Annotated in this window: 56 protein-coding genes and 1 riboswitch (1 of these 57 running past the window's edge); of the genes, 44 read left to right on the top strand and 12 right to left on the bottom strand. The window is 38.2% G+C overall.

All coding sequences use genetic code 11. The features are described from left to right. The 3 genes from mug to FXW34_RS14985 all read left to right on the top strand — a co-directional run. A protein-coding gene (mug, locus tag FXW34_RS14995; RefSeq protein WP_147534818.1) for a G/U mismatch-specific DNA glycosylase crosses the window boundary here: on the top strand, nt 1–16 show its end. The gene continues 494 nt to the left of window position 1, outside the view; the window shows 16 of its 510 coding nt (coding positions 495–510); its start codon lies beyond the left edge, outside the window; the stop codon is at nt 14–16. A gap of 72 nt (nt 17–88) precedes the next feature. Beyond that, nucleotides 89–529 (top strand): peptidylprolyl isomerase, encoded by a 441-nt coding sequence (locus FXW34_RS14990; RefSeq protein WP_147534817.1) that lies wholly within the window; start codon nt 89–91, stop codon nt 527–529. Between the two features lie 403 nt (nt 530–932). Then, entirely contained in the window at nt 933–1,364 is a 432-nt protein-coding gene (locus tag FXW34_RS14985; protein ID WP_147534816.1) for a cell wall hydrolase, read from the top strand. A gap of 59 nt (nt 1,365–1,423) precedes the next feature. On the opposite strand, the gene FXW34_RS22990 is transcribed toward FXW34_RS14985, so the two are convergent. After that, complete coding sequence (locus tag FXW34_RS22990; RefSeq protein WP_187118974.1) at nt 1,424–2,560, bottom strand: hypothetical protein; 1,137 nt, start codon at nt 2,558–2,560, stop codon at nt 1,424–1,426. A gap of 510 nt (nt 2,561–3,070) precedes the next feature. Between FXW34_RS22990 and FXW34_RS14970 the strand changes: the two genes are divergently transcribed. The 3 genes from FXW34_RS14970 (at nt 3,071) to FXW34_RS14960 (ending at nt 6,162) form a co-directional block, all read left to right on the top strand. Further along, nucleotides 3,071–4,168 (top strand): CotH kinase family protein, encoded by a 1,098-nt coding sequence (locus FXW34_RS14970; protein ID WP_425457439.1) that lies wholly within the window; start codon nt 3,071–3,073, stop codon nt 4,166–4,168. A 124-nt stretch (nt 4,169–4,292) separates the two neighbouring features. Next, nucleotides 4,293–5,375 (top strand): spore coat protein, encoded by a 1,083-nt coding sequence (locus tag FXW34_RS14965; protein WP_246141081.1) that lies wholly within the window; start codon nt 4,293–4,295, stop codon nt 5,373–5,375. A gap of 112 nt (nt 5,376–5,487) precedes the next feature. Beyond that, nucleotides 5,488–6,162 carry a DUF2642 domain-containing protein gene (locus FXW34_RS14960; protein ID WP_147534813.1) on the top strand — a complete coding sequence of 225 codons (675 nt, stop codon included), beginning with the start codon at nt 5,488–5,490 and terminating at the stop codon, nt 6,160–6,162. Nucleotides 6,163–6,256: 94 nt separating this feature from the next. Here FXW34_RS14960 and FXW34_RS14955 read toward each other — a convergent pair whose 3' ends face one another. The 3 genes from FXW34_RS14955 to FXW34_RS14945 all read right to left on the bottom strand — a co-directional run bounded on the left by FXW34_RS14955 (nt 6,257) and on the right by FXW34_RS14945 (nt 9,546). Then, on the bottom strand, nt 6,257–7,798 hold the full coding sequence (locus tag FXW34_RS14955; RefSeq protein WP_147534812.1) for a solute symporter family protein: 1,542 nt from the start codon (nt 7,796–7,798) through the stop codon (nt 6,257–6,259). Between the two features lie 12 nt (nt 7,799–7,810). Beyond that, nucleotides 7,811–8,152, bottom strand: coding sequence for a DUF485 domain-containing protein (locus FXW34_RS14950; RefSeq protein WP_147534811.1), 342 nt, complete (start codon nt 8,150–8,152; stop codon nt 7,811–7,813). A gap of 251 nt (nt 8,153–8,403) precedes the next feature. Beyond that, entirely contained in the window at nt 8,404–9,546 is a 1,143-nt protein-coding gene (locus FXW34_RS14945; protein WP_147534810.1) for an IscS subfamily cysteine desulfurase, read from the bottom strand. A 108-nt stretch (nt 9,547–9,654) separates the two neighbouring features. On the opposite strand from FXW34_RS14945, the gene nadB reads away from it, so the two are divergent. Genes nadB through nadA form a run of 3 tightly spaced genes read left to right on the top strand, consistent with a single transcriptional unit; the run spans nt 9,655 to nt 13,177 of the window. Then, nucleotides 9,655–11,250 carry an L-aspartate oxidase gene (gene nadB / locus FXW34_RS14940; RefSeq protein ID WP_147534809.1) on the top strand — a complete coding sequence of 532 codons (1,596 nt, stop codon included), beginning with the start codon at nt 9,655–9,657 and terminating at the stop codon, nt 11,248–11,250. Next, entirely contained in the window at nt 11,204–12,046 is an 843-nt protein-coding gene (gene nadC, locus FXW34_RS14935; RefSeq protein ID WP_147534808.1) for a carboxylating nicotinate-nucleotide diphosphorylase, read from the top strand. Before nadB ends, nadC begins: the two co-directional genes overlap by 47 nt. A 24-nt stretch (nt 12,047–12,070) precedes the next feature. Continuing rightward, the gene (gene nadA, locus FXW34_RS14930; RefSeq protein ID WP_147534807.1) at nt 12,071–13,177 is read left to right on the top strand and encodes a quinolinate synthase NadA; all 1,107 of its coding nucleotides are present in this window, start codon (nt 12,071–12,073) and stop codon (nt 13,175–13,177) included. 57 nt (nt 13,178–13,234) lie between these two features. Here nadA and FXW34_RS14925 read toward each other — a convergent pair whose 3' ends face one another. Continuing rightward, nucleotides 13,235–14,563, bottom strand: coding sequence for an APC family permease (locus FXW34_RS14925; RefSeq protein WP_147534806.1), 1,329 nt, complete (start codon nt 14,561–14,563; stop codon nt 13,235–13,237). Nucleotides 14,564–14,838: 275 nt separating this feature from the next. Here FXW34_RS14925 and FXW34_RS14920 point away from each other — a divergent pair, with 275 nt between their 5' ends. The 5 genes from FXW34_RS14920 (at nt 14,839) to FXW34_RS14900 (ending at nt 23,051) form a co-directional block, all read left to right on the top strand. Then, nucleotides 14,839–17,406 carry a DEAD/DEAH box helicase gene (locus FXW34_RS14920; protein ID WP_147534805.1) on the top strand — a complete coding sequence of 856 codons (2,568 nt, stop codon included), beginning with the start codon at nt 14,839–14,841 and terminating at the stop codon, nt 17,404–17,406. A 320-nt stretch (nt 17,407–17,726) separates the two neighbouring features. Beyond that, nucleotides 17,727–19,913 (top strand): malate synthase G, encoded by a 2,187-nt coding sequence (locus FXW34_RS14915; RefSeq protein WP_147534804.1) that lies wholly within the window; start codon nt 17,727–17,729, stop codon nt 19,911–19,913. Nucleotides 19,914–20,021: 108 nt separating this feature from the next. Then, on the top strand, nt 20,022–20,816 hold the full coding sequence (locus tag FXW34_RS14910; protein WP_147534803.1) for a hydroxypyruvate isomerase family protein: 795 nt from the start codon (nt 20,022–20,024) through the stop codon (nt 20,814–20,816). Continuing rightward, nucleotides 20,813–21,709, top strand: a complete 897-nt coding sequence (locus tag FXW34_RS14905) for an NAD(P)-dependent oxidoreductase (protein ID WP_147534802.1) — start codon at nt 20,813–20,815, stop codon at nt 21,707–21,709. Before FXW34_RS14910 ends, FXW34_RS14905 begins: the two co-directional genes overlap by 4 nt. Nucleotides 21,710–22,229: 520 nt before the next feature. Then, nucleotides 22,230–23,051, top strand: a complete 822-nt coding sequence (locus FXW34_RS14900; RefSeq protein WP_147534801.1) for a uroporphyrinogen-III synthase — start codon at nt 22,230–22,232, stop codon at nt 23,049–23,051. A gap of 57 nt (nt 23,052–23,108) precedes the next feature. On the opposite strand, the gene FXW34_RS14895 is transcribed toward FXW34_RS14900, so the two are convergent. Next, nucleotides 23,109–23,723, bottom strand: coding sequence for a DUF3298 and DUF4163 domain-containing protein (locus tag FXW34_RS14895; protein WP_147534800.1), 615 nt, complete (start codon nt 23,721–23,723; stop codon nt 23,109–23,111). Nucleotides 23,724–23,856: 133 nt separating this feature from the next. Here FXW34_RS14895 and FXW34_RS14890 point away from each other — a divergent pair, with 133 nt between their 5' ends. The 3 genes from FXW34_RS14890 (at nt 23,857) to FXW34_RS14880 (ending at nt 26,136) form a co-directional block, all read left to right on the top strand. Then, complete coding sequence (locus tag FXW34_RS14890) at nt 23,857–24,513, top strand: YdeI/OmpD-associated family protein (protein ID WP_147534799.1); 657 nt, start codon at nt 23,857–23,859, stop codon at nt 24,511–24,513. A 196-nt stretch (nt 24,514–24,709) separates the two neighbouring features. Beyond that, nucleotides 24,710–25,192 carry a flavodoxin domain-containing protein gene (locus FXW34_RS14885; protein ID WP_147534798.1) on the top strand — a complete coding sequence of 161 codons (483 nt, stop codon included), beginning with the start codon at nt 24,710–24,712 and terminating at the stop codon, nt 25,190–25,192. A gap of 41 nt (nt 25,193–25,233) precedes the next feature. Beyond that, nucleotides 25,234–26,136 (top strand): hypothetical protein, encoded by a 903-nt coding sequence (locus FXW34_RS14880; protein WP_147534797.1) that lies wholly within the window; start codon nt 25,234–25,236, stop codon nt 26,134–26,136. A gap of 44 nt (nt 26,137–26,180) precedes the next feature. On the opposite strand, the gene shc is transcribed toward FXW34_RS14880, so the two are convergent. After that, complete coding sequence (gene shc / locus FXW34_RS14875; protein ID WP_147534796.1) at nt 26,181–28,055, bottom strand: squalene--hopene cyclase; 1,875 nt, start codon at nt 28,053–28,055, stop codon at nt 26,181–26,183. Between the two features lie 81 nt (nt 28,056–28,136). On the opposite strand from shc, the gene FXW34_RS14870 reads away from it, so the two are divergent. Continuing rightward, nucleotides 28,137–29,303 (top strand): DUF2515 domain-containing protein, encoded by a 1,167-nt coding sequence (locus FXW34_RS14870; RefSeq protein WP_425457440.1) that lies wholly within the window; start codon nt 28,137–28,139, stop codon nt 29,301–29,303. Then, nucleotides 29,230–29,685 carry a CBO0543 family protein gene (locus FXW34_RS14865; RefSeq protein WP_147534794.1) on the top strand — a complete coding sequence of 152 codons (456 nt, stop codon included), beginning with the start codon at nt 29,230–29,232 and terminating at the stop codon, nt 29,683–29,685. The genes FXW34_RS14870 and FXW34_RS14865 overlap by 74 nt, the downstream gene beginning before the upstream one ends. A gap of 66 nt (nt 29,686–29,751) precedes the next feature. On the opposite strand, the gene FXW34_RS14860 is transcribed toward FXW34_RS14865, so the two are convergent. Then, on the bottom strand, nt 29,752–30,006 hold the full coding sequence (locus tag FXW34_RS14860) for a DUF2533 family protein (RefSeq protein WP_147534793.1): 255 nt from the start codon (nt 30,004–30,006) through the stop codon (nt 29,752–29,754). 220 nt (nt 30,007–30,226) lie between these two features. Here FXW34_RS14860 and ccpN point away from each other — a divergent pair, with 220 nt between their 5' ends. The 7 genes from ccpN (at nt 30,227) to FXW34_RS14825 (ending at nt 39,916) form a co-directional block, all read left to right on the top strand. Then, the gene (gene ccpN / locus FXW34_RS14855) at nt 30,227–30,898 is read left to right on the top strand and encodes a transcriptional regulator CcpN (RefSeq protein ID WP_147534792.1); all 672 of its coding nucleotides are present in this window, start codon (nt 30,227–30,229) and stop codon (nt 30,896–30,898) included. 26 nt (nt 30,899–30,924) lie between these two features. After that, nucleotides 30,925–31,740 (top strand): pyruvate, water dikinase regulatory protein, encoded by an 816-nt coding sequence (locus FXW34_RS14850; protein ID WP_147534791.1) that lies wholly within the window; start codon nt 30,925–30,927, stop codon nt 31,738–31,740. Nucleotide 31,741: 1 nt separating this feature from the next. Continuing rightward, nucleotides 31,742–34,417: a pyruvate, phosphate dikinase gene (gene ppdK / locus FXW34_RS14845; RefSeq protein WP_147534790.1), complete on the top strand. Its 2,676-nt coding sequence runs from the start codon at nt 31,742–31,744 to the stop codon at nt 34,415–34,417. 122 nt (nt 34,418–34,539) lie between these two features. Continuing rightward, on the top strand, nt 34,540–35,301 hold the full coding sequence (locus FXW34_RS14840; RefSeq protein ID WP_147534789.1) for an exodeoxyribonuclease III: 762 nt from the start codon (nt 34,540–34,542) through the stop codon (nt 35,299–35,301). A 522-nt stretch (nt 35,302–35,823) separates the two neighbouring features. Then, the gene (dacB, locus tag FXW34_RS14835) at nt 35,824–37,299 is read left to right on the top strand and encodes a D-alanyl-D-alanine carboxypeptidase/D-alanyl-D-alanine endopeptidase (RefSeq protein WP_147534788.1); all 1,476 of its coding nucleotides are present in this window, start codon (nt 35,824–35,826) and stop codon (nt 37,297–37,299) included. Nucleotides 37,300–37,380: 81 nt separating this feature from the next. Then, nucleotides 37,381–38,760: a S8 family peptidase gene (locus tag FXW34_RS14830; RefSeq protein WP_147534787.1), complete on the top strand. Its 1,380-nt coding sequence runs from the start codon at nt 37,381–37,383 to the stop codon at nt 38,758–38,760. A gap of 109 nt (nt 38,761–38,869) precedes the next feature. Then, a complete protein-coding gene (locus FXW34_RS14825; protein WP_147534786.1) occupies nt 38,870–39,916 on the top strand; it encodes a hypothetical protein in 1,047 nt (348 codons plus the stop codon). Nucleotides 39,917–40,141: 225 nt separating this feature from the next. Here the strand turns inward: FXW34_RS14825 and FXW34_RS14820 are convergent, their stop codons facing one another. Then, entirely contained in the window at nt 40,142–40,360 is a 219-nt protein-coding gene (locus tag FXW34_RS14820; protein WP_147534785.1) for a hypothetical protein, read from the bottom strand. A gap of 101 nt (nt 40,361–40,461) precedes the next feature. Beyond that, complete coding sequence (locus tag FXW34_RS14815; RefSeq protein WP_147534784.1) at nt 40,462–41,088, bottom strand: ribonuclease H1 domain-containing protein; 627 nt, start codon at nt 41,086–41,088, stop codon at nt 40,462–40,464. Nucleotides 41,089–41,249: 161 nt separating this feature from the next. Here FXW34_RS14815 and FXW34_RS14810 point away from each other — a divergent pair, with 161 nt between their 5' ends. The 12 genes from FXW34_RS14810 to FXW34_RS14755 all read left to right on the top strand — a co-directional run bounded on the left by FXW34_RS14810 (nt 41,250) and on the right by FXW34_RS14755 (nt 52,361). Next, on the top strand, nt 41,250–41,654 hold the full coding sequence (locus tag FXW34_RS14810; RefSeq protein WP_147534783.1) for a hypothetical protein: 405 nt from the start codon (nt 41,250–41,252) through the stop codon (nt 41,652–41,654). A 102-nt stretch (nt 41,655–41,756) separates the two neighbouring features. After that, a complete protein-coding gene (locus FXW34_RS14805; protein ID WP_246141077.1) occupies nt 41,757–43,436 on the top strand; it encodes an ABC1 kinase family protein in 1,680 nt (559 codons plus the stop codon). A gap of 94 nt (nt 43,437–43,530) precedes the next feature. Beyond that, entirely contained in the window at nt 43,531–44,337 is an 807-nt protein-coding gene (gene speD, locus FXW34_RS14800; RefSeq protein WP_147534782.1) for an adenosylmethionine decarboxylase, read from the top strand. Nucleotides 44,338–44,459: 122 nt separating this feature from the next. After that, complete coding sequence (locus tag FXW34_RS14795) at nt 44,460–45,314, top strand: carbon-nitrogen hydrolase family protein (protein WP_147534781.1); 855 nt, start codon at nt 44,460–44,462, stop codon at nt 45,312–45,314. A gap of 31 nt (nt 45,315–45,345) precedes the next feature. After that, the gene (locus tag FXW34_RS14790) at nt 45,346–46,026 is read left to right on the top strand and encodes a GNAT family N-acetyltransferase (RefSeq protein WP_147534780.1); all 681 of its coding nucleotides are present in this window, start codon (nt 45,346–45,348) and stop codon (nt 46,024–46,026) included. Between the two features lie 152 nt (nt 46,027–46,178). Continuing rightward, nucleotides 46,179–46,379, top strand: coding sequence for a cold-shock protein (locus tag FXW34_RS14785; RefSeq protein ID WP_147534779.1), 201 nt, complete (start codon nt 46,179–46,181; stop codon nt 46,377–46,379). A gap of 154 nt (nt 46,380–46,533) precedes the next feature. After that, entirely contained in the window at nt 46,534–47,454 is a 921-nt protein-coding gene (locus FXW34_RS14780) for a DUF1002 domain-containing protein (RefSeq protein WP_147534778.1), read from the top strand. Nucleotides 47,455–47,604: 150 nt separating this feature from the next. Beyond that, complete coding sequence (locus tag FXW34_RS14775; protein WP_187118982.1) at nt 47,605–49,059, top strand: DEAD/DEAH box helicase; 1,455 nt, start codon at nt 47,605–47,607, stop codon at nt 49,057–49,059. Nucleotides 49,060–49,150: 91 nt separating this feature from the next. Next, a riboswitch (glycine riboswitch) is annotated at nt 49,151–49,229 on the top strand. A 94-nt stretch (nt 49,230–49,323) separates the two neighbouring features. Next, nucleotides 49,324–49,599, top strand: coding sequence for an ACT domain-containing protein (locus FXW34_RS14770; protein WP_147534776.1), 276 nt, complete (start codon nt 49,324–49,326; stop codon nt 49,597–49,599). Nucleotides 49,600–49,613: 14 nt separating this feature from the next. After that, nucleotides 49,614–50,975 (top strand): PFL family protein, encoded by a 1,362-nt coding sequence (locus tag FXW34_RS14765; protein ID WP_147534775.1) that lies wholly within the window; start codon nt 49,614–49,616, stop codon nt 50,973–50,975. A gap of 268 nt (nt 50,976–51,243) precedes the next feature. Continuing rightward, a complete protein-coding gene (locus tag FXW34_RS14760) occupies nt 51,244–51,633 on the top strand; it encodes a sporulation protein (protein ID WP_147534774.1) in 390 nt (129 codons plus the stop codon). A 113-nt stretch (nt 51,634–51,746) separates the two neighbouring features. Further along, nucleotides 51,747–52,361 carry a DedA family protein gene (locus FXW34_RS14755; protein ID WP_147534773.1) on the top strand — a complete coding sequence of 205 codons (615 nt, stop codon included), beginning with the start codon at nt 51,747–51,749 and terminating at the stop codon, nt 52,359–52,361. A gap of 45 nt (nt 52,362–52,406) precedes the next feature. Here the strand turns inward: FXW34_RS14755 and FXW34_RS14750 are convergent, their stop codons facing one another. Further along, nucleotides 52,407–52,892 carry a hypothetical protein gene (locus FXW34_RS14750; RefSeq protein WP_147534772.1) on the bottom strand — a complete coding sequence of 162 codons (486 nt, stop codon included), beginning with the start codon at nt 52,890–52,892 and terminating at the stop codon, nt 52,407–52,409. A gap of 229 nt (nt 52,893–53,121) precedes the next feature. Between FXW34_RS14750 and FXW34_RS14745 the strand changes: the two genes are divergently transcribed. The 3 genes from FXW34_RS14745 to FXW34_RS23180 all read left to right on the top strand — a co-directional run bounded on the left by FXW34_RS14745 (nt 53,122) and on the right by FXW34_RS23180 (nt 54,306). Further along, nucleotides 53,122–53,601, top strand: a complete 480-nt coding sequence (locus FXW34_RS14745; RefSeq protein ID WP_147534944.1) for a CarD family transcriptional regulator — start codon at nt 53,122–53,124, stop codon at nt 53,599–53,601. Nucleotides 53,602–53,775: 174 nt separating this feature from the next. Beyond that, nucleotides 53,776–54,132: a hypothetical protein gene (locus FXW34_RS14740; protein ID WP_147534771.1), complete on the top strand. Its 357-nt coding sequence runs from the start codon at nt 53,776–53,778 to the stop codon at nt 54,130–54,132. 42 nt (nt 54,133–54,174) lie between these two features. Further along, complete coding sequence (locus FXW34_RS23180) at nt 54,175–54,306, top strand: DUF6254 family protein (protein WP_222705332.1); 132 nt, start codon at nt 54,175–54,177, stop codon at nt 54,304–54,306. Between the two features lie 44 nt (nt 54,307–54,350). Here FXW34_RS23180 and FXW34_RS14735 read toward each other — a convergent pair whose 3' ends face one another. Further along, on the bottom strand, nt 54,351–54,626 hold the full coding sequence (locus tag FXW34_RS14735; RefSeq protein ID WP_147534770.1) for a DUF1292 domain-containing protein: 276 nt from the start codon (nt 54,624–54,626) through the stop codon (nt 54,351–54,353). A 237-nt stretch (nt 54,627–54,863) separates the two neighbouring features. Here FXW34_RS14735 and FXW34_RS14730 point away from each other — a divergent pair, with 237 nt between their 5' ends. From FXW34_RS14730 to FXW34_RS14720, 3 genes are all read left to right on the top strand, one after another. Continuing rightward, nucleotides 54,864–55,712 (top strand): aldo/keto reductase, encoded by an 849-nt coding sequence (locus FXW34_RS14730; RefSeq protein WP_147534769.1) that lies wholly within the window; start codon nt 54,864–54,866, stop codon nt 55,710–55,712. A gap of 237 nt (nt 55,713–55,949) precedes the next feature. Then, nucleotides 55,950–56,858, top strand: coding sequence for a M15 family metallopeptidase (locus FXW34_RS14725; protein ID WP_147534768.1), 909 nt, complete (start codon nt 55,950–55,952; stop codon nt 56,856–56,858). A gap of 305 nt (nt 56,859–57,163) precedes the next feature. Further along, on the top strand, nt 57,164–57,637 hold the full coding sequence (locus FXW34_RS14720; RefSeq protein ID WP_147534767.1) for an N-acetyltransferase: 474 nt from the start codon (nt 57,164–57,166) through the stop codon (nt 57,635–57,637). The last annotated feature ends 34 nt before the right edge of the window (nt 57,638–57,671 follow it).

Below are 57,671 nucleotides of genomic sequence, written 5' to 3'. Positions count from 1 at the left end.
ATTACTTCATCAATAAATGTACATATTTTGTCTTAGTGAGAAAATAATGGTATGATAAACGTGATTTTTACATAAGGAGATGTGACAAATGGCTAAACAAGGATACATAGTAATGGAAAATGGGGATAAAATTGAACTTGAATTCTACCCTAACGAAGCACCAAATACAGTTGCGAACTTTGAGAAATTAGCAAATGATGGTTTTTATGATGGAGTTGTCTTCCACCGTGTTATTCCAGGTTTCGTTTCACAAGGTGGCGACCCGACAGGAACTGGAATGGGTGGACCTGGCTATACAATCAACTGTGAAACAGAAGGAAATCCACATAAGCATGAAGTTGGCAGTCTTTCTATGGCTCATGCTGGTCGTAACACTGGCGGTAGCCAATTCTTTATCGTTCATGAACCACAACCACATTTAAATGGTGTCCACACTGTTTTCGGTAAAGTTACAAGTGGAATGGACACTGTTCTTAAAATGAGAAATGGTGACACAATGAAAGAAGTTCGCGTTTTTGATGCTGAATAAGATACTGTGAAAGAGAGTGCAGCGGTGCACTCTTTTTTTGTTACCAGGAAATTATAAATTGTAATGATGTGGATAAGCTTCACAACGTTATACACGTCCAGGGCAAGCGGCCTAGGGGCTCGGGGTCACAAGCTTGTCTAGTGAATGGGCTAGGAGCGATGGTCATAAGCCAAATCCCTCCAGAGATTATCATCTCTTGTGTGAATCGTCTTACGCCCGTAGCTCCTGAACGAGCCACTTTCACTTTTCCTACAATCCCTTCCGAAAATCAGGATTTCCTGCAGGGCGGACCTTTCCTGTCGCCCCTGATCAAGGCGCTTGCGCTTTTGTTCTTTACTAGATGTAATGAGCATCTTTCTGATTTTAGAATAGGATAATGGGGGAATACATTGGAGGTGCTCGAATGGCAGTAGTTAAACATACAAATGCAGATATTGAATTGCTTGCCCGATTACTGAGAGCGGAGGCAGAAGGGGAAGGAAATCAAGGAATGTTATTAGTTGGTAATGTTGGCATCAACCGAATCAGAGCGAATTGTTCTGATTTTAAGGGGCTTCGAACGATCCGAGAGATGATTTACCAGCCAAAGGCTTTTGAAGCAACAACGAAAGGCTATTTTTATCAGCGGGCAAGAGAAAATGAGAAAAATCTTGCAAGAAGAGCTATCAGAGGCGAGAGAAGTTGGCCTGCTAAATTCAGCTTATGGTACTTTAGACCAGGAGGAAATTGCCCACCTACCTGGTATAATCAGCCACTAGTAGGAAGATTTAAACTTCATTGCTTTTATCAGCCTACAGCGAAAGAGTGCGAAAATATATATAATACATTTGCATAACATAAAAAGCTTGTAGAGATTCTCTACAAGCTTTTTGTATTATTCTTCATTACTTAATCTTAACGCCCACATGTTTTGGTCTTTCCAGTAACGTTTATGGTATTTGTAGTATGTTTCCTTACTATCCTTTGAAGAGCACTTGGAACTACTGCAGGAGCTTTTTGATTTACTGCAAGAACGGCTTCGACTTGAGCAAGAAGAGCTGGAACGACGAGTGCTACGTCTAGAGCTTCTTCGAGTTGAGCAAGAAGAGCTGGAACGACGAGAACTGCGTCTAGAGCTTCTGCGCGAACTGCGGCGAGAGCTTCTTCGAGTTGAGCAAGAAGAGCTAGAACGACGAGTGCTACGACGGGAGCTTCTGCGTGAACTGCGACGAGAGCTTCTTCGAGTTGAGCAAGAAGAGCTAGAGCGACGAGTGCTGCGTCTAGAGCTTCTGCGTGAACTGCGACGAGAGCTTCTTCGGGTTGAGCAAGAAGAGCTAGAACGACGAGTACTACGTCTAGAGCTTCTGCGCGAACTGCGACGAGAGCTTCTTCGGGTTGAGCAAGAAGAGCTGGAACGACGAGTGCTGCGTCTAGAGCTTCTGCGTGAACTGCGACGAGAGCTTCTTCGGGTTGAGCAAGAAGAGCTAGAACGACGAGTGCTACGTCTAGAGCTTCTGCGCGAACTGCGACGAGAGCTTCTTCGGGTTGAGCGAGAAGAGCTAGAACGACGAGTGCTACGTCTAGAGCTTCTGCGCGAACTGCGACGAGAGCTTCTTCGGGTTGAGCAAGAAGAGCTAGAACGACGAGTGCTACGTCTAGAGCTTCTGCGCGAACTGCGACGAGAGCTTCTTCGGGTTGAGCGAGAAGAGCTGGAACGGCGAGTGCTGCGTCTAGAGCTTCTGCGCGAACTGCGACGAGAGCTTCTTCGGGTTGAGTGAGAAGAGCTGGAACGGCGAGTGCTGCGTCTAGAGCTTCTGCGCGAACTGCGACGAGAACTTCTTCGGGTTGAGCGAGAAGAGCTGGAACGGCGAGTGCTGCGTCTAGAGCTTCTGCGCGAACTGCGACGAGAACTTCTTCGGGTTGAGCGAGAAGAGCTGGAACGGCGAGTGCTGCGACGAGAACTCCTTCGGGTTGAGTGAGAAGAGCTGGAACGGCGGGTACTGCGTCTAGAGCTTCTGCGAGTACTTTGTTTGCTGCTCCGCCTTGAATCACTTGTGTTACGGCGGGTGCTCCGCTTGTTGCTACGGCGTGATTCCCGTGAGCTACCTCGAGTACTTTTCCGCGTACTTCTCTTTGAACTACGACGTGAACTGCTGCTTGAACGTTTGTTTTCTGTTGCCATTTTTTGAATTACTACCTCATCCTCGTGAGTCTCTATATCTACCGTTTCATGTTTTCTAGTCCGACCCTTGGCATTAGGGTCTTGGAACATAAAATCTCTTAATCCCCTTTTATTTGCTCCTTCAGCTGCTCTAAGAATTTCATCCCATGAGAAAAATCCCACTAAAGAAACCTCCTTATCTTAGTATCTATTGAAAAGGAACTAAATTATTAAATGACCATAGGGAAAATACCCATCTAGTTCTTTTCTTATATAGCCTACGCCAAGATAAACAAATTGCCTGAGTCATTCGTTTAGAAAATAAAAAAAATGATGAAATACAACAGTGTCATTTGCCTTTTGGATACATACGTATAGATAAAAAAGAAAGGATGATGAAATTGGAAAACAATTCACAAAACAACCTTCCAATTTATCAGGTCTATATTCATCCTTTAGATTTAATCGAACTTAAAAGAGATATTTGGTGTGATGATCCAGTTCCAGCAAAATTAACGATAGGGAGACGGAAGCTCAATATCGACATAGCTTATCGAGGTTCACATATCCGAAAATCAAAGAAAAAATCATATCACATTAGTTTTTTTAAACCAGCCCATTTTCGAAATGCGAAGGAGCTTCACCTGAATGCAGAATATACAGACCCTTCCTTAATTAGAAATAAATTATCTTTGGATTTTTTTTCTGATATAGGTGTTTTATCTCCACAATCCAGACACGTCTTTTTGAAAATTAACGGAAAAAATGAAGGGGTTTATCTTGAATTAGAATCAGTAGATGAGCACTTTTTAGCATCAAGGTATTTGCCAAAGGGAGCCATTTTTTATGCAGTGGATGGAGATGCAAATTTCTCATTAATGAGTGATTTAGATAAGGAAGTGAAGAAATCCTTAGTATTAGGTTATCAAAAAAAATTCGGTACTGATCAAGATGATTTTTTTTTGCAGGAGATGATTCTTAAAGTTAATACAATGCTTAGATCAGAATTTGAGGCAGAAATCGAAAGATACATCCATATCGATAAATACTTACGCTGGCTAGCAGGGGTTGTATTCACTCAGAATTATGATGGCTTTGTTCATAACTATGCCCTGTACAGAAATGGCGATACTGGGCAATTTGAAATCATTCCTTGGGATTATGATGCTACCTGGGGGAGGGATGTCAATGGGAAGTATATGAACGAGGATTATGTAAGGATTGAGGGATTTAATACTCTAACTGCAAGAATTCTAGATGTACCAATCTATCGGAAAAGGTACAAAATGTTGTTGCAGCAAATTATGAAGGAACAATTTACAACGGAATATATGAACCATAAAGTCGATCAGCTTGTTAGTGATGTAAGACCATACTTGTTGCAGGACCCGTATGAAAAAGAAAGAATAAGTAACTTTGATCAGGAGCCAGAGTTTATTTCACGATATATCCAAGCACGGACAAAGTATATAAAAAGTAAACTACCAACATTAGATTAGCATTATATGTGTGGAAGAATATTTTTTTTATAATTAGGCATGTTTACTAGGTCAATAGATGACATTGATACGTAATATATGCATTATAAATAACCATTATGGATATATGACAAGGAGGATAATTATGAACAATGACCTTGCTGAATCATATCACGCGTTTCTTGAGTCATTAAAAGGAAAAATCGTGACTATTTATCGAGGTGGACCAGAATCTAAAACTGGTATGTTATTGGATGTTAAAACTGATTATGTTACTTTATACGCGATGGATAACGATAACAATAATAACGATAATAATAACAATAATCAAAACAACAACAATCAAAACAATAATAATAACAACAATAACAACAATAACAGCGATGATAACAACAATACCGTCATTTATTATCAAGCTAAGCATGTAAAAAGTATTAGTGAGGATTCGAAAACCAATTCTACACAAACCACACAAGTAAGTGATGAGGACATTGAATTTTTTGAAGCAGATGACTTTATAGGGTTAATCAATAACTTTGTTAACCAAACAGTCCAGATTAATCAAGGTGGACCAGAATCAAAATATGGAACTTTGCTTGGAGTAGCTGATGATTTCATCGTCTTATATACTGAGGATGATGGAATTGTATATTTTAATGTGTATCATGTGAAAAGTGTAAGTAAATATGAAGATGATAATGACAACAATAATAACAATAACAATAATAATCAAAACAATAATCGCTATGTAACTCAAAATACTGTAACTTATCCAGAGGTTGTTGAAGCAACCGACTTCCATAATGTATTCCAGCATATGGCACATAAATGGGTATCGATTAACCGTGGTGGTCCAGAAGCTATGGAAGGTGTACTTGTTGAAAATGCAGGCGGCCACTATACGCTTGTTAGTAATCAAGAAGTATTGAGAATTCACCCTTATCATATCCGCAGCATTAGTTCAGGTCCAAAAGGCTCATTAAGCTCAAACAACAACTCAAATGATTCTAGTGATGATAGTCAAAACAACAACAACCAAAACCAAAATTCAAATGCACAAAACAGCTCTGACAGCAATGATAAGGATAACAACAAGAGCGAATCAAAATCATCATCATCAAAATCATCATCATCATCAAGATCATCTTCATCAAAAAAATCCAGCAGCTCTAGTAGTCGTGAAAAAGTCGTTAAAACAATTGACTATGTATGGAAGGGCAAACATTAATCCTGAAGCTGATGTTTAATTATTCCAATATTTGTAAAACCAAATGGTGCATTAGTACAATCTACTGATGCACCATTTTATCTAAATGCCCGTAAAGAAAGGAGGGGCAGAAATGACGGGTATAAAAGAATTATTAGGGAAAGAAGTAGAAATAGAAATATCAGGGAAAACCTTGTTTACAGGATTACTAATCGATGCAGGATTGGACATATTAGTCCTTTTTGATGGTGAGGAGTATTTATACATTCCTTTAATGCATCTTCACAACATTAGTGAGCGGACGATAAAATCAAATGAGGAGAGCATTGAGAAGCCTACGAGTAAAATGCCGTTTCAGAATGAACAGGAAACGATTTCGTATCGAAAAATATTAAATAACGCAAAGGGACAATTTTTGGAAATATTTGTTACTGGAAATCGTTCAATACACGGTTATATTACGAGCGTTCTAAATGACTACATTGTTTTTTATTCCCCTGTATATAAGACTATTTTTATTTCGATGCAGCATTTGAAATGGTTGATCCCATACTCTAGTGCTTTAACTCCATACAAGCTTAGCAACTCAGTATTACCAGTGGTTCCTTCAAATATCCCTTTATCTCGTTCATTTGAAGAGCAATTAAAAAAATATGAGGGCAGGCTCCTCGTATTTGATCTTGGTGATAACCCCAATAAAGTCGGGCTAGTCAACAGTGTAAAGAATAATATTGTAGACCTCACAACAGCAGGCGGACAGACAGTTTATTGGAAAGTGCTACATCTTAAAACAGTCCATATTCCTTAAATAAATGTACAAAAAATACCAATGAGACGAATCTCATTGGTATTTTCGGTAATCTTTGATCATACATTAATGATAAACCCTTAATGGAATAGGATTAGGAATTAATGTTTTGAATACCTGTGTTGGCTTTTACAACAATTTCGTCAAACTTCTTCGCATCTGATTTTTTAGATGATACTAAAGTACCGACGATAGCTGCAAGGAAGCCTACTGGAATAGAAATGATTCCAGGGTTCGTTAAGCTGATAAGTGGATTACCTACAAAGATGGCTTTACCAACCTCAGGTGACCAAACATTCGGGCTTACTGCTACAAGTGCAAGAGCAGTAAATAAACCAACTAACATTCCTGTAATAGCGCCTGTTGTATTAAAGCGTTTCCAGAAAATTGTTAACAAGATAATTGGTAGGTTTGCGCTTGCTGCAACTGCAAAGGCTAAAGCAACAAGGAAGGCTACGTTCATTTTTTGAGCAAATAGAGCAAGGATGATGGATAATACAGCAACCCCAACAGATGCCCAACGTGCTGCAATAATTTGTTCTTTTTCTGTTGCTTTACCACGACGTACAATATGGCTGTAGAAATCGTGTGCAAATGCTGATGCTGCCGTTAATACAAGACCAGCTACTACCGCTAAAATCGTTGCAAAGGCTACTGCGGATACGAAGGCAAATAAGAAATCTCCACCTAATGCTTTTGCAAGTAAAGGTGCTGCCATGTTACCACCAGCATCAGCTGCGATAATTGTATCAAAGCCAACAAATGCAGCAGCTCCAAAGCCAAGGAAGATTGTCATAACATAGAAGATACCGATAATCCAAGTTGCATATACTACGGATTTACGTGCAGTAACCGCATCCTTAACTGTAAAGAAACGAATTAAAATATGTGGTAATCCTGCTGTTCCTAACACAAGTGCTAAATTAAGTGATATCGTGTCAAGAGGGTTTTTGAACTTGTTGCCTGGATTTAAGAAAGATCCTTCTAAAGGTGTAGCCGCTTTCATTTCAGCAAACATTTTCATCACGCTGAAATCAAATTTAGAGAATACAATTAAGGAGATAATGAACGTACCAATCATCAATAATACAGCTTTTACAATTTGTACCCAGCTAGTAGCAGTCATACCACCGAATACAACATAGACAGTCATCAAAGTACCTACAATAAGGACAGAGTAGACATAGTCAATTCCAAGTAAAAGTTTAATTAATCCACCCGCACCAACTAACTGAGCGATCATGTAAAAAATTGAAATCGTCATTGTGTTTAATGCTGCCACACCACGAACCTTTTTGTCATCGAATCGTGCAGCAATCATATCAGCCAATGTATATTTTCCAAGATTTCGAAGTGGCTCAGCAACGATATACAATACTACTAGATAGGCTACTAGGAACCCTATACTATAGAAGAAACCGTCAAACCCATTAAGGGCAATCATCCCGGCAATTCCGAGGAACGAGGCAGCAGACATGTAGTCCCCGGCAATGGCCATCCCATTTTGCCAGCCTGTTAAACTACCATCAGCGGTATAAAAATCACTGGTAGTTTTAGTTTTCTTCGATGCGAAGTAAGTGATTACTAGTGTTAATCCGACGATGCCTAAAAATAGTATAAATGCGAGTGTGTTCAATATTTTTCCCCCTTAGTTCTTAGATTCTTCGATAATGTCTTCAACTGCTGCATCAAATTTTCTGGCTTTACTAGAGTATACGCTGCATAAAACCCAAGTCATGACGAACTGTGCAGATGCAAATACCCAAGCCCAGCTGATATCGCCGAATGCCATCTTATTTAATACGTCAGAATAAGCTGTCGTAAGTGGCAAGGCGAAATAAAACACCAAGAAGAACAACGATAGTGGTACGATGAAGCTTCGTTTTGCTGCTAGTAGTTTCTTGAATGCTGTTGTTTGTACGATTTTCGAGTAGTCCAATTCTGCCGGTTGTTCAAATTCCTTTTTGAAAGCCTTTTCATTAACTCCCATATAAATCCCCCTTATTGATTAATTTCGAGCGGCTAGCCCTCAATCACAAGTCTCATTATAAACTTTTTGAATTATTTTGTAAATTTAGAATATTAAAAATATTTTCACCAATTTTCAACAAATGCATTTGAATAAAATAGAAGATTATGGAATAAAACGCGGGTATTTGATGATAAAAAAGAAAACCAGACCGATTCTAACAGAGGATTAGAGACTGTTATCGGACTGGTTTAATAATTCATGTATTTGATTTAATATAGTGATTTATGCTGTTTGAAAATATTTATTATCAGTTGTGCTAAGGTTTGCATATCATCATGAGTGGTGTCCTTACCGAAGGAAATACGAAAATACTCCTTTGCCCTTTTACCGGTAATATTCAAGGCTATCATTGCTTGCGCTGGAGTTAGAAGTCCTGTGTGACAAGCACTTCCTGTAGAAATGGCAAAGCCATTTCGATTACATTCTAATAGGACCCATTGCCCCTCGATTCCATCCAGACTCATACCAATGATGTTTGGTAATTGATGATGAGGTGGCCCTCCAAAAATTGTAATATGATCTTTAATAGGTTGAAGCGATGTGATAAAGCTTGCCCTAAGAGCATCGCTTCTTTGTTGATTTTGGTCTAATGTATTGATTGCTTTTTTCGCTGCAACCGTCATCGCGGTGATGGCAGGTACATTTATAGTTCCTGGACGAAAGCCCTTTTCATGGGTTGTATTTTTGAAAAAAGGTATGATATTAAGTTGTGGTCGAATGTAAGCAACACCGATTCCTTTTGGCCCATAAAATTTGTGTCCTGATATCGAAAGACTGTCTAGATATGGCGTTATTTTACTTACATCAAGCTTTCCAAATGTCTGTACACAATCACAATGTAGTAAGATGTTTTTTGTTTTGCATATTCTTCCAATTTCTGCTATCGGTTGGATCGTACCGATTTCAGAGTTTCCATGCTGAAAGATGGCTAATACTGTATCTTCTTCAATGGATTGCTGAAACAAATTAATATCAATAATTCCTGATGAATTAAAGGGTAATTTAGTGACTCGATAACCTTGTTCGCACAAACGATCGAGGTGATTATGAACAGATGAGTGTTCAGCAAGAGATGTAATGATGTGGCATCCAGGTTTAATTTTTACAGTAAGCAGTGCTTCGATTGCTAAAAAATTACTTTCTGAGCCACCACTTGTAAAATATACCCCTTCTTTTTCTACGCTAAGCATTTGCGAGAATTCATTCCGACAATTCTCAAGTAAGGTACGCGCTTCTTCGCCAATATCATGTAGGCTATTAGAATTTCCATAGTATTGGGTGGCAATCTTAACAAAGATATTTGCTGCTTCTTCATCAAGGGGACCAGTAGCTGCATAATCAAGATATTTCATGTTTTTCCTCCAATGTACAGCAAAATTCGAAAAAAATACTTGTCATAATATTAATTCTGTGTAAAGATATGTGTCAAGACAGTTGAATCGTCCAGGAGGGAAATAGTCTTGAATAAAGCTGACGTTATTGTAATTGGGAGCGGGATTGCTGCTTTGCAATTAGCGCATCATATTAGCGCGGATAAGAATGTGAGGATACTCACAAAGTCGAGTGTGAAGGCTAGCAACTCTTCATTAGCTCAAGGCGGAATTGCCGCCTCCATTGGAGCGGACGATCATGTTACTCTTCATAGTAAAGATACAATGGAAGCAGGCCGTTTCCATAATAATGAGGAAGTCGTAATTAAAATTACAGAGGAAGCGCCTCTTTTGATTCAAGAATTACATGAAGCAGGCTGTCCATTCGATCAAGATTCCTCTGGAAAGTTAAAACTAGGAATGGAAGGCGCTCATAGTCACTACCGAATCGTCCATTCCGGTGGGGATGCTACAGGAAAAAATGTCATCGATTTTCTCGTTGATACTCTTCCTAAAAACACCTCAATAATTGAAAATATGTTTGCTTATGAATTATTAATAAATGATATGAATCAATGTATTGGTGTGAAAGTAAAGGATGAAGCTGGCAATATTCATTGTTATTATGCAGACCATACAGTAATCGCAACCGGAGGGTGTAGTTATGTATACAGCCTGTCTGCCGGTAGTCCGAACGTAACCGGTGACGGAATTGCAATGGCCTATTTAGCCGGTGCAGAAATTACTGATATGGAATTTATTCAATTTCATCCAACAATGCTCATAAAAAACGGAGAAGTTAAAGGACTGATTTCTGAAGCAGTCCGTGGTCAAGGCGCAAAGCTTGTGACTAACAGAGGTGAACTCATCATGGAAGGAGTTCATCCGTTAAAGGATTTAGCACCTCGCCATGTTGTTTCACAAACGATATATGATTATATTCATAACGGTGAGGAAATTTTTCTTGATATTTCATCGATAGACAACTTTGAGGCTAAATTTCCAACAATTACTGATATTTGTCTTACAAGTGGAATCAATCCAAAGGATGGTCTAATTCCAGTCGCACCAGGAAGTCACTTTTTAATGGGTGGTATTAAGGTCGATTTACATGGTCAAACCAATATCCATGGACTTTATGCAATTGGCGAAGCAGCTTGCACAGGTCTACACGGAGCCAACCGGCTCGCAAGTAATTCGCTTTTAGAAGGACTATCTTTTGGTAAGCGTTTGGCCGAATACATTAATGCTACTTTGCCTGTACCAAACAACGAAAAAACCGTTCTGGAAATAGGGGCAAAGAACTCAAGTCCAGTAGTTGTGCCGGATTTTAAACAATTAAGAGAGCGAATGATGGAGTATGTTGGTATCGTGCGTACAGAGCAAACCCTTGCGCAACAAAAGGCATGGCTTGAAGGTTATTTCCGACTTGACCAAGTATTTCCTTCGTTCGACAAATGCACAACTGCAGAGATTCAAAGCATTTTAGCGTCTGTTATTGCTTTGTTGATCACAGATGCAGCATTAAAAAGAACTGAAAGTCGAGGCGGACATTTCCGTGCAGACTATCCAATGGAAAACAAATACTGGCAAAATAATCATATAGTATATCAATATTCTAAAGGGAGATTGGAAGCAAATGAACAAAATCAAACTACGGACCATGTTAGAGCAGTTTTTTGTTGAGGATATCGGGGAACGAGATGTTTCAACTGAACTCATCTTTGGAAAGAAAGAAACTGGAGAAATTTCCTTCATTGCCAAAGAGGATGGAATATTCTGTGGTGAGGAAATTATTTCATTAGGCTTCGAAATCTTAAGCCCAGAAAATCGGGTTGAATTGTTTATTCGCGATGGAGCTAAATTCATTAAGGGTGATATTTTAGCAAAAGTAACAGGGAAAATAACAGATTTATTAACTGGTGAACGAGTTGTTTTAAATCTTGTTCAAAGAATGTGCGGCGTAGCTACCTTAACAAATAAGGCTGTGTCACAATTAAACAGCTCTCACACCAGAATTTGTGATACGCGTAAAACAACACCGGGCTTAAGAATGCTAGAAAAATACGCAGTACGAATCGGTGGAGGCTTTAACCATCGTATCGGCCTATACGACGGAGTGATGATTAAGGACAATCATATTTCCTTTGCAGGCTCTATCACAAAAGCTGTTGAAAAAGCTCGTGAGCAAATTGGTCATATGGTCAAAATTGAAGTTGAAACTGAAACACTTGATCAAGTGAAAGAAGCCATTAGTGCAGGGGCAGATGTGATTATGTTCGACAATCGTTCTCCAGAAGAAATTTCGGAATGGATTAAAATCGTGCCAGATTCGATTGTTACTGAAGCATCGGGTGGTATTAATATGGAAAACATTGCTTTTTACAGTGAAACAGGTGTAGATTACATTTCACTTGGATTCTTGACACACTCTGCAAAAGCTGTTGATATTAGTGTGAAAGTGTCAATCGCAGCTTGCTGATTCACGTTATGGGGGGATACTACGATGAACTTATTAGATAATCTTGTTAAAACAACTTCTATTCCCGAAATCTATCGCAATATGAAACAGGAAGAATTAGAAGAAAAAGTTAGAGAGATAAAAGCAAAACTAGGAAAAAAGCTTTTTATTCCAGGACATCATTACCAAAAGGATGAAGTAATTCAGTTTGCAGATGCGATTGGTGATTCACTAAAATTAGCTCAAGTTTCAGCAGAAAATAAAGATGCTGAAGCAATAGTTTTCTGTGGTGTTCATTTTATGGCAGAAACTGCAGATATTTTGACTTCGGAAGAACAAATCGTGTATTTACCAGATATGCGTGCAGGCTGCTCCATGGCCGATATGGCTGATATATTTCAAACAGAGCGAGCTTGGACTGAGTTGACTGCTCTTTTTGGCGATACAATGCTTCCACTCACATATGTAAATTCAACTGCAGCGATTAAGGCTTTTGTTGGTCGACATAATGGAGCAACAGTTACCTCTGGAAATGCAGAAAAAATGGTGAAATGGGCATTAGACCAAAAACAACGCTTGGTGTTCTTACCTGATCAGCACTTGGGACGGAATACAGCTTATAATCTAGGGATTAAGCTAGAAGAAATGGCTGTATGGGATCCTATTACGAATACACTTGAAGCACAGGTAGAAACGGATAAAATTAAAGTCATTCTATGGAAGGGGCATTGCTCCGTTCATGAGAATTTTACTGTAGAAAATATTAAACAGGTAAGAGCAGAAAATCCAGAAATGAACATCATCGTTCATCCCGAATGTCGACGCGAAGTAGTTGGATTATCAGATTATGCTGGTTCTACTAACTATATCATTGATGTGATTAAGAAATCTGAGCCAGGTTCTGCATGGGCGATTGGAACGGAAATGAATCTAGTCAAACGTATCATAAACGATTTTCCTGATCGTCATATTGTTTCATTAAATCCGCATATGTGCCCTTGTTTAACGATGAATCGGATTGATTTACCACACCTAGCTTGGAATTTAGATCAAATCGTTGCAGGAACTGCTAATCAAAATATCATCAAAGTTGATGCTGATATTGCCCGAGATGCAAAGCTAGCACTAGACAGGATGCTTAATTTAGCCTAACAAGGAAACCCCCACTACTCTTTTTGGATGAGCAGTGGGGGTTTTTTATGGATTGAATTAACTCGCTTTTGCGTATCGCTTTTCTTTATTCTTTTTATTAAGGAAATAATAAACGGGTAAACCAATAAGTGCTATTCCAATTGATAGCAATGCGTCCGTAGGTGCGTTTATGACAGTACTGCCTAAAATGTATATTGCACCAATAATGGCTACAAGCGGTGTGATTGGATATAAAGGTACTTTATAGGATGTAACTTTGACCTTTTTTCGGAGTAAAAAGACAGCTGCAAATGACATACCATAAAAAGTAAATACAGCAAAAATAGCGATGTCAGATAGTCGATCTGCACTGCCTAATAACATCATGATGATAGCAATCACAAGTTGCATGATAGTTGCCATTACTGGCGTTTGATATTTCGGATGTACCTTCGCCCATACTCGCGCAGCCGGTAGTAACCCGTTTTCCGCCATTGCAAATGGAATCCGAGGGAAGGTCAAGATTTTCCCGTTTAAGCATCCAAAAATTGAGATTAGAATTCCAATTGTTAGCAGGGTGCCGCCCATTTTCCCAAATAGGATTTCAGCTGCTGTACTTGCAGCATTAGGTCCTAACTCAACTATTTTGCTAGCTGGTAACACATGTAGCATGGCAAGATTTACTGTTAAATATGATAGAATAACAATCAAAATACCAGTTATGATTGCCCGTGGTAATGTTTTACTTGGATTTTTCATCTCGCCAGCCATATAGCCGACATTCATCCAGCCATCGTATGCCCAAAGCGTTGCTAATACTGCAGCTCCCATACTAAACGAGCGGCTATCGCCACTATCCATATTTAATATTTGAATGTCACCTTGGAACATCCCGAACGTTGCAATGAAAATAATAGGGATTAGTTTGCCAATTGTTGAGACCGTTTGAATGAAGCCACCGTATTGTGTACCTAGGAGGTTCATAAAGCCTAAAAAGAGGATGGTGATAATTCCAATGTAAACATAGCTGTTACCTGTAAAACCAAAAACACCTGCCACCAAAGATCCAAAGTATAAACTAAGTGCGCCCATGATTGCTGGGCCGTAAATCAAAGTTTGCACCCATCCGCATAGAAATCCCCACTTTTTCCCGTATACCTCTTCAATATAAGCATACAGTCCACCTGTTTTTGGGATTTTTACGCTAACTTCTGCAATTGTCAAACCGCTTGCGAGAGTAATGATGCCACCAATCACCCAAGCCCATAGAGCAAGAGTGGAATTTCCTGTTGCCGAAATGACAACCCCAGGCTTCATAAAAATGCCTGAGCCAATGACGGTTCCAACCACTAAGGAAGTGGCGACCGCAAAACCGATGTTCTTTTTTAAGTGTGTCTCGTTGCTCATAGATGTCCGTCTCCTAAGTACAGATGTAATCCTGTTGCTATCAGGATTATAGCACGAAAATATTCGTGGATTTATTTTTTGGAAAAGAAAAATTATTCGATTTGTTGCTTAAAAATGCATCGTAACTATATGAAATTAACTATAAATTTTAGCGTGCCTCTGAGTATGCATTTGTATGAAAATTGCATATTCATACTTTTTGTTAGAAAATAATACATACTAACAATAACAAGGAATTCTTAGAGGATAATATCCCAGAATCAAAGGAGTTTGACATGAGTACATTGACCACCATATACCCTCTTGCAGTAGAGCATACGAAGAAGAAGGTATTTGAAGACATCGATCGGTATTTGGAAAATAAAGAAGTTGCGCCTGATTATGAACAATTTCGCCTTGATCGGAGCCATTATCTAGAACAAATTTGGATTAATGTTTGGATTAATAAAGCAACAAATGCTGTTAATAAAAAGGAAAAAAAGGCATTTTTAGCTGAAAAGGGCTATGAGGTTGAAGGGGTTGACCGTAAGCTAATTAACCAGATATTTCGGAACGAAATCCGCGATTTTCAAGCCTTCGATGTGCTTGAGTGGACGGATTCTGAATTTTTTCATCACAGGGAGAAATGGCTTGAACGGTACCAAATTGCTAGAACTAAGCTTAAAGAAAGGCTTGAGGAAGAGTACTTATCTGAGCGAAGAAAAGAGATAGTCGCAACAATTCTTTCTACTGTTGAGGAATTGCTACAAAAAGAGTACGAAACGTTATATTTATACATTCGATATTATGTAGCAAAGCAATTAATTCGTGATTTTGAACAAAATCCAAAATATACATTATCAAAATCATACCAGCTTGAAAAATTAACGAAAGCTGAACAACGAATGGTCAGTGGAGAATATCGACTTGTCGGCGATTTTTTTGAAGAACTGACAGGTGCTGTTCACGAGAGCTTTGAACGAGGACGCAGCTATTACGAATATGAAACGTATTACAATTATTATGAAACATTAATAACTCAGCATGTGTTTGAAATCGCACCAAGCTTTATTTTAAACAGATTGCCAAACCTAATACAGCTATATATAGATGCATACCAGAAGGAATTAACCGACAAAGCACTCCGAAAAATTCTGTCTGAATTAATCCTAGACATTAGCTATGACTTTACCGAGGATATTACCGAGGAATATGTTTCTGATTTAATAAAGCTTGTAGAAATTCCTTTTGATGAAAGAGTTCATGCTGATATTTTCCAATTAGATCTCACCTTGCGAGAAAAAAGAAGAGAAGAAGAGTTAGCTGAACTAGAACGAAAAAAACGAGAAGAAGAAAGAATCATTGAAGATGTGTTTGGAAGTGAATATCGCCCAAGTATCGGTGAGAATATCCACTTTGTCCTCCATATTGGTGAAACTAACACAGGTAAAACACATCAAGCATTAGCTAGGATGAAACAAGCTTCTAGTGGCATATACCTAGCTCCGCTAAGATTATTAGCGCTGGAGGTGTATGATAAATTAAACACAGAGGGAGTGCCATGCTCACTCAAAACAGGTGAAGAAGAGAAGCTCACTTTAGGTGCCTCGCATATTGCTTGTACAGTTGAAATGTTTTATGAGAAGGATTTTTATGATGTTATGGTCATTGATGAAGCGCAAATGCTCGCCGATAAGGACCGTGGTTATTCGTGGTACAAGGCAATTACAAAAGCTAGAGCAAACGAGGTTCATATTATTGGTAGTCGAAATATTAAAGATATGCTCCTTGGATTGCTCGCAGAAGCCAGTGTAGAGATTTATGAATACGCTCGTGAAATTCCACTTGAAGTGGAAAAGCGGGAGTTTAATTTAAATCACACAAAGAAAGGCGATGCACTTGTTTGTTTTTCAAGAAAAAAGGTGCTTGAAACAGCAGCTAAATTACAATCAATGAAACATAAGGTAAGCATGATTTATGGAAGTATGCCTCCTGAAACTCGCAAAAAGCAAATTCAACGATTTAATGAAGGCGAAACCACCACAATTGTTTCTACAGATGCGATTGGGATGGGCTTGAATTTGCCGATTCGGCGAATTGTCTTTTTAGATAACGAAAAGTTTGATGGAACGAGGCGAAGAAGGCTGACCTCCCAGGAAGTAAAGCAAATAGCTGGAAGAGCTGGCCGTAAAGGGATTTATGGGGTTGGTAAAGTAGCCTTTACATCAGAAATTGGGACGATGAAAAAGCTCCTTGATAAGGAGGATGAGGCTGTTCATTCTTTTGCGATTGCCCCAACCAATGCTGTGTTTGAACGTTTTCAAAAATACTCCCATGATCTAGGAACCTTTTTTGAGCTGTGGGATAAATTTCAAAGTCCAAAGGGGACAAAAAAAGCCAGTCTAATGGAGGAGCGCGAGCTTTACCAAATGGTTCAAGGTACAGAAATCGAAGCTCGCTTGAACTTAATGGATCTTTACGGATTTTTACATCTCCCATTTTCCTCTAAAGAGGTAGAACTGAAGCAGCAATGGCGCCACACGATTTATGCGATTTTAGAAGGTCGAGAGCTGCCTGAGCCTAATTTGAAGAAAAGAAACCTTGAGGAGCTTGAATTAACCTATAAAGCATTGGGACTCCATCTCCTGTTCTTATATCGCTTGGACCAACGTACTGAAGCACATTATTGGGAACGAGTTAGAGAGGAAATTAGCGATGAAGTTCATGAACATCTAAAATCTGAAATTAAAACATTTAAAAATAAATGTAAACGTTGTGGTAAAAATTTACCGATGGATTATTCATTTCCAATTTGTGATTCTTGTCATTCATCCCGATATCGTCGGGAATTTGATAGATATTAGCTTATTAAGACCGTTCCAGCTAGAATTGGAACGGTTTATTTATTTTTTAAACAATTGGAAAATTTAAAAAATTAACCAGGAATGTCTTTAATTGTGTATCTTTCTCTGTTACAATATTTATTAAATTAACAATATTGTTTTATAACAGGAAGGAATCTACATGATTAGAGAGAATAAAAGAGTGTAGAAATAGAAGATATTTATTAGGAGTAAAATCACAAAATCTGCGGAGGAACACAAAAAGTTTTTGTCTGAACCTTCTTTAATCAACAAAGGTAGTGCATTTTAATTTTTTATTTTTGAAAGGTAGGAAAACGTTCATGACTAAATATGTAGAAAATGGCAATATTAAAATAGCTTCCGTGCTATATGATTTTGTAAATAATGAGGTACTTCCTGGTTCTGGTGTTGAACAAGGGGCATTCTGGGCTGGGTTTGAAACCATTATAGATGAATTGGCACCTGAGAATAAAGCATTATTGGCACGCCGTGACGAATTACAAGAAAAAATCAATCAATTCCATTTACAGAATAAAGACAACTATGATTTCAACCAATACAAATCATTTTTACAAGAAATCGGCTATTTAGAACCGAAGCCAGAAGAATTTAAAATCAACACTGAAAATATCGATGAAGAAGTGGCGCTTCAAGGTGGGCCGCAGTTAGTTGTACCGATTAACAATGCTCGTTATGCAATTAACGCTGCAAATGCTCGTTGGGGAAGCCTTTATGATGCGTTGTATGGTACAGATGCGATTTCAGAAGAAGATGGTGCTGAAAAAGGTAGAGGCTATAATCCAGTTCGTGGTGCAAAGGTTATCGCTTATGGTAAAGAATTTTTAGATAGTGCAATTCCATTATCTAACGGCTCTCATGCTGAGGCGGTTAAATACGCGATTATTGACAATGAACTATCTGTTACACTTGAAAGCGGTAAGAGTGTTGGATTAAAGGATGCTTCTAAACTAGTAGGCTATCTTGGTGAATTAAGCGAACCAACTTCAATTTTATTAAAAAATAATCGTATGCACATTGAAATTCAAATCAACCGCGAATCTCCTATCGGAAAAACAGACACTGCCGGAGTGAAGGATATTATCCTTGAGTCAGCGGTTACAACTATCATGGACTGTGAGGATTCTGTTGCAGCTGTAGATGCAGACGACAAAGTTGAAGTATATTCAAATTGGTTAGGTCTAATTAAAGGTAATCTTTCTGCGAAACTATTAAAAGGTGACAAAGAGATTGTTCGTACCTTGAACCCTGATCGTCAATATCAATCGATCCAAGGTGGAACGATTACCCTTTCTGGTCGTTCATTAATGTTCATCCGTAACGTAGGACATTTAATGACTAGTGACGCAATTTTAGATAAGAATGGGAATGAAATCCCAGAGGGAATTCTTGATGGCGTAATCACAAGCTTAATTTCCAAGCATGAAATCATTGGAAACAGAAATTACCGTAATTCAGCGAAAGGGTCAGTTTATATCGTTAAACCGAAAATGCATGGTTCTGCTGAAGCAGCTTTTGCGAATAAATTGTTTGCCCGCATTGAAGATTTAATTGGCTTAAAACGCAATACGTTAAAAATCGGTGTAATGGATGAAGAGCGCCGTACTTCACTAAACTTAAAAGCTTGTATCCGTGAAGTTAAAGAAAGAATCGCCTTCATCAATACTGGTTTCTTAGACCGGACAGGTGATGAGATGCATACTTCGATGGAAGCAGGTCCAATGATTCGTAAAGGTGATATGAAAACATCTGAATGGTTAGCTTCATATGAAAAGTCAAACGTGTTTGCTGGTCTTGACTGCGGTCTTCAAGGAAACGCCCAAATCGGTAAAGGTATGTGGGCAATGCCTGATTTAATGGCTGACATGCTTGTCCAAAAAATCGGTCATCTAAAAGCTGGTGCGAATACTGCTTGGGTACCATCACCAACAGCTGCAACACTTCATGCAACTCACTATCATTTAATTGATCCTGTAGAGGTTCAAAATGTACTGAAGAAGGAATCTACTGATTTAACTGATGGAATATTACAGGTACCAGTTGCGCAAAATCCTAACTGGACTCCAGAAGAAATTCAAGCAGAATTGGATAACAACTGTCAAGGAATTCTAGGCTATGTTGTTCGTTGGGTTGAGCAAGGGGTAGGATGTTCAAAGGTTCCTGATATTAACGATATCGGATTAATGGAAGACCGCGCTACACTTCGTATTTCAAGTCAGCATGTTGCAAACTGGTTACATCACGGTATTTGCACAAAAGAACAAGTGGTAGAAACATTACAACGGATGGCAAAAGTGGTTGACGAGCAAAATGCAGGTGACTTATTATATCGTCCAATGGCGGCTAATTTCGAAAACTCTGTAGCGTTCCAAGCAGCATCTGACTTAATTTTCTTAGGTTACGAGCAACCAAGTGGTTACACAGAGCCAATCCTACACAAACGCCGTAAAGAAGCAAAAGCAAAATTCTTAGCTGAGCAAGTTCGATAGTTCTAGGAAACTAATATCATCACAAATAAAATGCAGCCAATGTGTTCGGTTTCGTGCCGGAGCACATTGGTTCGTTTTATTTTTATACATAATCTATGGAGGGTATTTATGAATACATATGCAGCTAATCTCTCAACCATTTTTATCGAAGTTCCATTTATTGAACGCTTCAAAAAAGCCAAAGAAGCAGGTTTCCAGTTTATTGAATGCCAATTCCCCTATGAAGTGCCGGCTGATACGATTCGAGCCGAGCTCGAAAAGCATCGATTGTCCCTCGTACTAATCAATTTACCAGCTGGAGATTGGGATAATGGCGAACGCGGTTTGGCTATTTTTCCAGAACGGAAAGAGGAATTTAAGAAATCCGTTGCAAAAGGAATTGAATATGCCCTCGCACTTGGTGTTTCAAAGCTCCACTGCCTTGCAGGCGTAATACCACCACATGCTGACAAGGAATTATCCAGAAAAACGTATATTGACAATCTTACATACGCAGCTGTTCAAATGGAGCCTCATCAATTGACCCTATTAATTGAACCGATTAATCAGCTAGATATGCCAGGCTATTTCTTAAACAATATTAACGATGCCGCCCGTATTATTGACGAAATCAATTTGCAAAATCTGAAACTCCAGTTTGATTTTTATCATATACAAAGAAGCCAGGGCAATTTATTGTCCACTTATGCTCAGTTTTTTGACAAGGTTGAACATATTCAAATCGCTGATGTACCAGGACGCCATCAGCCCAATACTGGTGAAATTCATTATCAACATGTCTTGGCAGAAATAATACAGAGCGGATATAAAGGATATATCGGTCTTGAATACATACCACTAGGAAAAAGTGAGGAAAGCTTTACTTGGATTCATGATTTTGCGGAAGGTGGATTATCGAAATGAAAATAGGATTTATAGGGACCGGAGTTATGGGAAGCCGAATGGTAAAGCAGTTTCTCTCGAATGGGTATAGGGTAATGGTATATAATCGCTCCCCGGAAAAAGCCGCAGCATTAGTTGAATATGGAGCTGAGTTGAGAACGGAAATTTCCTCGTTATCTCAAGAGTGTGACGTGATTTGCACATGCCTCGCAATGCCTGATGATGTTCAGCAGGTTTATTTAAGCGGAGAGGGGGTATTGGCTAATGCGAAACCGAAAGCAGTATGCATAGATTTCACCACCGTAGGTGCCGATACAAGTCGAATGATTTTTGAAGCTGCCCGAGATCGTGATATCAGCTTTTTGGATGCTCCGGTCAGTGGCGGTCCAGAAGGAGTAGAGCAAGGAACTTTAACAATCATGGTCGGCGGAGAATCATCGGTTTTTGAAAAGATGGAGCCGATACTTCGGATAATTGGAGAATTTGTCCAATACTTAGGGGCGTCTGGGGCAGGTAGTATTGCTAAATTAATTAACCAATATTTAGTTGCAGTCCATTCGATTGCTGCATCTGAGGCAATGGTTGCCGGAACTGCGTTAGGACTTGATCCTGAGAAACTGTATCAATTGTTGAAGGTAAGTTACGGAGATAGCCGAATGCTTCGCCGTCATATGGAAGGATTTGTATTAAGTCGTGAGTTTGCACCGGGTGGCGCTGTGAAATATGTACATAAAGACGTCAGACTCGCTAATCAGCTCTTTGCTGAAACGGGTATGAAACAGTTTTTGGGTCAACATGCGGAGAGTTCTTTTGCAGAGGCAATCGAGCAAGGTTTAGCTGACTTAGACATGTCTGCAGTCATTCTGCCGCTGGAAAAAGAATGCGAAGTTATTGTAGAGAGTGTAAAGAAGTGATGTAAAGATTATTTTGGAGGATTGCAAAACCATTAAATGATTTCATTACACTTTGCATTAAGGGGATTTGTGTCTAAATATCGAATAAAGGGAGAAAAACGGTCATTTTTCAGTTACTCTTAAATAGAATGAATAGTTTTTGGTGTGTGGTTACAAATATTTCTCTAAAAATCGTAATTAATTAAACAAATTGTGATAAAACAAAATATACATACTATTGAATTTAATTTGTGCTCGACTTTTCGGAAAATATGCTCGGCTTTTAAGAATTTATGCTCGGCTTTTCGAAAAATATGCTCGGCTTTCGAGAATTTATGCTCGACTTCATTTTTTCAATGCTCAAAATTTCAGCGATATGCTCGATTTATTCTAATAATGCTTGTCTTTCAATAATTATGCTTGACTTAATGAATATTTGCTCATTTAACGTAAACATTTTCCAAGAGAAGAATTATTCGTTTTTTCCCAAATTGTTTGGTAAGGTAATATTATACATATCAATCATAAAGGGGAAGTACTTATGGGTCATGCTTTATCACTAAAAACGATTGCGATTGCCGGAAGTCGCAAGCTGGAGGAAATATCTGCATTAATAGAAAAACAGGGCGGCACTGCCGTCATTCGCCCGCTTCAAGGGACTGTTTTTTTAGCGGAAAAAGAAGTCGAGCCTGATTTGCGGAAATTTATTGATGAGGGTGCAGATTGGGTAATTTTAACAACAGGAATCGGTACTGATAGTCTAATTGATCTCGCTGACAAAATCGGACTTAAAGAGCAATTCCTTAACCGTCTTTCGGAGGTGAAAATTGGAGCGCGTGGCTATAAAACACAAGGCGTATTGAAAAAACTAGATCTCACACCTGGAGCAGTTGATGATGATGGCACGAACCGTGGCCTAGTGAGATCTTTACAACAATACGATTTTGCTGGTAAGAAAGTGGTAGTTCAGCTTCATGGTGAAGCGGCTCCTGCATTAATTCGTTTTCTCGAGGAAAATGGAGCTTCTGTACAGCAAATATTGCCTTATCAGCATATCCCGCCGAAAACAGAGACAGTCAAACAATTATGCCAGGAGCTTCTTTCAGGCAAGGTGAATGCGGTTTGCTTTACGACAGCTGTGCAGGTTCGCTTCTTGTTTGAATACGCTAAGGAAAATGGATTCGCTGAAAAGCTTATCCACGCTTTTAATACAGAAGCAATAGCAGTTGCCGTCGGGAAAATCACGGCGGAAGCAATTCGTGAAGAGGGAATTGAACGTTTGGTTGCCCCAGAATTTGAAAGAATGGGTGCTATGATTATTGAATTAGCGCGGTATTACGAACAAGTCGAACAATCCAATTAATCTAGAAAAGCCAATCTTTAGCAATAGATTGGCTTTTTACAATTTATCTAATTGGATTTAGTTCGATCCCATCAGTTTACCGAGAGGCCCATTTTCATCAATGATTTTTTGAATCTCATAGATATTTATCGGAAAATAGGTGATTCCATAATAATAAGGGGCTAAATCATAGAGTTGGTAATACAAAATTAAGCTTTTATCAGCTAAATAGTAATTATTGTTTCCAGGAAAAACAATCGGAGTGCTTATAACTGGAATTTCACGCGTTTTTATCTGATCAGTGATCATATTCATTAATACATTTTGATAGTCGGAGTTAGGCTTGAATAGTTCATCCAGTGAGTAATTTTTTCCGGTTGTCGTTTCGAAGGTAAGGGTCCGAACCGTTGTCATTCCATGGGCACCACCCGTATATGAATACACATATAATGCAAGACTCAAGATTCCACGTTGGTTATTCTTAATTTCAAACCACCCATTTAATTCTACAAGGTAGGGACTGTGGTAATCGCGGTCCTGGAGTAATCTATTAAAGGTTTTTATAATCTTTTGATTGATGGTGTCTTGGGCAGTAGTATTGGTAAGCCCTAATATAACAGGATAATAAATTTGAATTTTTCTTTTCTCATTTATCTGTGAAAGGACTTGAACGATCGCCGGCTGTTGAAACATCGGCACCACTCGCTTTCATATATTTGTTACTATTTATATGCAATCATTTAAATTTGGTACTGAAAGCCAAAATTTTGCGTTCATGTGATTTTCCTTTTATAGTAAAAGAAAAACTGTCAAAAAGGAGTAAAACATGTCAATCGCAACGAAGCTTAAACTTGAAAAGTATAACAATCTGACTATCATCAACCAACCAGAGGATTATGATATTTTACCCGGGCGTGCAAATTCCTTATCTCAAGGACACGATTGCATTTTTATTTTTATTGAAAATATTGATGAAATGGTGTCTTATACCCAACAAATCATCAATAATGACAAGCTGTTGAACGAAAAGGGCTATTTATTTTTCGCCTATCCAAAAAAAGGTAACAAGCGCTATGATTCATATATTCATCGTGATGAAATCTTCCCAGCTATGAAGGTGAATGAGGACGATGGGTATGTAGGAAATAGTGATATCAAATTTTCTCGAATGGTAGGCTTGGATGATGTGTTTACGGTTGTTGGTTTAAAACGGGAGAAAAAGAAAGCCAAGAAGTCAACGGCAGCTAGTCAATGTGTTGAAGACTATATTGATAATTTTAAGGACGTTGAAGCATTTCTAGGTGATCATCCTAATACTTTAGCAATCTTTAATGAATTAACTCCAGGCTATCAGCGCGATTGGGCTAGGTATATATACTCAGCAAAACAACAAGCTACGAGAGATAAGCGACAGCAGCAAATGATAGAAGTGCTCGAACAAGGCTACAAAACGATGGATTTATACAGACTTAAGAAAAAGTAAAGAATATTAATTCGAAAAATTTTCGAATTTTATTAAGAGTAAACAGGTGAAATCAACTATGATATAGGTAGAATTACCATTGTTTATTAAACTGAATACAGCTCAAACCATACAGGAATCCCAGCTTAGAACATAAGAACATTGTTTTGAGCTGGGAATTTTTATTTTATGATTCTAAGATTGGAGGGCTTATTCAATGAAATGTTTAATTTTGTACTGTTCTTCACATGGAACTACTGCCAAAGCGGCTAGAATTTTGAGTGAGCAATTGGAAGGTATTGTTGAACGGGTGGATTTAAGTAAATTCAGAGATCCGGATTTATCTACATATGATGCAGTAATCATCGGTGGATCAATCCATGCTGGCAATATTCAAAGGAAGATTAAGCAATTTGTTAATAAAAATCATGACATACTCCTCACAAAGAAACTGGGCTTTTTCCTTTGCTGCTATCGCGATGGTGATGAAGCAAAATCACAATTTGAAAATGCTTTTCCAGCTGACCTTCGTGCAGTGGCTAAATCAGAAGGTTTATTCGGTGGGGAGTTTATTTTTGCCGATATGAACTTAATTGAACGGATAATCATCAAAAAGGTTGCTGGTGTCGCTAGCGATACATCAACCTTTAATGTCGATTCTATTAAAAAATTTGCTCAGACATTCAACCAGGCATCTTAAGATTTATACTGACATCTTCCAATACTTAGGAGGAGTCCGCTGTGAAATTTAAGAAACCTATCACTATTCTAGTATTAATGATTATTTTATTATCACTATTCGCTTCTGTTTATGGGGCAATTGCTAATGGAGGTCCTGGTCAGCACACCTTCACGTCAATTGAAGGACTTACAATATCTATATATGGTAAAGGATTGTATGAAAATGATAGTGTAGCCATGGCGGTTCAAGCAAGGGCACAAGATGTGGTGACACTATGTTTAGGAATCCCACTCTTAAGTTTATCTTTATATCTCTCACGAAAAAACTCGCTTAGAGGGCGATTGTTACTTACTGGTACCCTTGGATATTTTTTATACACGTACGCTGTATATACTTTTGTGGCGATGTACAACTCCTTTTTCTTAGTATTTGTCGCTCTGATGTCACTTAGTTTTTTTGCCTTTGTATTGGCGATGATGTCCTTTGACGTAGTTGCGGTAAAAAATGCCTTCAGTATTAAGCTTCCGGTTTTGTTTATTGCTACAATCATGATACTTCTTAGTGTGGCAGTAGGTATGATGTGGCTCGGAAAAATCTTGCCTCCATTAGTTAATGGTACGCCGACTGAAGGACTGGAGCATTACACTACATTAGTAGTACAAGGGATAGATCTTGGTATTATCATACCAGTGTCTATACTTGGTGCTGTTTTGTTAATCCGGAAACAGCCTTATGGATATTTATTAACAACAGTGTTATATATGAAAATTATTACTCTGTTAACAGCATTAACAGCAATGATCATAGGCCAGGCTCTCACCGGGGTTAGTATGGGAGCTGCTGAAATAATTATTTTTCCAGTTTTTAATCTTTTAGCGATTTATTGTTTATACCTAATCCTAAAAAATATCATTCTCCCCGTTGAATCCGGGGCGGTCCAAGCAAACTTTAACAGCAAATAAAAAGAAACCCAATTCCTATGTCATCCAAGGGGAATTGGGTTTTGTTAATTGTATTTATTTCTGTAATTGGTCAGAGCAAAAAGCGGGAAGATATAGCGGTAGCTATGATAATGCATGTAAAAATCTCCTGCCATACCTTGTCCTTTAGGATATTCAGTAGTCCAATCGTTTTGATTAAAACGCTTTAATATAAATTCAATCCCGTTGGTAATCTCCTTTGTAGGAACAGGAGAGGCTGCAATTAAAGCATCGACTGCCCATGCAGTATCAGTTATTGTACTTGAGCCTAATGGTACATATCGCTTTTCGATATCACTTTGGCAGGATTCACCCCATCCACCATCAGCGTTTTGCTGTTGTTTAAGCCAGCCAATAGCCTTTTTAATTGAAGGGTGCTTTGATGTGATACCTACAGATGTTAGTCCGGTGAGTGCAGCCCAAGTTCCATAAAGATAACAAATACCCCAACGTCCATACCAAGCGCCGTTATTTTCCTGCTGGTTCAATAATGAATAGATGGCGTTCTTTATTACAGGATGGTCGTGTTTGAGTTGCGTATAATTGCCAAAGAATTGTAATGTTCTTCCAGTTAAATCTGCTGTTGAAGGATCAGCTATTAAAAACTCTGCATTTTTGATGGGTAATAATTTTACAAATTTTCCAGTCACATTCCGTTCAAACGCTGGCCAACCTCCGTCGCGATTTTGCATTGAAACAAGCCATTGGATTCCTTTCTCCCACGCTAACCGAGCATCGCGATTTGAACGGACACTTCTTGCTAGCGCTCGCAATGCAACTGTAGTATCATCCACATCAGGATGAATGCTGTTCAGATTTGAAAAGCCCCAGCCACCAGGCTTTCCTTCCCGATTATGAATCTGCCAATCTCCAAATTTTGTATGCTGCTGAGAAAGTAAATATATATTCGCTTGTTTCACGACGGGATTTTCCGGGTGAACACCTGCCTCCTGCAACGCTGTTGAAATTAGCCCCGTATTCCAAACCGTAGCAGTAGTATATTGAATATGCGTGTATCCATCAATCTTTGTTTGCATGTTAAGTAGTCCCGATACAGCATTCGTGATAAGCGGGTCGTTTTTGGAATGACCAAGTGCAAGTAGGGCAAAGATCATTAAAAAGGTTGAGCTGAAATAATTGAGTAGAGTACCATCAGCTTCTATTCGGTCAATTATATACTGCTTTGCTTTTTGTATGGCTATTTTTTTCATGCGCTTTGGTAAACCGACAAATGAGGTAAGGCCTTGTTCAATCATTTTTGAAATTGGTCGCCAGTTAAACAATTCATTAAAGCCTACTTCATCGTCCCGATTATATAGGTCGGCTAAATCTGGGCTTTTAGCCGTTTTTAGACTGTATTTTTGATCAGCTAAAATCATCATTGGGCAGAGGTTGGCACGACCAAAAACGGAAAAACTGAAGAAATTCACATAAGAAGTAGAGGGCAAAAGCATCAATTCGATTGGAATAGGAAAAGTTTCTGGCCAGCGTAATTGTCCAGTTAAACAAAGCATGATTTTTGAAAACATATGAATTTTATTTAATCCGCCGTTGGCAATAATAAATTGCTTTGCCAGCTCCATTCGTGGATGACTTTGTTCGTAGTAGCCGGAGTACAGTAAACTGTAGTAGGCTTCAGTCGTCGCTGTTATGTTACCTTCGCCTTCATCCTCAAATAACTTCCACGCCCCATTCTCCTCTTGGCGAGACAAAATGCGGTTTGTAAGGTTTCGAATTAACTCCTCATCATTTATCTCCAAGGTCCTTAATAAAATAATCATATAAGCATCTGTCGCAACGCCAGTTTCAAACGGATATTCCCACGTGCCATTGGGAGATTGGGCTAGCTTTAGTTGTTCTATTAGACCATGGATAGCTGAATTGACATTTAATGTTGCCAAGTTTTTTCTCTCCCAACTTTTGATTTACTCCATACCTATTCGTCATCTTGAAATTCAATGACTTGAAAGGAGGGACGGAGAATATTTTTCCTTAGTAAGAAATTACCAAAACCTAACCAAAAGCTTCCCCAATACTTAATTCCTATCAAGGAAGACCTTATAAATAAAAGTAAATTCAACAACGTATTAATGAATTCGTTACAAACTTTAACAAAGGATGAATTACAGCTTGTTGAACGGATTAATGAGGAAACTCAAAGATTAAACAAAAATAATTTAACTCGTACGAAAGCATATCTTGATTTTTATAAAAAGCATCCCGAAATTCACTGGGCATTTCTTGGCCATATGGTGTCAAGAAATGGTGGTTGGAATATGACCGATTTACAAGGAGATTTTCTTTCTGTTTTACTCAATGATAAAGAAAGACATCTGTTCTTTTCATTTCTTGAACGAGGCAATTGGCTTATTTTTCAGGATGCTTATCCGCAGTTTTTGCTTTATGAAGCGAGCATTCAGAAAAAGAGGCCGTTATTTCATTTGTTGTCACACTTCCGTGTATCGATATTCATGGAAACCATTTGGAACCACTTCTTTGTTCACCATAATAGGTATATGTTGACGATGGCGCTCGTTGTCAATGAACAAAGCTACTTGGAAGACCGTGTTATTCAACATCCACACTATAAAACGAGTGTGTTAAATACAATGCAATTTAAATTACAGGAGCTCTTTTCATTTACACATATTTTATTCCCGTATGGTAATGGTGGGAAAATTGAGCTGATGGGGAAAACATTGCCGCAGTTTGAATCACTGGAGAAACGGATTTTGCTGGGGAAAAGCTTATACCGCCTTCTATTCCGTCAAAACAAGGTTTTGGATAAGGTTTATCAATGGGCGCTTAGTAAACCACATACAGGTTCACGTTGTGATTATTGGCCAAAGCTTTTTTCTGTGGTAAAGGAAGGGGCACCAAGTAAACTCTATAAACTGAGGCGACTAAATGGCTGCCGACTTAAAGCTGGAATGCCGAGAATTTATAGCCCTTTGTTACAGTATGCATGGAAGGATGTCCACCATGTACCTGCCGAGACGGGGGATTGGTTTAAGGATGTCAATATCATAGAGTACTTAATCGAAGATAATGAAAAAATAAGTGGGGAGATAAAAAATGAATACTGCCAAACGCTTGAAAAACTTGAAATCGCAGTCATCGCAAAAAAAGTTATTACGATTTGGAGTTAATAACGAATTATTATTAACGATTGTTTTTGGTAGTTTCGTGGCAACTTATTTGGATTTATTCTTCGTTGGGATGGGTATGTACAGGTTCGGCTTTCGTCCGTTCCCAGATATTTTTTCAATTAACATCCTGTTTACCTTATTTGTCCTACCGTTAAGTCTCTTACTTTATCTAACATATATTTCAAAGCTTAGAGGCTGGAGGATTTCAGGAATTATTCTATTATTAAGTTTGCTTGGGGCTGTATTCGAACGGTTTGCTGAAAAACTTGGCTGGTTTATCCATCATATGAATTGGGAGCATTATTACTCAGTAATTGGGTATTTTGTTTATTTACATTTACTCCTATTCATGTATAAATGGGTAGTTAAACGAAAAAATTGAAAAATGTAGCCTCAAAGAAACGTAAATAAACGTCTTTTGAGGCTACATTTTTTCATTTAGTATAACCTATTTCTGAACGTAATCTTGAACCATTTGAATAGTTACATATTTTCGTTCTGGCAGATTTTCAATTTTTTTTGATAATAGATTCAATTTTTCGGTAACGTGATTGATTTTATCCGTATTAAACGGCTGTCCTGCTTTACAGAGCTGGCAAGCCTCTTCGATAAAGGCCTCGCGTTGCTGATCTAATTGGACATAATCGTTAAGGATATGATTTTGTCCATTTACATGTGCCGAAATTGCTTTATGTACACTCATTATTAATTCTACACTCCAATTCTCTCATATATTGTTTTCTATTTTACCATGAAAAATACGATAGACAAACAATTAAAAATATTTCAGTAAAATCCACAGGAAATTTTTATCCTACAATAATTTGTCACAAATCGTTTACAAACTAGCTCGAAATCGAATTGATTCGAAATGTAATATACTATATATTAATCGTATAACACATTTAAATGATTTTCTGCATATGTGTATCATATTTTCTTTCTTAATTAGGAGGGTGGTGGACCTCATTAAACTTTCAAAACGGCAAGAAGAAATACTACAAATTGTTAAGGATGAAGGACCCATTCCAGGTAATCAAATTGCCGAGAAGCTGTCCTTAACAAGGGCGACCTTAAGACCTGATTTAGCGATACTTACGATGGTTGGTAACTTAGAAGCAAGACCGAGAGTTGGCTATTATTATAAAGGACCAGAATTAGATCAACTCACCGACTGGTTTTCCAATCATTACGTTCACCAATATATGGCAAACCCAATCGTAATAAAAAAATCGGTATCTGTCTATGATGCTATTGTTCAGATTTTTTTAATGGATGTTGGAACGCTATATGCAGTCAATCAAAATGGTCATCTTGCGGGTGTTATTTCAAGAAAGGATTTACTTAGGGCTTCAATTGGGAATCGTAATCTACAAGAATTACCTGTAAACGTCATAATGACGAGGATGCCGAATGTAATCACGATTAAACCAGAAGCAACCCTCCTTGAGGCAGCGAGAAAAATGATTGACTACCATATCGATTCGTTACCTGTTGTGCAGGAAATTGATGCAGAGGAACATATCTTCCAGGTGGTTGGTAGGGTAACGAAAACAACGATAACAAGGGCTTTTATCGAAATGGGCAGTCATTAATAAGGACACGGAAGGTTGTGCGATTTTTGGACGAAAGAGAAATTGTCTATGTTGTATCCGATTCTGTCGGAGAAACAGCGGAATTAGTTGTGAAAGCAGCTGCGACACAATTTAATGGTGGACATGTTGAGCTGAAACGAAATCCGTACGTTGAGGATTTTGAAGATATCGAGGACATCCTCGAAAAGGCAGGAAAAACAAACTCCATTATAGCCTACACGATTGTCATTCCTACATTAAAGGAATACATGGATCGACGGGCCGCTGAAGAAGGGGTACTAGCCGTTGATTTGCTAAACCCGCTTATGGATGCATTTGTCCAGAAATTCCATAAGGTTCCAAAGCATCAGCCAAAACTAATGAGGTTATTGGATGATGAATATTTTCGAAAAATAGAAGCAATTGAGTTTGCTGTTAAATATGATGACGGACGTGACCCACGTGGGATACTTATTGCGGATATCGTACTGGTAGGTGTGTCACGGACATCTAAAACGCCACTCTCGATGTATTTGGCTCACAAAGGTTACAAAGTGGCGAATGTTCCGTTAGTGCCTGAAGTGGCACCGCCGGATGAGTTGTATACGATTCCAAGAAGTAAATGTGTAGGGCTAATTATTTCACCTGATCATCTTAATGCTATTCGGACGGAACGCCTTAGAAATCTTGGCTTGAAAAGTAAAGCCAACTACGCCAACTATGAACGTATTCTTGAAGAATTAGAATATGCAGAAAAAATTATGAAGCGGATTGGCTGTCCAGTCATCAATGTATCAAACAAAGCAATAGAAGAAACAGCAGATTACATTTTAGACGTGCTAAAAAGAGAGAGGAGTTCGTAAAATGACAAAATTCGTTTATCTGTTTAATGAAGGACATAGTGGTATGAAGGAATTATTAGGAGGAAAAGGTGCAAATCTTGCTGAAATGACAAGAATTGGTTTACCTGTTCCTTTTGGTTTTACCATCTCTACAGAGGCTTGTAATGCTTACTATGATGCGGGGAAAAAGATTTCTACTGAAGTAGAACTGCAAATTTTAGAAGCACTATCAAGTCTAGAAGAAAAAACAGGCAAACGATTAGGGGATCCAACGAATCCACTCTTAGTATCAGTTCGTTCAGGTGCAGTATTCTCAATGCCGGGAATGATGGACACGGTTCTAAATTTAGGTATGAATGATGAAACCGTTGAAGCGGTAGCGCAATTGACTAATAATCCGCGGTTTGCATATGATTCTTATCGCCGTTTTATTCAAATGTTTTCCGATGTTGTTTTAGAAGTTGATGTTTTCTTCTTTGAACAATTATTAGAGGAATACCGTGAAGAAAAGGGGTATTCCTCAGATCCAGAATTAACAGCTGAGGACTGGAAGGTCGTCATTGCTGGTTACAAAGAAATTGTTAAGAAACGCACGAAGGTAGAATTCCCGCAAGACCCAAAAGAACAGCTATTCCTATCAATTAATTCAGTATTTGATTCTTGGAACAATCAACGTGCTATTGTATATCGTCGTCTTCACAAAATTCCTGGTCATCTTGGAACAGCAGTAAATATTCAGAGCATGGTATTCGGAAACATGGGCGATGATTGCGGAACAGGAGTTGCGTTTACACGGAACCCATCAACAGGTGAACATGATTTATATGGTGAATACTTAATCAATGCTCAAGGTGAAGACGTAGTAGCTGGAATTCGTACTCCACTACCAATTCATACCTTAAAGGCTGCAATGCCAGAGGTATATCAGCAATTTGCTGATACTTGCCGTCAGCTTGAAATGCATTATAAGGATATGCAGGATATTGAATTCACTGTTGAAAAAGGAAAGTTATACATTTTACAAACACGTACTGGTAAAAGAACAGCTCAAGCGGCAATCCGCATTGCAGTTGAGATGGAAAAAGAGGGTATTATCGATAAGAAAACGGCGTTGCTTCGCGTTGACCCTGATCAATTAAATCAGTTGCTACACAGTCGAATCGACGATTCTCACGAGCGCGAAATTATTGCCAAAGGTCTTCCTGCATCTCCAGGTGCTGCAACAGGACAAGTTGTATTTGATGCAGATGAGGCTGAAAGTTTAACGAATGATGGAAAGAAAGTCATCCTCGTTCGTCCAGAAACTACACCAGATGATATCCATGGAATCGTTGCTGCTCAAGCAGTTGTGACAAGCCGTGGCGGTATGACAAGCCATGCTGCAGTAGTAGCTAGAGGTATGGGTAAGGCTTGTATCTGCGGATGCGAAGCATTGAAAATTGATTTGCGAGAAAAGCAATTTTCAGTTGGAGATTTAGTGATTAACTATGGTGATGTTATTACCATCGATGGTGGTACTGGGGAAATTATGCTTGGTGAAATTCCAATGATTGACCCTGAGCTTTCAGATGAATTTGTTATGCTATTAGAATGGGCTGATGAAGTACGTAAGTTGGGTGTTCGTGCAAATGCTGATAATCCAGAAGATGCTCGTAAAGCATTTGAATTTGGTGCTGGTGGTGTCGGGCTTTGCCGTACTGAGCATATGTTCATGGACCCTAAGCGTATTCCAATTGTTCAAAAAATGATTCTTGCTCAGGATGTTGAAGAGAGAAGAGAAGCATTAGAACAGTTATTACCAATGCAGCAAGGCGATTTTGAGGGTATTTTCGAGGCTATGGAAGGTCTACCTGTGACGATTCGTCTTCTAGACCCACCACTTCATGAATTCCTACCGGATAAGGAAGAATTACTTGTTGATGTAACAAGACTTCAAATCACTGACCCTGAATCTGAAGTATTAAAGCAAAAAGAAGTATTACTTAAAAAAGTACGCCAGCTTGATGAGTTTAACCCAATGCTTGGACTTCGTGGATGCCGACTAGGTTTGATTAACCCTGAGATTTATGAAATGCAAGCAAAAGCGATTTTCTATGCCGTTGCAAAATTAGCTGATAAAGGAATTAATGTGAAGCCAGAAATTATGATTCCGTTAGTTGGACATGTGAATGAGCTGAAAGAAATGCGTCAATTGGTCATTGATGCAGGCGTACAAGTACAGGAAGAAACCGGAGTAGAGCTAGACTATCTTGTTGGTACGATGATTGAGATTCCTCGTGCTGCTTTAACTGCGGACCAAATTGCTGTGGAAGCTGACTTCTTCTCTTTTGGTACGAATGACTTAACGCAAACAACTTTCGGTTTCAGTCGTGATGATGCTGAGGGTAAATTCTTACAAGCATATGTTGAAAATAAAGTATTACCTGAAAATCCATTTGCTGTGCTTGACCAACAAGGTGTTGGTAAGCTTGTTGAAGCAGGTGTTACACTTGGTCGTCTAGCAAAACCAGGTCTGAAAACTGGTATTTGTGGAGAGCATGGCGGTGAAAAATCTTCAATCGAATTCTGCTACCGCGCAGGACTTGATTATGTAAGTTGCTCACCATTCCGAGTGCCGCTTGCTCGTTTAGCTGCAGCACAAGCAACGATTGTGAACGAAGAAAATGTTGATTCAAAACTACTAGTGTCACAAGCTTAATATCAAATATTGAGAAGCTGTCTTTCGAATGGAAAGGCAGCTTCTTTCTGTTTGTACTTATCAAGAAAAACAATGTAGAATAGAAAAATATCATTTATAAAGACAACAAGGGGAAGAGAATTATGAAACTAGTATCCTGGAATGTGAACGGTATTAGGGCTTGCGTTGGTAAAGGCTTTTTAGATTATTTTCATGAAATAGATGCGGATATATTCTGTATCCAAGAGACGAAATGTCAAGAAGGACAAATTGAGTTGAGCATTGAGGGATATCATCAATATTGGAATTATGCTCAAAAAAAGGGGTATTCTGGAACTGCTATTTTTTCGAAAAAGCAACCACTATCCGTGAAATATGGAATTGGTGTAGCAGATTATGACAATGAGGGCAGAGCGATTACGCTTGAATATGAAGGCTTTTACCTCGTTACAATATACACCCCTAACTCACAGCGTGATTTGGCACGTCTCGATTTTAGGTTAACATGGGAAGAAGTACTTCGAGAATATCTTTTGGAATTGGATTCCCATAAACCGGTAATTATTTGTGGCGATATGAATGTAGCTCATCAAGAAATTGATTTAAAAAATCCAAAATCAAACATTAAGAACTCAGGGTTTACACCTGAGGAGAGAGAAAAAATGACTCAGTTGTTAAATGCAGGTTTTATCGATTCGTTCCGGTTCCTAAATCCTGAGCAAATTGAAGCCTATACATGGTGGAGCTATATGAACAAGGTCAGAGAGCGAAATATTGGCTGGCGAATTGACTATTTTCTTGTATCAAAAAAATTTGAACAATCGATTGCAAATGCTCAAATTCATTCCCAAATCATGGGAAGTGACCATTGCCCAGTATTACTAAAGTTAAATCTTCATAAATAGAACATTAACAGAGGCTGGGACATAAGTATTTCAGCTAAACAAAAAACCGAACTATTATGTGTAATTCTTACTTAGAATTTCCTAATAGTTCGGTTTTTTTAATTGGCACTACCTTGAAATAACTGTGTGCAAATTTTTTTGCACGTGAGTCTGATAACCCGAAGGTTGATTTACTTGTGTTTAAAAATAAGTGGAAGAATTCCGCTTATTTTGAGAAATACCCATATTTCCCTATAAATAACAGGATTTTTTCCCCTTATTTCATAAAAATCACTGTATTTTGTCTTTTTTGGAGCAGTTAAGCGGAAATTCTCCTCTTATTTCAGATCAATTAGCGCCCTTTACATACAATAAAACGAAATTCTCCGCTTATTTTTTCTCGCACCTTCATGAATATCACCAATGAACATTAATATTCGTTCTGTCCCAGCTTTCTTTTTTATATTTATTAAAACGCTGCATGTTTTCAACATATTTGGAAAAAATATGATTTTGATAATATTTTTAGAATGGGATGGTCTCATGCAGTATTTTTTACATAAAAGATGTCTATTTGTAGTCATAATTGCGTTCTTCGTGTTTGGAATGTCAACCTCAAACCACTTTGTTGCGGCCGAAATGAATCCACCATTAGTTGAGAAAATGATGCAGTATATTGAACAGGACCCAGCATTACAGGGCTCAATAGTGGGGATTAGCCTCCGGTCGCCAAAGGATGGAGAGATCATCTTCCAACACAATGGCGATGTCCGCCTCAAGCCAGCTTCAAATTTAAAGCTGTTAACGGCTGCAGCAGCACTAAAGGTGCTTGGGGAAAATTATCGATTTACCACCAATCTTTTAATGAATGGTACCGTCAAAAAGGAAAACTTGAAAGGTGATTTAATTTTACAAGGAAAAGGTGATCCAACCTTATTAAAAGAGGATTTTGACATGCTTGCTTCTAAAGTAAAAGAAGCGGGGATTGAGGTTATCAGTGGAGATTTGATTGGCGATGATTCGTGGTATGATGATGTTCGCTATTCTCTTGATTTGCCTTGGAGTGATGAAGAAACCTACTATGGTGCGCAAATCTCTGCGCTAACTGCATCTCCTGACAAAGATTATGATGCAGGGACAGTCATGATTGAAGTTAAGCCCGGAAAGTCAATAGGGGACAATGCTGATATATCTTTAACACCAAATACAAAATACATAAACATCATTAATGAGGCAGTGACAGTATCCCCAGATGGTGAGCAAAAATTATCCTTTAGGAGGGAGCATGGAACGAATTTGGTTAAGATAAGCGGGACAATACCACTAAAGTCCAAGTCGAAGCGGGAGTGGATCGGAGTTTGGGACCCGACACTTTATGCACTCGAGCTTTTTAAGCAATCTCTTGAGAATAAGGGGATAAAAGTTATCGGGAATACCAAAAAGGGAAGTGCACCTGAAACAGCTCATCCTGTATATTCTCATCAATCCATTCCGTTGTCAGAGCTTATTATCCCCTTTATGAAATTAAGCAATAATGGCCATGCAGAAATACTCGTTAAAGAAATGGGTAAGGTTAAAAAGGCCGAAGGTAGCTGGGAGAAAGGGTTAGCAGTAATGGAAGAAGCTCTTCAAACAATGGGTCTTAATACTGACACCTTTGTGTTACGAGATGGTTCGGGAATATCTCATGCGGATTTGATTCCAGCAAACGAAATCACCAAGCTATTATTTCTCATTCAAAAAGAGCAATGGTTCTCGGTGTTCCACCACTCATTACCAGTTTCCGGTGACGATACAAAAGAGGTTGGCGGAACTTTAAGGAGAAGGATGAAAGATCAAAAGCTGTCAGGTAGAATTATCGCTAAAACAGGGACCATTGCGACTGTAAGTTCGCTTTCGGGCTATGCTGAACAGAAAAATGGAGAAAAGATCATTTTTGCCATTCTTTTAAACAATTTAATTGATGAGGAAAAAGGAAAACAAATCGAAGACAGACTTATCACAATGCTGGTTGAATGAGAACTTGCTATTTTTTTCCTAGGTTACATCTTCATTAGAAAAGTGAAGCTAGTAATACAGATAAAAAATAGAGGTGGTCTCATGGGTAAAAGAACAATTTATTATTCACTTGGTGGAGCTTTGGCTGCGATTTTATTAGTTGTTGGACTAATTAATTGGAATACCGAACGAAATCAAATACGAATCCAGCAGATAGAAAATAGTCAAAATAATAGGTTTTTGTATAACACTACAAAGCTGCAAAATAACGGTCCATATGCTCCGCAAGTTATGAAAATTAACAGTATTCAAATGGGAGAAACGATTAAAGGTCATTTGCGTGAAGACCCTTCAGTTAAATTGATAAAGCACACGAAGACGAATGAAAGTCATTATAACAAAAATGAGGTAACGGTAAAATTCAAAGCAAATCCAAGTGAAGCTCAGCTAAGTGAAATCCTGAAGGAAATTAATGGAGATATTATTAAACATATAGACTCGACGGTTGTGTTTCGGTCACATTCGATGTCAACACCAGAGCTGATTACTCATTTTCATAACAAGACAAGTGTTGATTTCGCTGAGCCAAATTATCTTTATTTACAAAATGAAGTAGGTCCCAATGATTTATTGTATCAAGAGCAATATCAATGGAATTTACCGGTAATTAGAACGGAGGTTGGCTGGGATGTGACTCGTGGCAAAGAGGATGTTATTATCGCCGTCGTTGATACGGGGGTTGATTTGCAGCATCCTGACTTGAAAAATCGCTTAATTCAAGGTTACAACGTGATTGAAAATAACAATTTTCCCGATGATGATAATGGTCACGGTACTCATGTGGCTGGAATCATTGCCTCTGAAACCAATAATCAAGAAGGGGTAGCCGGAATGACTTGGTATAATAAAATTATGCCGGTTAAGGCGATGGAAGCTGGTGGTTACGGGACAACCTTTGATATCGCAAAAGGAATAACATGGGCGGTTGACCATGGTGCAGATGTGATTAATTTGAGCTTAGGAAATTATCAGCCGTCCCAGCTTATGGAGCAAGCAGTAAAATATGCACACAAAAAAAATGTTGTATTAATTGCTGCTTCCGGGAATGATAATTCAACTCATCCAAGCTATCCTGCTTGTTATCCGGAGGTATTGGCAGTTTCAGCTATTGATTTTAACGGGAATAGAGCAACATTTTCCAATTATGGAGATTATGTAGATGTTGCAGCCCCTGGAGTCCAAATTCCAAGCACATATTTTAACCAACAATATGCTGCACTTTCGGGAACGTCGATGGCGTCCCCACATGTTGCAGGACTTGCAGGATTAATTCGTTCAGCTAATCCAAGTCTTACGAATAAGGAGGTCATAAATATAATAAAAAAAACAGCTTATGATCTCGGTCCGAAAGGTAATGATGCTGAATTTGGACGGGGATTAATTGATGTAAGAAGTGCATTAGAGGAAGTCGCAGCAAAATAATATTTCATACAAAACGAGGCGTTTAGCTGCCTCGTTTTTATTTTTGAAAATGTATAGGCACATAAGAATGGAAAAAAGAATATGATTGCTGTTAAGGAGGATGATTCGTTTGCCAATTTTCGATTTTGTTACAGTAACTGGCGATTTAACCGTAGATGGTCATACACAGTTAGGGAATTCCTCTAATGATAATGTAACGATTAGTGGGAATGAATTTATCCAGGGCGATTTAGCGGTTAACGGAGATGAAATTGTCCAGGGGGATTTGTCTGTAAATGGTAATGAAACAGTACAAGGTGATTTAGCAGTTAACGGGAGCGAAACCATCCAAGGGAACTTAACAGTCAATGGGAATGATATCGTTCGTGGAAATAGTACTGTAAGTGGCAATGAAATCGTTCAAGGTAATCTGTCTGTAAATGGAAATACTGTATTAGGAAGCTCGCTGGGACACCAAGTGCGAATTCCCGGCAATCTCTCGGTCGGTGGCAACTCAATGTTAGGTTCTTCAGTTATTGATACGGTGTTTGTTGCCGGTAATTTAAATGTACAGGGGAATACGCAATTAGGAAAATCCATTACAGATACGGTGAATATAGCTGGGAATGAAATCGTCCAAGGGAACTTAACTGTTAATGGGAATACTCAACTTGGAAACTCCTCCTCCGATGCTGTAATGATTTCTGGTGATGCGTATATTCAGGGTGATTTATTTGTAAATGGAGATACCACATTAGGTAATTCATCAGGAGATACTACGAATGTTAATGGAAGCTTTTCGGTCTACGGGAAAACAAAGCTCGACCGACTTGAAGTAGAAGGAGATACACAATTGGGAAATAGCTCAACCGACACTGTATCCATACACGGTCAAGGCTATATTAAGGGGCATTTGGGAATTGATGGAACATTATTTGTAAATGAAAACGTGCAGTTAGGAAATACCGGCTCGGAAAAAATAAACGTTGTCGGTGAACTTCAAAATAACGTAAATGGCAATATCAATGTGCAACCGAACAACAATATTGCCATTTTAGGCGCTGGTAACGGCATTATATTAACTTCTCCAAATATGCAGCATTGGTTATTAACTATTGATAATGATGGTAATCTTGTTACTTCTAAAGTAAAGTCTCCGTCTGAAATCAAAAGCTAATCGGTATCCTGGTTAGTTTTTGATTTTTTCGTTTTTTATGTTTAAGCCAAGAAATACTATAGTATTAAAGCTAGTATAGGCTCCTCCTACGCCTAATACCGTGACAGCCACGCTTGCTATCCCCACTAGCATAGATTGTAATTATAAATTGTTAAAGTATTCCAGGATATTTGTTAAATTAAAGTTAAAAATTATGAAAAAAGTCCCTTAGAAAGGGACAGGGAGTTAGCGACGTTTCTTTTTTGATTGATCTACAATAACTTTGCTTTTTTTGATTGCCTCTAATTCAACCAAAACATGTATTTTATTTTCCTCGAATGTGGTAATGCCTATTACCGTTGCTTTCCGCCCCTTAATTTTTAACTTATCACCAACAGCTGGAACATTGTTAAGGAGCTGACTTAATAAATTGGTTTTTCCTTCGAAATAATGCACAGCATACATGTTGGTCCCACCTATTTCATATGGAGTAAGCTATATTTTTTTGTATATAGCCTTCATATAAAATATATGTTTTTTGAAAGAATTAGAACTATAAGGGTTGATTATTTTCGCCCGAAATCCGCCTTGATTTCGCCATGCTTTTTAGTATCCCATTTCATTATTTTATTTGTATACGTATTGTCTTTTAACCACTTTTCGGCTCGCTCAATCATATTCCAAACCTGTTCTGTTTTTTCATTTTTAACAAGACTTGTGTTTGCCTTTTTATTCCGTACCCAAGACAGAGCTGTTACGGAATCTGTATAAATATCAGTATTGAGTCCTTTTTTCTTTAATAATGATAAAGCATGGACGATTGCCAAAAACTCACCGATATTATTTGTGCCTAGGATTGGGCCAAAATGGAAAATAACCTGACCTGTTTTAGTTGAAACACCTTGATACTCCATCATTCCAGGATTTCCACTACAGGCAGCATCGACTGAAATACTATTTTCATTGATTTCCACACTTTCGCTAGTAAATGCATTTTTTAAAGTAGGAGCCTTAGCTTGCGTCGTTCGAACGGCCTTGCCTTGCTTAAACGCCTGTTCTGCATCTTTTAATGTTGGAAACGATTTGAAGCTTGCTCCTTGATAGCCTTTAGTTTGCGCCTCACATTCCGCCCAGCTTGTATAAATTCCGGTATTTCTACCTTGCCAAACTACATAGTATTTTTTTCCCGCCATATGTCATTTTCCTCCAAATAATCGTTCTTAAATAATAATTCATTATAACAAATGCATTATCCTCTCACCAAAATGTCTTTTTTTAACGCATTGATTTATAATGAACTTGGAGGAACAACCAGAAATTCAGCAATATTCAACTGCTTAGGAGGCGGTTAATAGTGCTAAGAATGATTTGGGGTTTATTTTTTCTGGGAAGTAGTGTTTTCAATCTCACCTATACATTTTCACATCCGGAATTTTTTGAACAATTTTCAGAATATGCATTGTTCAATGTTTACGCAGTGGTGATTGAAAAATTGGTTGTGCCTTATGCCGAAATTTTCACTGTACTATTGGTCTTGTTTGAATTATTTGTGGGTGTTTTCGTTTTAGGGAAAAATAATTTTGTGAAAGTCGGTCTATATGCGAGTCTGGTGTTCACCATAGTATTGATTCCTGTAATACCACCATATACCTACACAAACATTGTTACAGCTATCGTCCCTATCTATTTATTGCGAAAACAATACCCAAATGTATTCTATAAGGATTTTGTTAACTTTTTTCATCATCGGGGGGCATGATTGTTGTTTTTTGTAAATCCAGAAAAATTCCACAAAAATCAATTTTGTGGAATTTGTCTTTTCCGTTAGAACATAAGTCGCTTTAAACATGAGGTGGTTTGGTTGATTAGAAAGAGAATCCGCCATATGCAACGATATCGAGAAATCGTTTATGCATTTATTCGTTATGGTTTTGGCTATATCATAAAAGATTTAGGACTTATTGAAATTTTATCATTACCAAAGCGGTTATTTGTTGAAGTGAAAACAGAATCACATAGCAAAACAATTGGAGAAAGAATTAGGTTATTTCTTCAAGAATTAGGTCCTACATTTGTAAAAATAGGTCAGGTAGCGAGTACACGTTATGACTTGCTTCCGGTAGAAGTCATTGGAGAGCTTGAGAAATTACAGGATGACGCCCCGCATTTTCCTTATGAGACAGTGGAGGGAATTATTGAAGAAGAGTTAGGTCACCCGATAAAAGATGTGTTCCGAGAGTTTAGTCCAACTCCACTCGCTGCTGCTTCAATTGGTCAAGTCCACTACGGAGTGCTCAAAACAGGTGAACGGGTCGCTGTGAAAATTCAACGGCCAAATATGCAAAGGCAAATTGAAACTGATTTGGAAATCCTTCATGACATTGCTCTTTTAGCTGAACAACGCCTGGCCTGGGCGGCGCATTATCAAATTCGTGATATCGTCGATGAATTTTCACGGTCGCTTTTAGAAGAAATTGATTATACGATTGAAGCCAGAAATGCAGAACGAATAGACAAGCAGTTTGTTGAAGACCCAAAGGTAATCATTCCTAAAGTTTATTGGGATTTTACAACAAAAAAAGTATTGACGATGGAATTCGTTGAAGGAACGAAGGTAAATGAAGCGGACAAGCTTAAGCAAAAAGGTAATAACCCTAAAGTATTAGCGAAAAGAATCGTCGATTCAATTCTTCATCAAATCCTTATTGAAGGCTATTTCCATGGTGATCCTCATCCTGGTAATATTTTAGCATTACCTGATGATTCCATCATTTACCTCGATTTTGGTATGGTTGGGAAGCTTACTCCTGATATGAAATATCATATGGCTTCATTAGTCATTGCTCTCATGCGGCAAAAAACTGATGATGTGATTAAGGCAATTACTCATATGGGCATCGTGCCTGATGATATTAATTTACCAGCATTAAGGAGCGAGGTTGAAAAACTAAATGAGAAATATTACAATGTACCACTAAGTCAAACAAGTCTTGGTCAAGTGGTCAATGATCTGTTTTTAGTGGCTTATCAGCATAGTATTCTGATTCCTTCTGACTTAACTTTACTAGGTAAAACCTTGTTAACGATGGAAGGAATTGTCGTCAAGCTCGATCCAGAGATTAGTATTTTAAAGATTGCAGAGCCGTTTGGTAAGCGACTGCTAATGGAACGGTTTTATCCGAAAAAGATGGCAGGAAGCTTTGTAGACCAACTTGTCAATGCTGGTGAACTTCTCATGGAGCTTCCAAGGAGCTTAAAAGAGCTTTCTCAATTGTTTCGGAACGGTAAAATGAGACAGGAGCTTTCACTTCCAGAAATGGAGTTTCTGCTATCGAAGCTTAATAAGATGTCAAATCGTATTTCTTATAGTCTGGGCCTATTGTCGTTTAGTATTATCATGCTGGGTTTAATTCTCGGTGCTACTATATCTGGTCAAAATTCATATTTTTTGACGAAGCTTCCTATTGTGGATATTGGTCTTGGAGTAGGGGGACTTATGTTCATGTTTCTATTATTTTTGATTTTTAGGTCACGCAAATAATCAAACAAAAATAATTATCAAAAATAAGGGAATGCTATAGCTATGTAATCAATTTATACAGTAAATTGATAAAAAGCTTAAGGGGAGCTGCACGATGGCGCTTACACCAGAGCAAAGAGTCGAGTTGCATGGTTTTAATAATTTAACTAAAACATTGAGCTTCAACATGTATGATATTTGTTACACAAAAACGCGGAGCGAACGTGAGGCATACTTTCAGTATATTGACGAACAGTACAATGCTGACAGGTTGACACACATTTTAAACAATGTTGCCGATATCATTGGTGCTCATGTGTTAAATATCGCAAAACAAAATTATGTTCCTCAGGGTGCAAGTGTTACATTTTTAGTATCAGAGGGGCCAGTCGTAGAAGTGCCAAAAGGGACATTTGCTGAATCACCAGGTCCACTTCCAGAAGCAGTTACAATCTCACTCGATAAAAGCCATATAACAGTACATACATATCCTGAGGCTCATCCTGATGATGGGATTACTACCTTCCGAGCTGATATCGATGTGTCAACCTGTGGGGAGATTTCGCCTTTAAAAGCACTAAATTATTTGATTCACTCCTTTGACACGGATATTATGACTATGGATTACCGCGTTCGGGGCTTTACGAGAGATGTGAGTGGTTATAAATTGTTTATTGATCACGACATTAGCTCAATCCAAAATTATATACCTCAAGAGATAAAGGATTTATACCATATGATTGATGTGAATGTATATCAGGAAAATATCTTTCACACGAAATGTAAGCTACGCAAATTTGATCTTAATAATTATTTGTTCGGGTTTACGACAGAGAGTTTAAGTCCAGAAGAAATAAGTGAAATTACCGAAAAGCTCCATTGGGAAATGGACGAAATCTTCTATGGGAAAAATATTTTATAGCTTTTAAGTCCCTCTAAAGTACTCAGAGGGCTTTTTTGTGTTTGGGAAAGCATATCATTTTAAATCACCGTCATTAATGAGTTATATTCTTAAATATATGGAGACAGGAAGAAGGGGTTACTTTGAAATTACGAGTTTCGGCGGTGCAATATCATTTACATACGATAGAATCCTTTGATGAATTTTCTAAGCAAGTAGAGCACTATATTAAAACCGCACAAGAATATGATACAGATTTTGTGCTTTTCCCTGAATTTTTCACAACCCAACTGCTTTCTATTGATAAAGCTGACGGAAAGCCAAGAACAATTCAAGATTTGCCGGAGTTTACCGACCAATATCTTGCGTTATTTACGAAGCTAGCAAAACAAACAGGTATGCATATTATCGGTGGAACACATGTGTTGCGTGAAGGAGAAAAACTTTACAATGTTGCCCATTTGTTTTATCCGGATGGCAAAATCGCAAGGCAAGCGAAGCTTCACATCACCCCTACTGAAATAAAAGAGTGGAACATGACAAAAGGTGAGAGCCTATCAGTATTTGAAACGGAAAAAGGGACAATTACCATGCTGACATGCTATGATATCGAATTCCCAGAAATTGTTCGAATGGCAAAAGCGAAGGGTGCTGATGTGATATTCTGTCCATCTTGTACCGATGACCGTCATGGTTTCCATCGAGTACGATACACGAGCCATGCGCGTGCAATCGAAAATCAAGTATTTGTCGTGACCACAGGCACGGTTGGTGCATTGCCAAAGGTTGATTTTATGAGAGCGAATTTCGGGCAAGCAGCAGTGATAACGCCTAATGATATCCCGTTCCCTCCAGCGGGATTACTCGTGGAAGGTGAAATCAACCAGGACATGATTGTCACTGCAGATCTTCATTTGGACCTATTATACAAGGTACGTGAAAGTGGATCTGTGACGACATGGCGCGACCGTCGTACTGATTTATATCCAGACTGGTAACGGTAGATGATTAGTCGAAGGAGGCGGAAAAGTGTATCGAAAAGAATTATATGCATTTGAAGGAGATAAGCCAATTCCTGTAGTGATTCGTAATTATCAAATAGAAGATTTTCCAAGGCTGATTCAAATTCAACAGGAGTGTTTTCCTCCTCCGTTTCCATCGGAGCTTTGGTGGAATGAAATGCAATTGAAAAATCATGTAACGCTTTTTCCTGAAGGAGCTTTATGTGTTGAAGTCGATGGTAAATTGGCTGGGTCGATGACGAGCTTACTTGTAGATTTTGATCCAAATCATCCGGATCATTCCTGGGAAGTGATAACCGATAATGGTTATATCCGTAACCACAAACAAAGTGGGAATACGCTTTATGTGGTTGATATCAGTGTCAGACCAAAATATCGGAAGCTTGGTCTTGGCAAATGGCTGATGTTTTCAATGTATGATGTGGTTGTTCACAAAGGTTTAACAAGATTATTGGGCGGTGGCAGAATGCCGGGCTATCATAAGGTAGCTAAAGAATTGAGCCCTGAGCAATATTTGGATGCTGTTGTTAGCGGAACTATGAAGGATCCTGTCATTACCTTTTTATTACGGTGTGGACGCACTCCCGTGAAAGTGGTGCCGAATTATTTAGACGATGAGGAGTCACGAAATAATGGAGTTTTGTTAGAGTGGAAAAATCCTTTTATATGGAATGAATTCAAAAAATAACTAAACTTGCATATTTTGATACATTTTGATATACTGAATAAGAATTATTTTTGTTCCTTATTGTTGGGAAGAACACAAGTTTTCGCCTGGATATCATAAGAGCAAGAATAGTAATACAATGTGTGGATTAATCACACTAGGAGGCAACATACATGGAAAACGGTAAAGTAAAATGGTTTAATGCAGAAAAAGGTTTCGGTTTCATCGAGCGCGAAGGCGGAGACGATGTATTCGTACATTTCTCAGCTATCCAAGGCGAAGGTTTCAAAACACTTGAAGAAGGACAATCAGTTTCTTTTGACGTTGAGCAAGGTGCTCGCGGACCACAAGCAGCTAATGTTCGCAAAAACTAATTAAACCTATAAACTCAAAACAGGCTCAGTAATGGGTCTGTTTTTTTGTATTATGAATAAGATTGTTAAAGTAATTTAGGAAAGTTTGAGCAAAGTAATAATAAAATATGCTATTATCGAAAAGTATAGCCAAAAGTAAAGGAGAATTCATTGGATGTTAAAGCAAATAGTCAAGTGGATTGTTATGTCAGCTGTGTTAATGCTTGCATTGAATATTGGAACGGGGCACTTTGCGGCTGATAGTAATAACAATGAAGATGAAGTAATTAATGAAAAATATGGATTGCCAATTATTGTATATGGAGAGGCGCTAAGCGCAGCTCAAAAAGAAGAAGTGCGTTCTTTGCTTGGGGTTAAAGATACAAGTAAAGTAACTGAAATAACAGTTACTGGAGAAGACTTAGTTAAATACATAAAAGGTGACCGTCATTCAAATATGTATTCTTCAGCTAAAATTACCAGAAAAGATGCTGGTGAAGGTTTGGTGATTAAGCAAGTTACCCCAGAAAATATTACTGAAGTAACTGATGAAATGTACGCCAATGCGCTATTAACAGCAGGAATTGAGGATGCTGTTGTTGAGGTGGCATCACCGGTAAAAGTAACTGGACATTCTGCTTTAGTTGGTATCTACAAGGCATATGATGCTGGTGAAGGTGCTGGACTAGATCCGGAAAGAACAGAAGTAGCGAACGAAGAATTGAATTTGGCTACAGAACTCGCAAAACAGGAAGGCATGGATAAAGATAAGGTAAGTGAACTTCTTGCGGAAATCAAACAGGAAATCGCTGCACAAAACCCTGCAACAAAAGAAGAGATTGCTCAAATCATTGATGATAAATTAAAAGAATTGGGCATTGAAATAAGTGCAGAACATCGTCAGCTATTGATTGATCTGTTTGAAAAAATGCGTGGACTTAACATTAACTTTGATAATGTAAAGTCACAGCTTGAAAGCTTGTCAAAGGATATTCAAAAACGCATCGAAGAAACAATTGGTGACCCTGGCTTCTTGCAAAAAGTAGCAGATTTCTTTAAGGAATTAATCAATAGCATAAAAAACTTATTCTCATAATCGCAATAAAAGGTAAGCGCACCTATGGTGTTGCTTACCTTTATTATTTTTATATCCAGTTTTATTTGCTATTTTCCTAATAAAGCTTCATTATTGATAAGATGAGTTTTATCAAGAAAGTAGGGATATAGATTGCCTGATTTTTTATCAATGGGTATTTCTGAGAACATAGTTAATAAATTAACAGAAAGTGGTATAGCGGTACCGACTCCAATTCAGGAGCAAGCCATTCCTTTAGTGATGGTAGGTAAAGATGTCATTGCTCAGGCGCAAACAGGTACGGGAAAGACATTTGCATTTGTTTTACCAATCCTCGAAAAAATTAATCTGAGTGCCTCACATATTCAAGCACTAATCGTCACTCCAACTAGAGAATTAGCCTTGCAAATAACGAATGAAATTGAAAAATTAATCAGCGACGACGAGAACATCAATGTTCTAGCTGCTTATGGTGGACAGGATGTTGAAAAACAATTAAATAAACTTAAGAGAAATATACAAATTGTGGTCGGTACACCTGGTCGTCTCCTTGATCACATCAGACGTGAAACCATTAATTTATCATCACTTTCTACCCTGGTGCTTGATGAGGCAGACCAAATGCTTCACATTGGTTTCTTGGAAGAAGTAGAACAGATTATTAAAGCGACACCAAAGACAAGGCAAACCATGCTGTTTTCGGCAACGATGCCGGCTGAAATTCGTAAGCTTGCAAATAAACATATGACTACTCCTGAGTATATCCAGGTTGAAAAAACGCAAGGTCCAGCTCTATCCGTTAAGCAAATTGCAATCCATACTGTCGACCGGGCGAAGCAAGCAACCTTAATTGACTTAATCGAAACACATCGTCCTTTTTTAGCTGTGATTTTTTGCCGAACTAAACGTCGGGTTAGTAAACTTTATGATGCTCTTAAAGCACACGGATTTCCTTGCGATGAGTTACATGGTGACCTTTCACAAGCCAAACGTGAACAGGTGATGAAGAAGTTTCGTGAAGCGGAAATACAGCTCTTGATTGCTACTGATGTTGCAGCTCGGGGCTTAGATGTCGAAGGCGTTACCAATGTTTATAATTACGACATCCCTCAGGATGCGGAAAGCTATATCCATCGAATAGGCAGGACCGGTCGCGCAGGAATGTCCGGATTAGCGGTAACGTTGTATTCAGCAAAGGATCGACCAGCTCTAGATTTAATTGAAAAAGAGCTAAATATTACGATTAAGAAGCAAAACATCGGTAATATGAATAAAGCGGACAATGAAGTGAAGGATTTTCAAGGAGTAACTGCTTCGAAACCGCCCCGTGCAAAGCGAAACCGAAACAGTAAACCTTTTAAAAAAGATACCAAGCCAAAGGCCGTGAATGCGAAGGGAGACAAGCATGATGAGCGTCCATTTACCCGCAATAATAAGCAAGTTGAACAAACAGGTAAAGGGAAAAAGAGTGCTGAACGGTCTTTTAAAGGCGGCAGTAACCGCAGCAAAAACCCAGAACGAGAAACATCAAACAGGTCCACAACCAATCGTAGCACCTCGGTTAAACCTGGTATGAAGAAAAAAGGTTTTAATACACAAGCAGGAAAAAGACGAAACTCAAGATAACAGTATTGACGACTTTGAAATTTATTGTTACCATCACTTTATTAATAAAATATTATTGAAAGCAATGAAGGTTATGGGTCACACTATAACTGGAGCAGCTTCTGGAGAGACCGCAACGAAAGTGGCGCCGAAGGATTCACAATCTCAGGCAAAAGGACAGAAGAGTAACAAATACTTCACTGTTAATGTTATTCTACTTGCCTACCTGAGATTGGAGAAACTCCAATCTTTTTTTATTTTAAAATAATATAAGAGGTGTTAGGGATGAAGCAAAGACGTGCAGTTGTAAGTGTTATTGGGAAAGATCAAGTTGGTATTATTGCAAAAGTAACAAATATATTGGCTGATAACAGTATTAATATTTTGGATATTAGTCAAACGATTCTTCAAGATTTTTTCACGATGATGATGCTTGTTGATGTAACTGGCAAGGAAAATCTAGAACAGCTTCAACAGCAATTAGATGAATTAAGTGAAGAAATGGGGCTAAAAATTAATATTCAGCTTGAGGAAATTTTCCAAGCCATGCATCGGATTTAAGGAGGTTATCAAAAATGAATATTGCAATTCAAGAGATGATGGAAACGATTCGCATGGTTCAGATGGAAAATCTTGATATTCGCACCGTAACGATGGGGATCAACCTCCATGATTGTGGCGATTCGGATTTTAATAAAATGAATCAAAAGGTCTACGACAAAATTACAACATATGCTAAGAATTTAAAGGTGGTTGCTGAACAAGTAGAAAAAGAATTTGGCATACCAATTATAAATAAACGAATATCAATTTCCCCGATTGCAGAAATCCTTGGAAACGCAACTAAGGAAGAAGCAATCGAATTGGCGAAAACACTTGATAAAGCAGCTAAGCTTTTAGGTATTGATTTTATTGGTGGCTTTTCAGCCCTAGTACATAAAGGAATTGCGAAAGGTGATCAGGTTCTCTTAGATGCACTTCCTGAAGCTCTAAGTGTAACCGAGCGGGTTTGCTCGTCCATTTCTGTTGCAACTACTAGAACAGGGATTAATATGGATGCAGTAAGTAAGCTGGGCCATATCATGAAAGAAGCTGCTGAGTTAACGAAACACGAAAATGGTTTGGCTTGTGCAAAGCTCGTTGTTTTTTGCAACCCTGTTGAAGATAACCCTTTCATGGCAGGAGCTTTTCACGGCTCAGGAGAAGGAGAAGTGGTCCTAAATGTAGGGGTAAGTGGGCCAGGTGTAGTGTTAAATGCGTTGAAGCGCCACCCCGATGCAGACCTTGGTGAGGTGTCTGAGGTTATTAAGAAGACTGCTTTTAAAATTACAAGAGCTGGCGAGCTAATCGGTCGCGTTGTGGCAGAACGACTTGGTGTCCCGTTTGGGATTATGGATTTATCACTTGCTCCAACGAATGCGATTAATGATAGTGTTGCTGAAATTCTTGAAGAGATTGGTCTCGAGCGTGTCGGGACACATGGAACAATTGCTGCACTCGCATTAATGAATGATGCGGTTAAAAAAGGTGGAGCGATGGCTAGTTCCTATGTAGGTGGATTAAGCGGAGCGTTTATCCCGGTAAGTGAGGATAATGGTATGATTCGGGGTATCGTCGATGGGGCGCTTACGCTTCCGAAGCTTGAAGCCATGACGTGCGTTTGTTCCGTTGGGCTTGATATGATTGCAATCACTGGCGATGTAACACCATCAACACTTTCTGCCATTATTGCTGATGAAGCAGCAATTGGGATGATTAACAAAAAGACAACTGCAGTGCGAATTATTCCTGTGCCAGGTAGTGCTGAAGGTGATATGGTCGAGTTTGGTGGCTTACTTGGACGTGCACCTGTTATGGGTGTAAATGCATTTAGCTCTGAAAAGTTCATTAGACGGGGCGGGAGAATTCCTGCACCATTACAAAGCTTGATTAATTAATTATTTTTAGATTGACACGGACACTGTTTCCCCTTATTCTAATTGTAATAGCATAATTTTTCCTCAAAAGGGGAGTAGCTTTAACAGCAAAGTCGTCATTTCAGAGTATATGCTCTCGGCTTTGTTGGCAACTTGATGTTGTTAGCCAGACCTTTACCGTATTTGGTAAGGGTCTTTTTGTTTTTATGGCCGTTACCGAATAGGTAACGGTCATTTTTATTAACAAATATGCTCTTTTTTAAAAAAACCAGTACAGGAGGAATAGGAAATGATGTTACGAAAATACATGTCTTTAATGGGAATTGGTTCTGCACAAGTGGATTTAATCATAAATAAAAATATATATAGACAAGCTGAAACCGTAAAAGGTTATTTTAATGTAATGGGTGGTACTGTTGAGCAGAAAATCAAAAGAATTGAATGTGACTTGATTAAAATGAATCCACATACGGAGACGCAAGAGATTATTGATTCGATTACAATTCTCTCAACACAGGAGATAGAATCAGGGGGGCAAAATCGGATTGAATTCCAATTCACCTTGCCTAAATCAATAGATAAAACCTCACAAACCGTATCCTATCATTTCAAAACAAAACTCATCTTTGATGAGGGTGTTAAAAGTTTAGACCATGATCCGATTTTTATTGTGAACTAGACAGAATGTTTTTAGGCTTTCCAATTCAGTGCTATAATTAACATGACAAATATTAGGATAAAACTGGAAATAGCCGACCATCTATTGGAAAAGTAGGAAAATGGAGGCGTCACATGCAAAGCTGGATTACTGATTTTATGGAACAATTCGGATATTTAGGTATCTTTTTGCTTATGTGTTTAGAGAATGTTTTTCCCCCGATACCTTCTGAACTTATCTTGCCTTTTGGAGGGTTTATGACCACTCATACTGAATTAAATGTATTAGGGGTGATTTTTTCAGCTACTGGAGGGTCAGTGCTTGGCGCCATCATACTTTATGGTGTAGGATTGTTACTTGATGTAGAGCGTCTGTTGAAGATTGTTGATCGCTGGGGTAAGGTCCTTCATGTAAAGAAAGAGGATATTTTAAAAGCGGATGCATGGTTTGATCATCATGGTTATTGGACCGTTTTATTTTGTAGAATGATTCCTTTTATTAGAAGCATGATATCGATTCCCGCTGGTATGTCAAATATGAAATTTAGCTTGTTTTTATTTTTTACTACTGTAGGGACATTGATTTGGAATTCCATTCTCGTCGGTGCTGGAGCACTGCTTGGTAAGTCGTGGGAAAAGGTTCTGTATTTCATGGGAATTTACTCTAATGTTATTTATATCGTCTTGGGCATTCTAGTGATAGGCGTATTGATGTATTTCATTTTGAATAATAAAAAGAAGCGGGCATAAAAGGCTGACTCATTTGGTGCAACGTACCTTTGAGTCAGCCCTTTTTCATTCTTTTTCTAGATTTACATTATGTTCTTGAGCGAGGTTATCAAGTTTTTTCTGATAGTCGCTAATTTGGTTACGACCTTGCTCAAGCATATCGTTGGCTTGATTGATCAAAACAGGATTTTGATTTTCTAATGCTTGAATGATAACCTCAAAGGCTTCAAGTTGAGTTTCGGCGGCTTTAATATATATATCATGGATTTTTTCTAATTCTTCTGTTTCGATTTTTACTGCTTTAAGCTCCTGTAGAAATTGCTTATAAGTAGGAATAACTTCATTTTGCAGAGCATCATACAAAGCTTGGTCGTTAGTAAAGTTTGCTCCTGTTACACTTTCATATGCGGTTACTGCTTTCTTTTCCAGTTTATGTGCTTGGGACAATTCAGAATTTACGTAGTTAAGTATATCTTCCTGGATGGGATCCTTTAAACAACCAGAGAGTAAGACGAATGCAATCAAGAATAGAAAAGCAAGACTTTTTCTCATAGCGCGCACCTCCTCAACCCTACATTATGATGGAGTGGAAGTCCATTATTCGTCAAAAAAATTCCATATTATTGTAAGGGGATGATAATATTTAATCTTATACAGAAAAAACACATTTTTTTATAAAAAGTATTGACATGTATAAATGTTAAATGATATTATATAAAATTTGATTAAAATTCTAAACTGTGTTATCCTTAAAAGTGTAGCAAATACGGAGGTGGATGTTCTGTTTAATATTGGCGATTATATTGTATATCCAATGCATGGTGCGGGAGTCATTGAGGCGATTGAAGAAAAGGAAGTTCTTGGGGAAACACGTAAGTATTACGTCATAAAAATGCCTATGAATAACATGAATGTTATGATCCCAATTGCACAAATTGAGAATTCACGCATACGGATGGTTGCAGATTTGCCAATGCTAGATGAAGCTTTAGACGTCTTTCATCACGGTGCATCTGATACGACGCTTACATGGAAAGAAAGATTTAAGACAAATATGGAAAAAATGAAATCTGGTGAACTATCCGAGGGTGCTGAAGTGGTCCGTGATTTACTGCGGATTAACAAAGCTAAAACTTTGAATTCAAGTGAAAGACAAATGCTTGATAGTGCCCGCAGGATATTTGTTAGTGAACTTGGGATTGTTAAAGGTGTAAATGAAATTCAAGCAATGGAAATGTTAAATGAAGAATGGTCTTGTTAACTATATATAGAAAAAAAGAGCTGAAAGGCTTTTTTTTTTGCCTTTCAACGCTACTGGTATTTTATGACGAGCCAATGGGCGTAAGGAATGTATAATTTCAATTTCATAAGGAAAAATAAGCATTGTCATAAAGAAAGAAACGCTGATTAGCGAAAAGAAGGATGTGTTTGTTTCATGAATAGCAACAAATGGTTGAAAACAGTGAATGATTTCAGCAAAAATATAAATTGGTTCGGGCAAAAGAAACGCACAGGTAAAGGAATTTTTTGGGCGTCTTTATTAGGTTTAGGAGCGAGTGCTGCCGCGTATCAAATGGGTAAGAATCAACAAAATAATAAACCTGATCGTCTCCAAACGTTGATGGACAATTTTCAAAAAACTAAAAATATATCTCTGCCTAATGTGGCGATGGCCGAGTTTGCAAAAGAAATAGCACCAGAAACAGTTTCTTCTGCTAAGAAGGAAGATAATAATCAAAACGATGATTTTTCAGAAACAATCCCTTCAGAGGATCCTTTAAAAAATGATTAATGAAAGTTTCAGAATAAATAAACATTTGAAAAGGGGATAAGCATGACACAATCACAGCACGAAAAAGAACGTTTATGGAGAGTTAAAAAAGAAGACCAGCATCCGCATGGAAAAGTTAAATCCTTTGAGCAATTATCGAGTGAAGCCGGGAAAACGACGAAGTCAAATAAATAGGTAGGAAAAAGAGGAACTGAATGCTCAGGTCCTCTTTATTCATGTTATTCTTCTTCATCATCAAAAATTTCATCAAAAGCTACTGATACTTTTTCAAACTCTTCGTCACTTTCGATGGCCGTCAAATCGCCCTCTTCATCCACTTTCAAGAAATAAATATCAATATCGTCCTCGCTATCCTCATTTTGAATATCCTCCACAAAACCAACGGCGACATATTCATTCCCTTCAAGCTCGATAGTACCTAGGACTTCAACCTCTTGTCCAACACCTTCATGATCCTCAATTGTAAAAATTTCGCCTACTTCTACTTTTTCCATGTTCATCCTCCTCAGGTAAATCAAAAGTTCCATTACCTATACACTATCTTCCCATAACACGTAGATTTAATACAGTAAGAATAATAACAACAATATTATGGCAGATTAGTTCATATGTTGCTTTTTAGTATTCATCCTTAATCTAATCGTTTAAAATAGGGTTTACCAATCAATAAACTAGATTATATGAACAGACGATTGACTGATTTTTTTTATGAATGAAATAGGAGGGACAAGATGATATCTAGTTTGAAAGACAAAACAACATTACATAATGGAGTTAAAATGCCGTGGTTTGGATTAGGTGTGTTTAAGGTTCAAGACGGAGATGAGGTTATTCGATCCGTCAAAGCTGCATTAAATCATGGGTATATAAGTATTGATACTGCAGCTATTTATCAAAATGAAGAAGGCGTCGGTAAAGCAATTCGTGAATCAGGAATTCCACGAGAAGAGCTGTTCATCACATCAAAGGTTTGGAATTCGGATCAAGGCTATGAATCAACCTTGAAAGCACATGATGAAAGCCTGAGAAAGCTTGGGCTGGATTATTTAGATTTATACTTAATCCATTGGCCAGGAAAACATTTGTATAAGGAAACATGGAAAGCACTTGAAAAACTGTACAAGGAAGGACGCGTCCGTGCAATCGGAGTCAGTAATTTTCAAGTCCATCATTTACAGGATTTGATGAACGATGCAGAAATTATCCCAATGGTAAATCAAGTTGAATATCACCCTCATTTAACCCAAAAGGAACTCCACGAATTTTGCAAGCAGGAGCGTATACAGTTGGAGGCTTGGTCACCGCTAAAACGAGGTGCGCTACTTAATGAGCCAGTTTTAACTGAACTTGCGGAGAAATATGGGAAAAGTGTTGCTCAGATGATTTTGCGATGGGATCTTCAAAATGAAGTGGTTACGATTCCAAAATCGATTAAAGCTGATCGAATTATTGAAAATGCAAGTATTTTTGATTTTGAAATTTCAGCAGACGATATGAATAGAATTGACGGTCTTAATATTGATGATCGAAGTGGATCACACCCGGATCAAATGGTAGTAGGTTTTACGGAAGGAAATTGAGAAGATGCTCTCGTAAAGGGAGCATTTTTCTTTTTGGGAAGATTCGACTATTCCCAACAAATTTCTTGTATGCTAAACTGAAACCTGTGATTAATATGCGGTTTTTCTTTTTAAAAAGCCAATTAATGAAACGAAATGTTGTTGAATTTCGTCTAATTGTCGAATTGTGTTTTAGGAGTAATTTTTGAACGTTTTATGGCAATAATCAAAATAAATATAAAAAAGGAAGTAATGGAGATGAACAAAAAAATCTCGTTTGGCCTATGTGGATTACTACTTGCTTCAATACTATCAGGCTGTGGAGATATTAAACCATTTGATGAGTCTGCAAATGGTGAAAGAACAGCTAAAGCAAAGATGACTCAAACGATAAAAGAACAAATCGATGCACAAAAAGCTAAGCTTAATGAAAATCAACCAAATAACAATCAACAAATTTCAAATAATCAAAATAATGCCCAACAGTCAAATGGGGGTCAAGCAACATCATCTGAACAATCACAACAGCAACCTCAACAATCAGGTACACACTCAGAAACTGGTGATGCGATAACGGTTATCGCCCAACCGGAAGCGATAGCTGTGCTTGTAAATAAATACTTTAAGCTACCGGAAAACTATGCTCCTCAAGATTTAGTTCCAGCTAATATTCCATTTATTTCATCAGCAACAACAGAAAAACGCAAATTACGAAGTGAAGCAGCAACAGCTATTGCTGAATTATTTGCTGGAGCAAAGGATCAAGGGATACATTTATTGGGAGTTTCTGGCTATCGATCACATGCGACACAGGTTTCACTATTTAATCATTACGTTCAGCAGGATGGCTATGAGAAAGCGCGAACCTATAGTGCAGTTCCTGGAACGAGTGAACACGAAACAGGCCTAGCAATTGACGTAACTGGAAGCGATGGTCGCTGTCCTGCGCAAGATTGTTTTGGAGGTACAGTTGAGGCAGAATGGCTCCAGACACATGCCGCTGAGTATGGATTTATTATTCGATACCCAAAAGGGAAAGATTCCATTACAGGTTATAAATATGAGCCGTGGCACCTTCGTTATGTTGGAAAACAAATAGCAAGCGATGTTATGAATAAAAACACAACGCTAGAAGAATATTTCAACGCAGTACCAGTAAATAATTAACGCGTTAAAGGAGTGGGGGACAGGCCCCCACTCCTTTAACGCGTTAATCAGAAAGTTCAATAAATATTTGTTTATCCCGCCTTAATGGGCAGTAATACCCCACCTCTAGATTATGAGTATACAAAGAAGAAGGTGGGGATAAACTGCCCATAAAGGTCCGATAAGTTCAACTATCCATCATTGGGGGATGAAGAAACCCCTCCTGATAGAAGTTTCACTTTATAAATATTCAGTTTTATGATTAAATATTAGTATAGATTCGTGGGTGTTTATTAAAAAATTATGATGAACAAAAGGTGAGAATAATGGTTGAAATTAGAAAAGCGAAGATTTCAGATATAGAAACGATACATAATTTAATTATGGGTTATGCTGAGCAAAAGGTTCTATTGCCTCGCTCAAAGGAATCCTTGTTCCAAAATATTCAAGCTATGTTTGTAGCAGTGATTGAAGGTCAAGTTGTAGGATGTGCTAGCTTAACGATATTTGATCAGCAGCTTGCTGAAATTCGTTCGTTAGTGGTTGATCCTAATATGGGTAAGCGTGGGATTGGTAAGCTATTAGTCGACAAAATTGTTGAAGAAGCAAAACGTATTGAAATTGAAAGACTGATTTCTTTAACCTATCAGGTGGAATTCTTCCAAAAGTGTGGTTTTGAAGTAACTGTTAAAGACAATATGCCGCAAAAAGTATGGAGTGATTGCATCAATTGTCCAAAGATGCCAAGCTGTGATGAAATTGCGATGATTTACTATATTAATAAAAAAGTAGTTTCCTAATTTATATACTGAAAAAGGCCGACCTATTTAGGTC

The sequence above is a fragment of the Bacillus marasmi genome (assembly GCF_902168435.1).
Classification (GTDB): Bacteria; Bacillota; Bacilli; order Bacillales; family Cytobacillaceae; genus Bacillus_BU; species Bacillus_BU marasmi.
The sequence above is the reverse complement of the archived record's forward strand: the minus strand, read 5'-3'. Positions and strand labels throughout refer to the sequence as shown.

Excerpts from the sequence above, each read along its gene's own strand:
- FXW34_RS14990 (WP_147534817.1), top strand. The coding sequence starts at position 89 with ATGGCTAAACAAGGATACATAGTAATGGAAAATGGGGATAAAATTGAA.
- FXW34_RS14985 (WP_147534816.1), top strand. The coding sequence starts at position 933 with ATGGCAGTAGTTAAACATACAAATGCAGATATTGAATTGCTTGCCCGA.
- FXW34_RS14965 (WP_246141081.1), top strand. The coding sequence starts at position 4,293 with ATGAACAATGACCTTGCTGAATCATATCACGCGTTTCTTGAGTCATTA.
- FXW34_RS14960 (WP_147534813.1), top strand. The coding sequence starts at position 5,488 with ATGACGGGTATAAAAGAATTATTAGGGAAAGAAGTAGAAATAGAAATA.
- FXW34_RS14950 (WP_147534811.1), bottom strand. The coding sequence starts at position 8,152 with ATGGGAGTTAATGAAAAGGCTTTCAAAAAGGAATTTGAACAACCGGCA.
- FXW34_RS14945 (WP_147534810.1), bottom strand. The coding sequence starts at position 9,546 with ATGAAATATCTTGATTATGCAGCTACTGGTCCCCTTGATGAAGAAGCA.
- nadC (WP_147534808.1), top strand. The coding sequence starts at position 11,204 with ATGAACAAAATCAAACTACGGACCATGTTAGAGCAGTTTTTTGTTGAG.
- nadA (WP_147534807.1), top strand. The coding sequence starts at position 12,071 with ATGAACTTATTAGATAATCTTGTTAAAACAACTTCTATTCCCGAAATC.
- FXW34_RS14925 (WP_147534806.1), bottom strand. The coding sequence starts at position 14,563 with ATGAGCAACGAGACACACTTAAAAAAGAACATCGGTTTTGCGGTCGCC.
- FXW34_RS14920 (WP_147534805.1), top strand. The coding sequence starts at position 14,839 with ATGAGTACATTGACCACCATATACCCTCTTGCAGTAGAGCATACGAAG.
- FXW34_RS14915 (WP_147534804.1), top strand. The coding sequence starts at position 17,727 with ATGACTAAATATGTAGAAAATGGCAATATTAAAATAGCTTCCGTGCTA.
- FXW34_RS14910 (WP_147534803.1), top strand. The coding sequence starts at position 20,022 with ATGAATACATATGCAGCTAATCTCTCAACCATTTTTATCGAAGTTCCA.
- FXW34_RS14905 (WP_147534802.1), top strand. The coding sequence starts at position 20,813 with ATGAAAATAGGATTTATAGGGACCGGAGTTATGGGAAGCCGAATGGTA.
- FXW34_RS14900 (WP_147534801.1), top strand. The coding sequence starts at position 22,230 with ATGGGTCATGCTTTATCACTAAAAACGATTGCGATTGCCGGAAGTCGC.
- FXW34_RS14895 (WP_147534800.1), bottom strand. The coding sequence starts at position 23,723 with ATGTTTCAACAGCCGGCGATCGTTCAAGTCCTTTCACAGATAAATGAG.
- FXW34_RS14890 (WP_147534799.1), top strand. The coding sequence starts at position 23,857 with ATGTCAATCGCAACGAAGCTTAAACTTGAAAAGTATAACAATCTGACT.
- FXW34_RS14885 (WP_147534798.1), top strand. The coding sequence starts at position 24,710 with ATGAAATGTTTAATTTTGTACTGTTCTTCACATGGAACTACTGCCAAA.
- FXW34_RS14865 (WP_147534794.1), top strand. The coding sequence starts at position 29,230 with ATGAATACTGCCAAACGCTTGAAAAACTTGAAATCGCAGTCATCGCAA.
- FXW34_RS14860 (WP_147534793.1), bottom strand. The coding sequence starts at position 30,006 with ATGAGTGTACATAAAGCAATTTCGGCACATGTAAATGGACAAAATCAT.
- ccpN (WP_147534792.1), top strand. The coding sequence starts at position 30,227 with ATGTGTATCATATTTTCTTTCTTAATTAGGAGGGTGGTGGACCTCATT.
- ppdK (WP_147534790.1), top strand. The coding sequence starts at position 31,742 with ATGACAAAATTCGTTTATCTGTTTAATGAAGGACATAGTGGTATGAAG.
- FXW34_RS14840 (WP_147534789.1), top strand. The coding sequence starts at position 34,540 with ATGAAACTAGTATCCTGGAATGTGAACGGTATTAGGGCTTGCGTTGGT.
- dacB (WP_147534788.1), top strand. The coding sequence starts at position 35,824 with ATGCAGTATTTTTTACATAAAAGATGTCTATTTGTAGTCATAATTGCG.
- FXW34_RS14830 (WP_147534787.1), top strand. The coding sequence starts at position 37,381 with ATGGGTAAAAGAACAATTTATTATTCACTTGGTGGAGCTTTGGCTGCG.
- FXW34_RS14820 (WP_147534785.1), bottom strand. The coding sequence starts at position 40,360 with ATGTATGCTGTGCATTATTTCGAAGGAAAAACCAATTTATTAAGTCAG.
- FXW34_RS14815 (WP_147534784.1), bottom strand. The coding sequence starts at position 41,088 with ATGGCGGGAAAAAAATACTATGTAGTTTGGCAAGGTAGAAATACCGGA.
- speD (WP_147534782.1), top strand. The coding sequence starts at position 43,531 with ATGGCGCTTACACCAGAGCAAAGAGTCGAGTTGCATGGTTTTAATAAT.
- FXW34_RS14785 (WP_147534779.1), top strand. The coding sequence starts at position 46,179 with ATGGAAAACGGTAAAGTAAAATGGTTTAATGCAGAAAAAGGTTTCGGT.
- FXW34_RS14780 (WP_147534778.1), top strand. The coding sequence starts at position 46,534 with ATGTTAAAGCAAATAGTCAAGTGGATTGTTATGTCAGCTGTGTTAATG.
- FXW34_RS14775 (WP_187118982.1), top strand. The coding sequence starts at position 47,605 with ATGGGTATTTCTGAGAACATAGTTAATAAATTAACAGAAAGTGGTATA.
- FXW34_RS14770 (WP_147534776.1), top strand. The coding sequence starts at position 49,324 with ATGAAGCAAAGACGTGCAGTTGTAAGTGTTATTGGGAAAGATCAAGTT.
- FXW34_RS14765 (WP_147534775.1), top strand. The coding sequence starts at position 49,614 with ATGAATATTGCAATTCAAGAGATGATGGAAACGATTCGCATGGTTCAG.
- FXW34_RS14760 (WP_147534774.1), top strand. The coding sequence starts at position 51,244 with ATGATGTTACGAAAATACATGTCTTTAATGGGAATTGGTTCTGCACAA.
- FXW34_RS14755 (WP_147534773.1), top strand. The coding sequence starts at position 51,747 with ATGCAAAGCTGGATTACTGATTTTATGGAACAATTCGGATATTTAGGT.
- FXW34_RS14750 (WP_147534772.1), bottom strand. The coding sequence starts at position 52,892 with ATGAGAAAAAGTCTTGCTTTTCTATTCTTGATTGCATTCGTCTTACTC.
- FXW34_RS14740 (WP_147534771.1), top strand. The coding sequence starts at position 53,776 with ATGAATAGCAACAAATGGTTGAAAACAGTGAATGATTTCAGCAAAAAT.
- FXW34_RS23180 (WP_222705332.1), top strand. The coding sequence starts at position 54,175 with ATGACACAATCACAGCACGAAAAAGAACGTTTATGGAGAGTTAAAAAA.
- FXW34_RS14735 (WP_147534770.1), bottom strand. The coding sequence starts at position 54,626 with ATGGAAAAAGTAGAAGTAGGCGAAATTTTTACAATTGAGGATCATGAA.
- FXW34_RS14730 (WP_147534769.1), top strand. The coding sequence starts at position 54,864 with ATGATATCTAGTTTGAAAGACAAAACAACATTACATAATGGAGTTAAA.
- FXW34_RS14725 (WP_147534768.1), top strand. The coding sequence starts at position 55,950 with ATGAACAAAAAAATCTCGTTTGGCCTATGTGGATTACTACTTGCTTCA.
- FXW34_RS14720 (WP_147534767.1), top strand. The coding sequence starts at position 57,164 with ATGGTTGAAATTAGAAAAGCGAAGATTTCAGATATAGAAACGATACAT.